Below are 45,317 nucleotides of genomic sequence, written 5' to 3'. Positions count from 1 at the left end.
ACATAGGTGGCGGGCACGTCGCAGGCGGCGGCGATGCGCTGCGCGGCGTTGTTGGAGCACTGCACCAGAGAGATCACCACCACATGGTTGCGAATGCCGAAGGTGCCGTCGTCCCGCTTATAGCCCATAATTGTCTCGGGCAGGTTCAGCTCTTCTCCGCGGTACAGCGCAGGCGCGGTGTAATCCAGCGCATCGGGCGCCATGGAGCGGTAATAGGCCCGCCGCTCCCGGTTGATCTCCTCAAAGTCGTCATACACGTTGTGCTCATGTACCCACTCGCCCTTTTTGATGTCTGCGGTGGCAACGCCGATATGCACGCCGTACTTGATAATCTCCGCGTCTTTTTTGATATCGCAGCGAGCAATTTTGTGCCCCTCCTTGATGAACTCTCCGGCGACAAGTTCCTCGTCACCCGCAAGGGTCATCTCCCCCTTCTCAATGGGGTCGACAGCCACCGCCACATTGTCCTCTGGTTCAATTAGCATGGATTTTTTGTAGTCGCTCATGTTTCTAACTCCTAATAAATACAAATTCACGAAAATTCCAAGGCAATCTGCCCCATAACTTTTTCCATCAGTATCCGGGGCGCGGCCAGATTCAGCCTCTCAAAGCCGCTGCCCTCGGGACCGAAAATATACCCCTCGTCCAGCGCCACCTTGGCCTTATGGATCATCCGCTCCTCCAGCCTTTTGGAATCGGGCTCCAGCTTCCGAAAATCCAGCCATACAAGATAGGTCCCCTCCAGCGGAAGAACCTCCACCCGGCCCTGCCATGTCTTTTCGGCAAACGCTTTCACATACAGGTAATTCCCATAAATATAGTCAAGGCAGGCCGCAAGCCACTCTTCGCCAAAGTCCCATGCGGCTCTGGCAGCCACCGGGGCGAAAAAGGTGGGATGGGCCGCGCCGCAGTAACGGTGGAAAACGGCGTCAAATTTCTCCCGCCGCGCCGCGTCCGCAATCATGACACAGGAAAACGCCAGCCCCGCCAGATTAAACGTCTTGGTGGGCGCGTGGCAAACGGCGCAATTGTCGGCAATTTCCTCCCCCAGCGACGCGAAAACCACATGGCGGCGGCCGAGATAAATCAAATCGCTGTGAATTTCGTCGGCGATCACAAAAACCCCGTGCCGCTTGCAGATATCGCCCAATTGACGCAGTTCTTCTTCTGTGAACACCCGGCCCACGGGATTGTGGGGATTGCTCATCACAAACGCGCGGCACTTGGGAGACGCCGCCTTTTGCTCAAAATCCTCGAAATCAATTTCATACCGCCCGTCCTTCAGGCGCAGGGGACTGTTGACCACGGTGCGCTTCTGCTTTTCGATGGACATGGAGAAGGGATAGTACACGGGCCGCTGAATCAGCACCTCGTCCCCCTCCTCGGTCTGGGAAATCAGCAGCATATTAATGGCGGTCACCACACCAGGCGTATAGCGGAACCAGTCCGCGGGCGGCTCCCAGCCGTTGCGCCGCTTCTGCCAGTTCAGATAGGACGCAACGGTACGCTCGTCCACCCGGGTATAGCCGTACATCCCGCATTTTGCCGCTTCCATCACCGCCTCGCGGACGGCGGGGGGCGTTTTCAGGTCCATGTCCGCCACCCACGCGGGGGTCACGTCGCTGGTCCCGAACTTTGCATCCAGCTCGGCGGGGTCCCACTTTACCTGACTCCAGGGCAGGCGGCTTGCCAGCTCGTCAAATTCGAAGTATTCCATAAACGCTCCTTTATACGCCGCTGAAACGGCGGCGCGCCGTTTTACAGGCCGTTGATCTCCCGCACAAAGTGGCACTTGACAAAGTGGTCCTTGGAAACCTCCTCCAGCTCCGGCTCGGAATGAAAGCATTCGGGCTTTGCGTAGATGCACCGGGGCGCAAACCGGCAGGACTTTGTCACATTGATGGGAGAGGTGATTTCGCCCTTGAGAATAATCTGATGATTGGGCGCGTTGAACTTGGGCAGGGGGATAGCGGAAATCAGCGCCTTGGTATAGGGGTGATACTGATGTGCGAAAATCTCCGAGGACTTTGCCTTCTCCACCATCTGCCCCAGATACATCACGGTGATATCGTCGGAAATGTGCTTCACCACGGACAAATTGTGAGTGATGAAGAGATAGGTCAGGTTCCGCTCCTTCTGCAAATCCATCATCAGGTTCAGAATCTGGGCCTGAATGGACACATCCAGCGCAGACACGGGCTCGTCGCAGACGATGAGCTTGGGGTCCAGAATTAGCGCCCGGGCGGTGCCCACCCGCTGGCGGCGGCCGCCGTCCAGCTCGTGGGGATAGAGATGAAAGGTTCGCTCCGCAAGGCCCACCACGTCCATGGTTTCCCGGACCTTTTTTTGCAGCGCTTCCTTGCTGCCGCACTTCTTGTAAATTTTCAAAGGCTCGCCGATGATGTCTCCCACCGTCATTCTGGGATTCAGGGAGGCATAGGGGTCCTGAAAAATGATCTGCATGTCCTCCCGCAGCTTTTTCAGCTTGATCTCGGACACATCGGAGATATCTTCCCCATTGAAGATAATTTTGCCGGCGGTCTTTTCGTGGAGGTGCAGAATCACGCGGCCCAGCGTTGACTTTCCACAGCCGGACTCGCCCACGATGCCCAGCGTCTGCCCCTCCTGCACGCCGAAGGTCACGCCGTCCACCGCGTGGAGCACGCCCTTGCGGGTGTTAAAATGCTTTTTCAGATTTTCAAGTCTTAAAATTTCCGCCATATCATACCTCCGCGCTGCCAAACCGGTTGCAGCGGACACTGTGAGTTTCCGAAATCCTTACAAAGGGAATCAGCTCGTTCCGGCACGCGTCCGTGGCCTCGGTGCATCTGGGGTGGAACTTGCAGCCCTTGGGCAGGTTGGCCGGATCAGGCACCGCGCCGGGAATGACCTTCAGGTTGGCGGCTTCCTTCTCAATGTCGGGAAGGGAATCAAACAGGCCCACTGTATAGATATGGCGCTTGTCGGTATAGATGTCTTCCAGCGTGCCGTATTCAATGATTTCACCGGCATACACCACCGCCACCTTGTCGCAGACCTTAGCCACCACGCCCAGATCGTGGGTAATGAGAATCAGCGAGGTGTTATACTCCGCCTGCAATTTGCGCATCAGCTCCAGCACCTGCGCCTGAATGGTCACATCCAGCGCAGTGGTCGGCTCGTCGGCAATCAGCAGCTCGGGACTGCACGCAAGCGCGATGGCGATGACCACCCGCTGCTTCATGCCGCCGGAAAACTGATGGGGATAATCGTCGCACCGGGCAGCGGGAATGCCCACCTGCTCCAGCATTTCCATGGCCCGCTTTCTGGCCTCGGCCTTGGAAATTTTGTTGTGTAGCAGCACCACCTCCGCAATCTGCTCGCCCACGGTCATCACCGGGTTTAAGGAGGTCATGGGGTCCTGAAAAATCATAGAGATTTTTCCGCCCCGGATGGCCCGCATCTGCTTTTCTGGCAGCTTGAGCAAATCCTGCCCGTCAAAGAGGATGGAGCCGCCCACGATTTCTCCCGGCGGGTCGGGCACAAGGCCCATAATGCCCAGCGCCGTGGTGGTTTTGCCCGCGCCCGTCTCGCCCACAAGGCCGATGCTCTCGCCCTTCTCCAGCGTAAAGCTCACATCATTGACCGCACAAACCGTCTCTTCGTCGGTGACGTAGCGAATTTCCAGATTCTGAACGTCCAGTATCTTTTCAGCCATTGTCCGTCCCTCCTCACTTTTTTAGTCTGGGATCCAAACAATCCCGCAGGCCGTCGCCCACCACGTTCAACGCGTACACCACGGCCATGATGGCAAGGCCGGGAATGACGGTGAGATACGGCAGGGTGCGGATGTATTTGCGCCCGGCGGACAGCATGGCCCCCCACTCCGGCTTGGGCGCCTGAATACCAAAGCCCAGAAAGCTCAGGGCCGAGGCGGAGATGATCGCGCCCGCCATATTTAGCGTGGCCTGCACAATGAGGGGCGAAATAGAGTTTGGCAGAATGTGATGCAGGATGATGCGGAAATTGCTGGAGCCGATGGCGCGGGCGGCTTCCACAAATTCCTGCTCCCGAGTAGACAGCACCGAGGCCCGCACCACGCGAGCAAATTTTGGCGTTGAGGAAAGTCCCACCGCCAGCATCAGGTTAAAAAGGCTTCCCCCCAGCGCGGACACGATGCACATTGCCAGCAGCATCTGGGGGATGGCCATAAACAGGTCCATGGCCCGCATGATGATGTTGTCAAGCTTGGAATAATAGGCGGCAATGACGCCCAAAAGCCCGCCGGTCAGCACGGAGATGCCGACCGCCAGAAAGCCGATGGACAGAGAGTAGCGGCTACCGTACACGATGCGACTAAACACATCGCGGCCCAAATTGTCCGTGCCGAAGATGTACTGGGCGCAGGGGGCGATCTGGGCGCGGGCGGCGTCCTGCTCGTCATAACCGTAAGGGGCAATCTGGTCTGCGAAAATGGCCACCAGAACAAACAGAACCAGCACCACCAGACCCACGACGGCCTGCCGGTTCTTTTTGAAGCGCCGCCAGATTTCCGCCAACATGGTGTGCTTCTTTTCTTTGCCTTTAGCCATCTTGACCAGCTCCTTTCCGCTTGAAGCGCTTGAATCCGGACTCGCTCTCATACATGGTTTTCATGCGAGGGTCAATAAAGGTGTAAATAATGTCCACCAGCAGGTTTAAAATGGCGGACACAAAGGCGATCAACAGCACGCAGCCCTGCACCGCGTTATAATCTCTTGCCAGCATGGAATCCACCAGATATTTGCCCACGCCCGCGATGGAGAAAATGGCCTCCGTGACGATGGAACCTGCCAAAAGCGTTCCCATTTGCAGGCCTATGACCGTGACAATGGGAATCATGGCGTTTTTCAGGGCGTGGCGCAGCACCACCACCCAGTAGGTCTGGCCTTTGGCTTTGGCGGTGCGGATATAGTCCTGCCGCATCACCTCCAGCATGGAGCTGCGGGTGGTGCGCATGATGGTGGCGGAGGAGTTCACGCCCAGCGCAATCACCGGCAGCACCATCTGCTTCCAGCTATCTCCATACCCCGAGGGGGGAAGCCAGCTTAGTGTCACAGAAAAAATCAAAATCAGCATCAGGCCCTGCCAGAACATCGGCATGGAAATGCCAAACAGCGCGCAGCCCGTGGACAGTGAGTCCCAAATGGTGTTCTGCTTCAGCGCCGATATAATTCCGAAGAAAATCCCCAGTATAATGCCCAGAACAATGCTCCAGGCGGAGATGTCGAAGGTGACCTTAAAGCGGACGATCAGCTCGTTGATCACCGGGGTTTTGGAGCGGAAGGACAGGCCCAGATCTCCCTGAATCAGCCCCAGCAATGTGTTGCCCAGACGCTCCCAATAGCCGCCGCTGATGCCCATTTCAATGCGATAAGCCTCCACGGACTCCGGCGTGGCGTTGTCGCCCAGAGCGAGATACGCCGGGTCGCCGGGAGAAAAGTAGAGGATTGTAAACACGATGATGGTCACGCCGATCAAAACCGGTATGATCCACAGCAGGCGCTTCATAATGTATTTCAGCATTTCGTTTTCCCTCATTCAACCGTCGCGGCCAACTGTGTCAATTGTCCGCTGTTTATGCCGCAGCATGGGATAAAAAGGACGGGGCGAATAATATGAAGGAATTATTCGCCCCGCCTTTTCCCTGTTTTCCCGTTTCTCTGTTTCTAAATTGCCCTTTTGGCAGGGATGCTTACGCGAAGTAGCAGTACTTCAGCAGAGGAGACTGATAGGCCCCGTTGCGCAGGCCCTGAAGGCTGGCAGAATGGCAGTAGATATCCTCCTGCTGATAGATAGGGACAATGATGCACTCGTCCAGCGCCTTCTGCTGAATGGCGGCGTTCAGCTCGCTGCGCTTGGCGGGGTCAATCTCTCTGGCGGCGGCCACGATCATGGCGTCCATGTCGGGGTCGCTGTACCCAAAGATGTTGTTGACGGCATCGGTATAGAAGAAGCGGTTGGCAAAGTCGATATCGCCGTTGGTGGCGGCAATGCCCCAGGTGTAGATATCAAAGTTGTGCTCCACCTTCAGCGCCTGAGAGTTGGTGGCCGCGTCCAGAGCAACAATTTCCACATTGATGCCGATCTGCTTCAGCGCGTTTGCAAAGAACTCGCCATAGGCCTGACGCAGAGCCATGTGGCCCACGTGATAGCGGGCGGAGAAGCCGTTGGGATATCCGGCCTCGGCCAGCAACTCCTTGGCCTTTTCAAGATTGTACTTGTAGACGGGATAGTCCACATGATAGGGAGAGTCGGTCTTTGCGATGGAGTCGGTGATGTTGTCGGGCAGCAGGCCCTTGGCAGGCTGGCCCACGCCGTCCATGCAGACCTTCCATGCGCCCTCGATATCCAGCGCGTAGGCGATGGCCTGACGGACCCGGACATCATTGAAGGGCTCGTTACGCTGGTTGAAGCTCAGATAGCAGTTGTCCATGGTGTACTCGCGGAACACCTCCACGTCGGGGTTGGCGCTGGCGGCCTCGATATCCACGCCGGATAGGTTGTAGCACAAGTCCGCGCCGCCGGTTTCCACCTCGATGTAACGGTTTCCATCCTCGGAAATCACCTTAAACTCAAGATTCTTAATGGCGGGCTGACCCTCCACATAATAGTCGCCGAAGGCGGCCATCCTGATGCTGCTTCCAATGGACCAGTCGCCCCAGGTATAGGGGCCGGTGCCGATGTCCATGGTGGCCCAGTCGCCGTTGTTCTCCTCATAACCCTTCTTGCTGAACATGACACAGGTGGGATAGGAGAGATTGGCAATCACGGGCATGTACACCTCGTCCATCACGATGACAAAGGTACGGTCGTCCACCACATGGCTCTTTTCCAAATCCATGTGGTCGGTGACGGATTTGTTGGCGCTCTCCCGCAGGCAGTTGAGGGAGAACAGACAGTCCTCGGCTGTCAGCGTCTCGCCGTTGTGGGTTTTGATGCCCTCGCGCAGAGTGATGGTCAGCTCGGTGGCGTCTTCGTTGAACTCCCACTTTTCGGCAAGCAGGGACTTATATTCCTGCTCCGGCACGGTGCGCTCGATCAGCGTCTCATAGACCTGCGCCTTGACCTTGACGGTGTCGTTGGTGGTGGAGCCGTTGATGGGGTCCTTGTCCGCCATATCGGCCTGAACCGCAACCACCAGCGTATCCTTCACAGGGGAGGCCCCGGCGCTGCCGCCGCCGGACTGGGAGGGGGTGTTGCCGCCGCCGCAGGCTGTTGCCAGCATGCAGACGCACAGCAGCATTGCGAAGACTCTTGCTAACTTTTTCATACATCTTCTCTCCTTTTTGTTTTTACAATGAAACCGAACATCGGTTATTGCCGGATTTGGTTTCCGTGCCGGGCACTCCTGGCTGTTAGCGTGCCCGACATGCTCAAACTGTTTTTCCTCTGTGCCTCAGCGCACCATTTCGTGAATCTGCTCCGGCGTCTTGCCGGTAAAGCCCAGCTTTTCCGCCGTGCGGCCCTCCGACCAGAAGTCCCTGCCGCACACGGCGCCCGCAAGGCTGACGAACGCGTCCATCATCGGCGTGGGAATGCCCAGCTCGTGGCCCACGGAGGCCAGCGGAACAAGACCGGACATGGTATCCTCCACAATGAAGCGGTGGCTTGTATTGGTGGGATTGCGCAGTGCGCGGTAGGATTCAATACTTTGAATCAGCTCGTACAGGCTGTCCTTTGGCTCCAGCTTGTAGGTCTTGGTCAGCATGCCGCCGAGGTCCAGCGCGTCCACCCCAAGGGCTTTGCACACCGCCACCCGCTCCTTGTCGCACGCTGTGATGATATCCGCGATGTGGGGGGTGATGCCCTCCATGTAATAGTCGTAGCTCTCGCCCAAATCCATCTTGTTGACGTTCATCAGACTTGGAATGGGGTGCAGCATGGCTCCCGCCGCACGAAAGCCGGTTTCAAGAACATTGGCGGCAGGCTTCAGGCAGGGGAACACAGGCCCCAGCACCTCCATCAGTCGGTCCACGTCCCCGGCGGGAAGAGTGGCGACCGACACACTGACCTTCAGCCCGGTATGCAGAATATTGCCAAGCTCATAGCTGCGGCAGCCGTACATCAAATCGCCCGCCTCGGCAATGATCAAATCCTTGCCGCAGCCGTCCTCGCCCCGCAGGATATTTGCAAGCTCCAGCGCGCCGCCGCAGTGGCCGGGGTTGAGCATCACGATCTGTCCGTCCCTGAGATAAGGCTTGCACGCGTTGGCAATGCTTCTGTGGGCGTCGGTGGTGGAGACAATCATCACCACATCCGCGCCTTCCATCACCTCTTCCATGCTGTCGGTAATCACCTCGGGCGCGGCCTCACACTGGATCACGCCGGTCACCTTTATGGTTTTCAGCTCCCGCAGGCGGCGGATTTTCTCCTTGTCAATGTCATACAGCCGAACGCCATATCCCTTGTCCGTCAGGATGGCCGCCATACTCTGCCCACCCGCACCCGCGCCGATAATCGCAAACTTCAACATTGTATTCCTCCTCATCCCCTAAATTCTTTACCGATTTAATTGCTTATTATAGCACGCCGTGGGTAAACCGGCTTATGCGACAAACATACCAGTAATTATATGAATTCCACATAGTTGGCGGCTCTTTTACGGTGTCTGTTTTGCTTGTCCTTGCATTTTTCGCCGTGCAAAGGTATAATAACAAATTAAAAGTCTGCGGTTTCCGGCATGGAATCTCACGAAGAATGCATTTTTCTCTCGCGCCCGATGCATTCTTCACAGGATTACGGTCGGCTGCACGGAAGCAAAAGGGGCGGCTTTCCCGGCTTCTCGGTGCGCAGCGGAAAGGGGCAGGCCCGGTTATGACATTTCAACAGCTTATTTTTGCCGTCTCGGTCGCCAAATGTGCCTCCATCAACAAAGCGGCGGAGCAGCTTTATACGCACCAGAGCAACGTGAGCAGCACCCTCAAGCAGTTGGAGGAGGAGCTGGGTATCGAAATCTTCCAGCGGACGAAAAAGGGCGTGCTTGTCACCAACGAGGGCCGGGAATTTCTCAACTATGCGGAGGATATTATCGGGCGGAAGAGCTTTGTCGAAAATCTCTATGCCGCCCGGCACCGCGGCCGCAAGCAATATCTGCGCATTTCCTCCATGCGGGCCTATTTTCTCTCCACACCCATGATTCACATGCAGGATACTCTGACTCAGCCGGACTTTCCGCCCACCTATATCCGGCTGGAGAAGCGTTCGTTTCCGGATGTTCTGGACGATGTGGAAAATGGCCGCTCAGACCTTGGAATTGTGTTTATCCCTAAGTCCCAGCGGCGGCGTATGCCCCGCATTGCCAGCGCCAAAAGCCTGAATTATACGGAGCTGGGAGAGAGCGTCATCAGCGCCGTGATGCGCGAGGACCATCCCGCCGCCGAGGCCCGCTCTCTGGAGCAGATTACCCGTTATCCGTATCTAATTGCGGAAGAGACGGAAAACTTTGATGTGTTTTATGACCAGCGCTCCGAATCCGTGACGCACCTGTTTGAAAAGCCGCCCAATCTTGTGATTTCCTGCAATGAAAGCGCCACCCTTCAGGATATCGCCGCCCATTCGGACAACTTTTTTCTTAGCTGCACCCCCTGGAAGCATTCCCAGCATTATGCCTTCACCTCCTTCCCTCTTGAGGGGGAGGGAAACACGCTGGTTCACTACTATGTAACCCGCAAAAACCACACCGTCTCGGCCCTTTTACAAGAATTTCTGACGGAATTGACCACCATGTTCTAAATCCCGCGAGGACTTTCATAAAGCGCCCCGTGAAGTGGCGTCGCCGTATTTTTTTCCGTTAAAATCAATACGTCCGCCGGTTTTGTAAAGCCCATTGCGGAAGAATATGGAAAAAGAGCCATGCAGACGTATCTGCATGGCTCTTTTGACTTCATTTCAGGGTTTGGGCGAACACCCCGATTTTCTTATCCATGGTGGAGATGTGCTTGGTCAGCCAATCCAACACCATTTGATTGGCCCCCAAAATGACCGACAGATTCCCGCCTGAGGCGGTATAGTCGCTGCGCAGCTTGGAAAGCTGACTGATAAATAACTGGTGCGCCTGCTTCTGCGCGTCATATTCCGGGTAGCGGATACTGAGCATATAGGTTTCCTCATCCCGGAAGTGCTGCTTGGTGTACGCATCCAGAAATTCCAGAAGCTCGCCGATATATTCCTTTGTGCGGTGCTCCCGTCCGGCCTGAAACAGCATTTCCGCTTTTTCAAACCAGAGCTTGTGCTGGTCGTCAATCTGACCCACACCGACAGATAAATTTGGCGTCCATGGCATACCCATCGTCTCCTTTTATTCAGATGCGTTCATTATAGCCAACGGACGACGTTTTTTCAAGTTCTTTTGCCAAAAATTGCAGAAAGCAACATTTTTTGCGCCTGTCCCTCGGCATCGTCCGCTTGCCCCGGCACAGTCATCGAAGATACGTAAGTTCCAAGGTCTCCCCGGCTTCCAGACCAGAGCCCGCTCTTTCCGTAACAAACTGGGCCGAGGCGGTCAGCACCGGGCAGACGGGTCCGCCCCGCCCGCTGATGGAAACAGCCTCAAGCCCCCGCTCCGTTTCAAGCAACTCGAAGCGGCGCAGAATTTCCATTCCCGGCGTTGCCTCAAGCGGCTTTTTAAGTCTTGCCCGGACCGTTTTGCGCAAAGGCCGTTCAATCCCCAGAAACGTGGAAACCAACTCTGATACGCACCAATCGAGGATAAAGTAGGCCGCGTGGGGCGGGCCGGAAACATTGATCAGCGGCTTTCCGTCCAGCATGGCGGCGGCCATGGGCCGCCCCGGCGCGGCGGCAACGGAATGAAACAGGAGCGTTCCAAGCTCTCCTGCCAGCCCGGCGTTAAAATCCTCTCCCCCCTTGGAGGAGCCTCCGCACAAAAGGATGATATCCGCGCGCTCCGCCGCAGCGTAAATCGCGGTGCGAAGAAGCGCCGGATTGTCGGAGGTGATGGAAAAAAGAAGCGGCTGCGCTCCCATCTCCGTCAGCATAGCCTGCGCCAGAACGCTGTTGGAGTCAATATTTTCCCCACGGGCGGGCTCGGTGCCGGGGGGAATCAGCTCGCTGCCGGTGGGGAGAAACGCCACCACGGGCTTTCTTACCACCACAAGCTTTGTATGTCCGCCCATCACAGCCGCCGCAAGGTCGAAGGGCCGCAGGCGGGTCCCGACCCTTAACAGCAAGTCTCCCCGCGCAACAGAGCTTCCGGCGGTCCGCACATGCATACCCGGCGTGACTTTGGTACCCGGCGCAAGCACCACCCCGCCGCCTTCCAGAAACGTCACTGCCTCAACTGGGATAACCGCATCAAAGCGGTCGTCAAAGTCATCCCCCGTATCGGCCCTCACATAGTCCCGGTCCCACTGCCAATGGGCTGTATCCGGCTCTCCCTTCCGAAACAGCGCCGAGGCCACGCCGATTCCGTCCATTGTCGAGGAACGGACAACCGGCAGACTGTATCGGGCATACAGGTCCTCCGCCAGAACGCGGCCGAGCGCAGTCTCAATCGAAACCGTTTCAGGTGTTTGCGCCGGGGTCCAGCAGGACCTGATTGCTTCCAGCGCCTCTTTTCTGGACAGTGCTTTCTGTTCCACGGAAATTCCCCCACGTTCTCTTGTATTCTGCTTTTGCAAAGCTACCGCAGCGCCGGAAAGCGCTCTTGCAGCGCGCGGGTCAGCCGCTCCGGCAGCGCGTCCCGGTTGTCTGCGTTGACGTTGAGCATCTCCACGTTCGGGTGCCGGCGGATTTGATTCACCCAGCCGCCCGCTGAAAGCTTTATTACGCCTAAAATCGGCGTTTCCCCTTCCAGCGCGGCCAGCACGGCGATCTGAAACCGCTCCGCGTCCCGCTCCATGTCTCCCAGCTCGTCCATGACAAGCAGCGCCGCGTCGTCTTTCGCATGTAAGATATAATCCGCGCCAAGGGTATCAAATCCAGCGGTAAAAACCTGCGGTGCCTGTTCTCCCGGACTGAACCGGGCAACCCTGTGCGCTTCGTCATAGAGAGGCTTCGCTTCCGCCCTGCTGATATACAGCCCCCTGTCGGCGGCTGTGCGGTCTTGGCTGAAATAGGTTCGGAAGCCCCCGTATTTTACGTTTAAATCCGCCAGAACTTTTCGGATCACGGTGCTTTTCCCGATTTGAATTTCACCTGTCAGAAACATGTGCTTCATTTTAGCCCTCCGTTGATGAAAAAAATCCCCACCGTCTTTTTTCTGGGAAGATACCACGGAAATGCCGTGGATTCCGTTCTGACAATTCTCTGTTTTAAAAAAAGCTCCGCCTCCTCCGCGCAGGTGTCGGGCGCATATAGTTTCACATAACCCCGGGCCTCTTCCAAAGAGAAAAACGGTTGTCCAAACTCCTGCCGCTTCCACACAAGCTTGTAAGCAATTCCCCGTGAATCCAAATACTTTGCGGTGTTTTGCGCCGTATTTCGGACGTAACCCCTGTCTTTTTCGGGAAAAAGCGCCGCATCGGAGCTTTGGGATACCACCGCAATCAGCTTTTTGCACAGCGGCAGATATCGGTCAAGATGGCGGCTTCCAAAAAAGCTCATAAAGGCCACGTCCCAACGGCCCGAAAGATGCTCGCAGTCGGCCAAAACAGGGAATATATTGTGCAGGCCCAGCACCCGCGCCCGCTCCGCCACAAAGGCCAGCGCGGCTTCGCTGATGTCCGCGCACTCCACGGACTTTACAAGCGGCGCGATTTCAAAGTCAAACAGCGCCGGCCCGCAGCCCAGATCGCACAGGCTTTGCGCTCCCGCTATGGACGGAGCAATTTCGGCGGCGAGTGCCCGGAAAAAGCCCGTGTATTCCTCCGCGTCGGCGTACCATTGCAGCGTGCGCGCATTCCAATCCAGAAACATCAGCACACCCCGTCAAGCTGTTTTTGTAGATGCGCCAGCACCTGCGGAAACAGCGCCTCTCCGTTTTCGCAGGTCAGATAAAAGCAACGGGCATTGGGATGGGCCCGCACCGTTTCCAGAAACGGAATCTCAATATCCCGCACAGAGGCGAGAATGGGGGCTTCCCTCTCCATCGCAGCCAGCACAGAAGCGCGGAAGCGGGGCGCACGGCTCTCCATAGGACCAATCTCATCCATGACCAGCAGACCGTCTGACCGCGCTGATTCAATTAAAAATGCGTTGCGCTCAAAGGCCTCCAAATTTGCCGTGGCCTGCCGGTTCCGACACCAACCCAGCAGATTATCCTGTGTCCGCCGACGCTCCCCGGACGCGTGATAGAGATAGATCGGTGCGTTTCCCGTCTCGTCCGCCGCTTCCTTGACACTGCGATAGCCGTACAGCCTGAGACGTGGGCCGCCTGCTGTCAGCAGGCGGTCAATAAACCCCGCCCGGTTTGTTTCGTTGCTGCCAATCACCAGCGTATGCATTCTCCGTTCCCCTCCGGTCTTTATTTCTGTCAGTCCGTCGCCTCCGCTTGTCAAATAGTCGGCTCCCAGATTTGCAGATCGCTTTCAATGCAGTCGGCCACCTCCCACTCCGGGGAGTCGTACAGGGCGTAAACACGCTCCACCAACTCCCGTTTTGTGGGGGCGGCGTCAAATTCGCCGCCGGAAAGCTCCGCCTCCCATCCGTTCCCAACCATGACCATTTTCAGGCCCCGCAGCACCAGGCGGAAGGTGGGGCCACCCTCCTGATTGATAATTGTGGCAATGAATCTTTCTTCCATAAAACCTTCTCCTTCCGCCCGCCTTCCGACAGGGCTTTGCCCGGTGCCAGAATGCCGACCACTTACTTAAATGCTACTCTTTGGACTTTCCCGCCCGGTTCTTCGCCCGGATGCGGAGCAGCAGCCACATCACCAGCGCTCCGCCCGCAAACAGACCGATCACCGCCATGCCGATGACGGAGCGCAGGGGCGACGTCTTTTCTTCAACTCCCGCGGTTTCCTTGGAAGCTTCCGGCGAACCGTCCGTCTGTCCAGACAAATCCTCCTCATCAGTGCTTTTGTCCGGCTCACCGTTCGGCAACCTCTCCGTCCGCTCCTCCGAAGTACCGGCAGAGGCGGACGGGTCATCCGTCTCCGCCAGATCGCCCTTTCCGGAAGCGGCAACGCCCCCGGTCCCCGGTTTATCGCTTCCGGATGCAGTGTTTTTGGTACTTCCTGCCGTGACGGTGACAGTGGCGGCGGCGGAAACGCCGTGAAATTCCGCCGTGATAACCGCAGTCCCCTTGGCGTGGGCGGTGACAGCGCCGTGCTCGTCCACAGTCGCCACACGCTGGTTATCAGAGCTCCAGATTACCGGCTCCTCCTCCGCGATCAGCGGGTCCGCCGCCGTCACAACGGCACTAAGCGCCACAATTCCACCGGAGGACATGCGCACAGTGGCGCGGTCCAGCGTGATGGCCGGTTCACCTGTCACCTCCGCCACAATGGCGTAAACCCACTTGGCAGAATTGACCGCCGTGTGCGTTTCCGCGTCCCGCTGTCCAAAAATCAGACGAAACCGGGTGTTGGAATTCAGGTTTAAATAGTCGCTGCCAAAGGTGGCCCCGGCGATGCACCGGTTCCAGTCGTCCGCCAGCGCCATCACCGTGTCCACCGGCTGCGCGTCGGACGTGGCAAACTCATTGCCTACACCCTCTTCATAGTCAAAGTTATCCGGGAGACTGTAATAGCAGTACCGGGGAAGGTCAATCAGGCTGGCCTTGGAAAAGGAGGTGTAAGAGGACTCTTTTTTATCCCGAATCCAGAAGTGGAACATCTTGACAGACCCCAGATCAATGCCCGCTCCGTCTATAATATCCGAAAGGCGCACACCTTTGACATGGTCGATCACCACGGAGGGCATATTGTCGATAAACGTATAGTCCGCGTACACCACGTCCATCTGCTCCAACTCCGAGAGGGTAAACAGCCGCTTTTCATAATACGGCCCGCCGGGGTAGCCCACCTGAATGGAAAGCGTATCCGAAGCATAGCCGCCAAATTCGTCGTCGTCCAGCGCCCGGGCCGTTCCCGGCAGAGCCAGCAGCAGCGCCGCCGCCAGCAGCAGGCCGGGCAGGCTTTGAAGCAGCCTGTTTCTCTTTGTCCTTTTCATGGCATCTTACCTTCCTTGCCCGCCAGCCGGCTCAATCGTTTCCCAAAACCCGGTACAAAAGGGCGGCGCATTTCCCGAAGATAGTTTAGATAGTAAAACCGGCGGCCCCGACGGTGCTTCACCTGCTGCGGCAAGGCACGGAAGGTGGCAAGGTATTCCTCTTTACATTGAAGTGAAACCGCCTGTCCGCCGTACCGGGCGCGCAGGAAGCCCTCCGTGACGGCAGTTAGCTGCCGGAGCGAAACCGGAGCGTTGTCTCCCCGCGCCTTTTCCAGATATTCCAGCGGCGTTTCCGAGGGCTTTCGGGAATATCCGCACACCGCCATGGCCTGCGTCACACAGCGGTAAACCGCGTCAACCTGCTCTTCCGGCGGTGAGGCAAGCATCCTTCGCAGCCACAGGCGATAGCGAAGTTCCCCCAGCGAGGCAAGTGCCAGAACGACGCAGACTCCGGCCACTGCGGCAATCAGCACAGCGCGTCCCAGCGGAAACGGTGAAGCGGGCGGCTCCAGCGCTGGGGCTTTCGTTGTCCCCTTGGCGCTTTCCGCAAGGGCGGCATTTCGGTCTAAGCTGGGCGCGGACGGGCTGCTTTGTTCCGCGCCGCTTTGAGCTGCTTCCCATTCCGGCTTTTTTTCGGGCGTGTCTCCAAGGCGCTCCATCAGGGGAACCCGTTCCCCTTCCGGGAGTATAGGCAGCAGCACCTGCCGATAAATTCCAAAGGTAGCGCCCGCCGCAAGAACGGCGCACAGCAAAACGGTCACAAGCGCAGACCCGTGGGACGGAGCGCCGACGTGGGGCCGGGCCTCAATCGCGGCCATACGGGACTGCATATATAGCACAGCCAGTATCAGCAGGCAGGCCAGCAGTACGCCTGCATCCACCGATATTCCCAGCACCTCCAGTAAAAATGCCAGAAAAACTGTGTACAAAAGCGGAGCGGTCACGCCGTATTCAAGGCGAAAATACCAGAAGACGGCAGGCACCGTCACCATTGAAATGAACAGAAACACCAGAGAATTTACCTTGGCATCCCCAAAAAAGCGCAGCTCCATCAGCGAGATCAGCATACCGGCAAGCAGGCAGAGCAGGCCCCTAAACGCGCGGAATATCAGCTTCACAGACGCTCCTCCAACACACAAGCCAGATCTCCGGCAGAGTCCACGGCGTAATACCCAATTCCCCGGCTCTTCAACTCTTCCCTGAATGCCTCGCCGCCGGAAAGCGGCTGGTCTTTCCCCCGGACATGGAGCACCACGGGATACTTTCCCCGCTGGGCGCATTCCGTCAGTAGCGCCACCAGACGGTCGCTGACGGAGGCCGTGAGAATGATGAGATTGTCAAAAGACGTTCCCCGCCCGGAATGTTCTTCTACCAGCAGCTCCAGCGGATACCGCTCCCGGGCCGAAACCGGGGGCAGTCCGCAGACGGCGGCAAGCAACTCCCCCGGCCCATCGGGCCGAATTACCGTAGGGACCTCGGCCCGGGCATAGACCAATTCCACACCGTATCGCAGTTCCATGGCCCGGAGGGCCGCGGCATAGGCACTTTCCGCCAGACAGTCGTTGGCCTGCGCCGCTTCCTCGCCCGTCAGGCGGGGCGGCAGGCGGACATCCAGATAGATCGACACGCCGCTAACCGCGTCGGTCTGAAACAGCCGGGTCACATAGCCAGAGGCATGGGCCGAGAGCTTCCAGTGGATGGTTTTGATGGGGTCGCCGGGAGCGTATTGCCGCACGTCGGAATACTCGCCTCCGTCAATTTTATGGGGCGCGGTAAAATCCACGGCGAAGAGAGGCTGTGCCGTGTCAAGCCGCAGCCCCGCCAGCCGAAACCGCTTGGGCGTCACCTGTACGGGCACGCTCCAGCCGGGCCTGCGGCGAAGAGAAAACACGCCCAGCAATCCGTAAACCCGGGCCTCACTGATAAGAACCCGGTAGCGCCCGATGTGAGGGAAGGAAACCGGCAGGTTCAGCGTCAGCGTTTGCCGGGGACGCAGCAGCATCAGGTGTTCTGTGGTCAGCGGAGCAAAGCCCTGCGTACTCTCCACGCATAAAGACAGCACCACGCAAGGAAGCACGAATATTCCCCGGTTGGAAACCGTTACATGGCAAAGGGAGCCGGTCCCTCGCTCGAAGCGCCCCTGCTCCTCGGTCTCTGCCTGGACAAGGAGAAAGCAGGCAGAGAGAAGCGTATAGAAAATTGACGTCAGGCCCAGCAGCAGTATAAACACAATGGGGACGTAGACCGCCGCCGTGTTGATGATTGCCGCAACGACGGCACAAAGCAGCAGCACGCCCGCTGGAAGGGCCTTTCGCGCCGCCGTCATTTCACCTGTCTCCTGCCGTTCCGCTCTCCGCTTGGAAATGGAATGGGTGTCGCGTCCAAAATCTCTTGGATTACCGTCTGCGCCGTCACGCCGTCCAGCTTGGTCTCCGGGCGCAAAATCAGCCGGTGAGCCAGCACGAAAGGCGCGAGAAACTTTACGTCGTCGGGCAGAACATAGTCCCGCCCCTCGTAAAGGGCACGGGCCCGGCTTAGCCGGTACAGTGCGATGGAGCCTCGGGGGCTGACACCCAGCGCCACGCAGCGGTGATTCCGAGTGGCGGTGACTAAATCGGCAATATAATTTTGCAAAGAGTCGTCCACCCGGACCCCGGCGGAAGCCTTCCGAACAGCCAGAATGTCAGCCCCGTCGGCTACGGCGGGAACCTCCGCCTTTTCCTCCTCCGTCATGGCCATGATGCGCCGCTCCTGCTCGTAGCTGGGGTAGCCCAGAGAGAGCTTCATCTGAAATCGGTCTATCTGCGCCTCCGGCAGGGGGTACGTTCCCAGATTGTCCAGAGGGTTCTGTGTAGCCAGCACCATAAACGGCTCCGGCAGGATATGAGTTTCTCCGTCAATCGTGACCTGCTTTTCCTCCATCACCTCCAGCAGACTGGCCTGCGCTTTTGCCGATGCCCGGTTAATCTCGTCCGCCAGAACGAAATTGCTTATGGCCGCGCCGGGACGGAACTCAAATTCCCCCGTCTTTTGATTGTACACGGAAAAGCCCGTGATGTCCGAGGGCATAATGTCCGGGGTAAACTGGATGCGCTTGAAATCGCAGGAAACCGCCCGTGACAGTGCGGATACCAACCCCGTTTTGCCCACACCGGGCACGTCCTCAAGCAGCACATGGCCCCCGCCAATCAGCGCCAGCAACACCAGAGCGATTTCCCGCTCCTTTCCGATGACCGCCGTTCCCACAGCGCGAACAATGCCGTGCATCTGCTCCCGGCAGCGGATACTCTCCTGATCCATCGCTCGTAACTCCTTTTTTCTATGATCTTTCACTGGGCCGCACAGTCCTGAATAAAGAGGTGTACACCCGTTCCCACCTTTGCGCGAATCAAATCGTCAGGCATCTCCCCCGCCACGCTTTTTCGCCCGCCGGACATCCGAGGCCGAAAACACGATCAGCCCCAACTGCTTGCGGTTTGGAAGATAGTAGGGAAAACCCGGCAGGGCCGAGACTTGAAGCCTGCCTCGCACCTCCTCCGGGGGGATGTCTCTCCCCCGGTTATAGAGCTGGAAAAATTGATCCGCCTCCGCCAGCGAGCGGAAAGGCTGCCCTAGCTCCAGCGCAAAGCGCTCCGTCTGGCACGGAATCTTCAAACGGTGCAGGCGTTCCTCCGCCGCCTCGGGTGTAAAGTGCTCCAGCTTCGACCCGCTGGTGCCGAACCGATGGACGGTGCTGGCCCGTTTAATCAGAATCACTGGGCCTGCGCACTGCTCCGCCGCGATTTGAAGCGTCTCCTCCATGCCGCCGAACAGGCAGAACACCATGGCGTCATAGGGCTTTGGCGGCCGGTTTTCAAAAATATCTCCTTGGAGAATCTCCATTCTGGAAAGTCCCACCGCCCGGCGGCGCAGGTCTTCAATGGGCGGGGCGGCCCGGTCGATGGCGGTCACCCGCCCGCAGAAGGGCAAAAGCGCCAGACTCAGCTCCCCTAGTCCGCAGCCCGCGTCGCACACATGGGCGTTTGGCGGAAGGTAGGCCGCAACCCGCTCCGCCAGAATCCGGTAATAGTCGCTGTGGGCGGCGGCGGTACGGTAAAAGGCAATGGTCTCCGGCAGCCAGTCCTGCATCATGTTCTCTCCTCCCGCCACGGAATCACAAACCGTCCCGCGTCCGTATCAAGCAGCCGCACCTCCACGCCGTACAGGCGGCGGAGCAATGCCACGTCCAACACCTCCTCGGGCGGGCCATAGGCCGCCACGGTTCCGTCGCACAGCGCCAAAACCGCCTGCGCGTGCTGTAAGGCCATCTGGGGATCGTGGGTGGAAAAGAGAATTAGATACCCCTCTCCCGCCAGACGGCGCAGCCGCTCCAGCACCCGGAGATTGTTTCCGAAGTCCAGATGGGCGGAGGGTTCGTCCATCAACAAAATCCGGGACCGCTGCGCCAAGGCCCGGGCAATCAGCACCATCTGCTGTTCCCCTCCGCTGAGCCGGTCAAACCGCCGTGCGGCAAAACCCTCCATTCCCACCTGCTCCAGCGCCGCCCATGCCGCCTTCCTCTGCGCCGCTCCCGGCGAAGAAAAGAGCGAGAGCTGCCGGGCAGTGCCCGTCTCCACCATGCTGAGCACGGAATAGCCGGGCAGTGCCGCCCCCGACTGGGGAATATACGCCGCCAGCTCCGAAAGGCGCCGGGGCGGCAGGGTGCGCGCTTCCGCGCCCTCTAGCAGGATACTGCCCTCATACCCCTTCACCAGCCCCAGAATACAGCGAAACAGCGTGGTCTTTCCCGCGCCGTTGGCTCCCAGCACCGCCACAGTCCGCCCCCCCTCCGCATCAAAGGAAACCTCCCGCAGCACCGGATTGGCCCCGTAGGAGCAGGAGAGCTTTTGAATGCTCAGCAGCATAAGGCCTCCTCCTTCCGAAGAATCAGATAGAGGAAAAACGGCGCGCCGATCACCGCCGTCAGGATTCCAATGGGGATTTCCGAGGTAGACAGGCACCGGGCCGCGTCATCCACCAGCACCAGAAAGGCCGCTCCCAGCAGCACCGAGGCCGGAAGCAGATACCGGTTGTCGGCTCCCACCAAACGGCGGCAAAGATGGGGGATTACCAGCCCCACCCAGCCGATCATCCCGCTGACCGAAACGGCGGAAGCGGTAATCAGCGTGGCGCTGATGGTTACGCCAAGGCGCAGTGCGTCGGCATTCACGCCCATGGACCGGGCCGCATCGTCCCCCAGCGTCAAAAGGTTCATCCGCCAGCGCAGCAGCAGCAATGTCAGGATTCCCACCGACATAGGCACAGCGGCAAACGCCAGATCATGCAGCCGCGTGCTGTTCAGGCTGCCCATCAGCCAGTATGTAATGGCAGGAAGCTGGTCCGTGGGGTCAGCGATCAGCTTGATGTACGAGGTTCCCGCCGTGAACAGAGAGGTCATCATAATTCCCGCCAGAATAAAGTTCACCACCCGGTTTCCCTGCGCCCGGCTGCCCACAAGGCATGTCAGCCCCACCGTCAGAAGTCCGAATGCAAACGCCGAAGCGGTGATCATTCCGGAGGAGCCGCCCAGAAGAATTGCCAGCGCAGCGCCGAAAGCGGACCCCGCGGTGGCCCCCAGCAAATCGGGGGACGCCATGGCATTTTGAAACGCGCTCTGATAGGCGGCCCCGGCGGCGGACAGTCCGCCGCCTACCAGACAGCCCAGCAGAATCCTCGGCAGCCGCAGCCGCAGCACCACGCCCGCCGTTTCATTGCTCCAGCTCTGGGTAATGGGCAGAACACGGGAGAGCAGGATTTTCACCACATCTTCCATCGAAGCGGGGTATTTCCCAAGAGAAAAGGACACCAGAAACACCGCCGCCAGTCCCGCCGCCAGCAGCACAAGACTTCCCCTGCCCCGCCGCCGCAACCGGAGGGATATCTCCAAAAGATCTGGCTTTTCGGAATGCTCTGTCATGCGCTTTCCTCCATCTTTTCCGTGGAATGGGCCAGAAGGGCCTTTGCCTGCGCCTGCGTCAGGTCATAGTGGTAAAACAGCTTGTAAAAGGTCTGCGTTTCCTCTACCATGTCATACTGAAAAACTTGCGGATACAGAAGGTTTCCCAACCAGCGAATGCCCAGAATCCGCTGGACGGAGGGGGGCCTGTCCAGCCAGTTATAGGGCGCGTCCGGCACCTCGTACACCGCTCCGGTTTTTACCGCCCGGACGTTGACCCACAGAGGGTCCTCCCAAATGTCGTCGTAGCAGCTATCGGGTGCCAGAACCACCGCCTCCGGGTTCCAGAGCAAAATCTGCTCCATGCTCACCTCGTCTCCGCCCCTGTCGGAGTTTTCTCTCAGCTCCGCCACATTCCGGGCGGCGGCCCAGTCCAGCACCTGCGCGTGGAGACTGCCATTGCCGTTTACCTCCGTGCCGTATTCCCCCTGAGAGAACAGCACCGCCGTTCTCTCAGATTCGGGAATCTGCGCGCCAAAGGCTTTCGCGTCGTCAAGCGTCTGCCGGACGTAATCCGACAGCGCCTGCGCCTGCTCCTTTTCCCCCGTAATCTCTCCCAGCGTGTCATACGCCCGTGCAGACTCTTCCAGCGGGGCTTTGATAAAAACAGTGGGAATGCCGGTCTGCTTCTGGATCGCGTCCATGTCGGCGGCGATGCCGGATTTTTCCTCTCCCATGTCTATAATCACATCCGGCGCGGCGGCGATTACGGATTCATAGCTGATCGTTCCACCCCCGCCGTAAAACTGGCCGAACACGGGAAGGTCCCAGTATTTTTCAGGGAAATATTCCTTTTGCTTCTTTGTCAGTGGTGTGGAAAGGCCGGCCAGTTGGTCGGGACACAGCGTATAGAGAAAGATTTGCGCCAGCGGCCCGGAAGGGGCCACGGTTTTAACCTCTCTTGGAAGCTCCACCTCACGACCGCAGGAATCCGTAAAGGACCAGGTCTCCACAGGCTGCTTTTCCTGCACAGGATTTTCGCCGCAGCCGGAGGCGCACAGCAAAATTACCACCGCCAAAAGAACGACGGCTATGCGTCTTCGTGTCATTCTTTTCATCTTACAAACTCAATAGAGGTCACCGCGTAGGCCCAGTAAGAGGATTCCGCCTCCGGAATGAGAATCCGCAAGGGCCGCTGCTTTTCCGACAGGGGCGCGTCTCCCTCCGCCAGTTGCAGCACCACCTCATAGTCGGTGAGGTACTCCTCCTTTAAAACGGTTTTGTATCCGTCGCTGCAAAGAAACCGGATTTTCTGAAAGTCCGACATCTCCGTCTCATACTGCGCCAAAAACGTGTTCAGCAGCGGCCCCACCGCGTTGACCGTTCCGGCCTTCGCCGTGGCGCCCGTGGCCGTGCGCTTTACACAGTCCAGCTTCGCAAGCTCGTTGGGCGTGACGGTAAAGTCCTCGTCCTTTAGTCCTTTAATTGTAATGGGGCTTTCCCCATAGTCCGAGAGGTCTGCCCGCACTTTTACCGTTCCCCCGCAGCCGCACAGCAGCAGCACCCACAGGGCAAGGCCCAGCATCGCCGCCCGCTTTCCTGCTTTCTTCACATAAGTCACCCTTTCCCGCTTCCTGCCGTTTCGCCCATCGGGCCGCGTTTCATCCCACAAACAGTCCCAGCCGTTGGAGCATGGCGGCGGTCTGTGCCCGCGTGGCCGGCCCTTTGGGGGACAGCTCCGTGGCGCTGGTTCCGTTGACCAGACCAGCCCCCACCGCCCAAGACAAGCCCTCTTTTGCCCAGCTTCCCGCGTCGGCGTAGTCGGTATAGACGCTCAAGTCCCTCGACACCGTCAAATCGGTCTTCGCCACGTTTTTAGCGTACCGGTAAAACATGGCGGCAAGCTGTTCGCGGGTAATCCCGGCCTCTGGAGAAAAGCCGCCCGACGCGGTTCCGTTCACCACGCCGCTTTGACTGGCCCACGCCACCGCCGAAGCATAAGACGCACCGGAGGGCACGTCTGCAAAGCCCGTACCGGACGAGACCTTGGGACTGCCCGCCATATGGTACAGCGCCATGGCCAGCGCGGCCCGGGTCATGGGCGCGTTGGGGGAAAAGGCGGTTTTTGCCGTGCCGCCCATGATTCCGTTTCGGGTGACATACCCCACGGCATCATAGCTCCACACCCCGGCCGTCACATCCGTATACGGGCTGACCCAGCCCTTTTCCGCACCGGAGGAAGTCAGCGTCAGTGTTTGAACGCCCGCGTCGGTCCAGCCGTCCTTCACCGCACGGCACGTCATGGTCACGGTTCCGCCGGGGAAATTGGTCTTGGGAATCACCACCGCGTCTCCCGTATACCGGCTGGTAGGTGTATAGCTGGGGCTGATGAAATTGTGATTGTAATAAATTGCCGCGCCCTGTGTTGGGCAGGAAAAGCGCACATAGTAATTGGCTCCGTCCTCCGTCATCACGGCGGAGGGAATGCCCACTACACCCAGCGCCGTCACCTCCGGCGCATCCTTCATATTCAGCAAAAGGGTTGCCACCCAATAGCGGCTGTCTGCGGCGGTGGAGGCCTTCCCTGTCAGGTCTTCCTTTGTCATGGGCTTCATAAAGCGAGGGGTACGCTCGCTGTCCATCAGCCCGGAGGTATACCATAAATTCTCCATGTTGTAGTCCCCGGTGCCATACTTTCCATCGGTAATCATGTACCGCTGGGAGAAGGCAAGCACGGACAAAAGCGGCACCTCCGGCTCGGCGGATTTGAGAATTTCTTCAACCGCCTGATCGCGGGTGAGCTTTCCGTCCGGGTCGGCATACCCCTGCGTCCGATAGTCCCAGTACTTGTACAGCAGCGGATAATTGTAGCGCGCCACGCCGTACAGCTCGTCGCAGGTATAGGTGTCTAAATCGTCAAAGCCGGTCTGGTCAATTTCCCACAGGCGGATGGCGTCCTGCCCCGCAAAGGTCAGCTCCACCGCCCGCAGGGCCGCCTGCGCGGATTTTCCTTTTGCGTAGGTGACAAACTCGGGAATGGTAAATCCCTTCGCCTCCTGATGCACGGTGGTCACATACCTGTCCAGAATGGAATAGTTGTGCAGCGTATTGTCAACTTTTCCCGCTTTCAGGTCCGATACCATTTCGGACACGGGAACCTGAGACACCAGCACCCGCTCTCCCGCCTTGTCGGTCACATAGAACAGCACCGTACCCACGGTCTGTCCCGCCGGCACCGTTTTTGCCTGCGCCGCCGGGGCCAGCCCCGTCACCAGTGCCAGCGCCAGCAAAACGCCTAAAAGCTTTCGTTTCATGTACGCGCTCCCTCCCGATATGTGTGATAGTTCAGCATCATTTGCGCCACCTGCGCCCGGGTCGCCGTTCCCTTGGGGTTCAGCCGCCCGCCGCCGCCGTTGACCACGTCTGCCGCCGTCGCCCAGCGCATGGCATCCAGCGCATAGGACCCAACAGCCGCTCCATCGGAAAAGGCGTTAAACGCCGCAGAGTCTGTATTATTCGTTTTTTCGCCTTTAAATTGCGCGTAGCGGTACAGGACCGCCGCAATCTGCTCTCGGGTTACGGAGGCGTTGGGTCGGAACGTGCCATCCCGATAGCCCGCCGCCAGCCCGTTTTCCGCGGCCCAGGCGATATAGGGGGCATAGACAGAATCCTGCGCCACGTCGGAATAAGCCGGGGCTGAAATGGTATTTGCCGCCACGCCGTCCAGCCGCCCCAGAACCGTGACAAACATGCCACGGGTCATGGAGGCATTCGGAGAAAAAATTCCGGAAGCGGTTCCATTGAACAGGCCGTTTTGCACTGCAAAAATAACCGCGTCGGCGCACCACGTGTCCCCCGCCACGTCGGAAAAGCCTGTCTCCATAAGCTCCGCCACCACGACGTTCACTGTCTGGGACCCCGGCGCGTAAAGACTGTTGTCCAGCTCCAGCGTATAGGTCCCCGCCGCCTGAATCGGGCAGGAAACCAGCGCAAAATACTCCGCTTTGACCGTCACCTGTCCATCCACGGTGCGGTCCAATCCGGAGGAGGGAATCAGAATCCGGGTTCCGTTGGAATCCAGTATGTATACGGACAGTCCGGACTGATATCCCGCATCGTCAAAGCGCAGCGTCATCGCGCTGCCCAATCCATAGCTTCCCTGCGTTTTCACTGCGGGGGCCGCTTTTTTGGTGGTGAGGGAAACCTGCTTGTCCGCGTACTTGGTGGCGTGGAAAATGAAGCTGTACGCCCCGGTTTTTCCAAACAGGCTTTTGTCAAAGGTGAAGGAAGTCGCCCCCGCTTTGTACTTGGACGGGCTGACCGTGACATAGCCGTTTACCTCCGGCGTTTTCACGGTGACAAAGTTCATGGCCCTGGTCCATGCCGTCCACTCTGTCGAAGACACGCCGGTGGCGGCCTGAAACACCACGTTTTCATTTGCCATACTGCTGTACAGCGCTTGAAACGCGGGGGCCAGTCCCGGATATTTCATAAAGATCACGCCCCCGTCGTCCCAGCCCTCTTTTACCGCCGTGGCATACATGGTCACGGGGCTTGCGGACAGGTTCCGACCGGAGATATCGTAAGTCACCGGGCCGGTGTAGGGAATCTGGGGCGCTCCGTCATAGGAATAGTAAATCGTGGCTCCCACCGTGGCGCAGGTAAGCGCGATGGTCAGCGTCTTTCCGTCGGCGCTTTTGGTAAAGCGGGCCACAGGGTCCGCCACTGTCCCCGCCGACCGCAGGGCGGGGGCGTTTGTCATGTCCAGCCGAAGATTGTAAATCCATTTGAAATTGTCGTAGGCGGTACGGTGGGCCGCCATCAGGTCCGCCTCCGTCATGGGCAGGCTGAGCCGCAGCGCCGTGTCGTCCGTCAAATGCTTGGCAAGACAACCTGTCACGTTTCCTTTGTTGGACTCGATATAGCTTCCCAGCCCCAGTTCCGTGGAAGCATTCAGCGTGTCGGTGGTGGTCCGCCCGGAGAGGGATTCGGTTGCCAAAATCACCGTGGTTTCCCGGCCCGTGTCAAACGCCGCCCGCTTGTCCGCGTAGTAGGGGTCCTTGCTCTGGTAGTCTTTCTGATAGGTAGGCAGGTCAATACCAAACTTGCTGTTGTCTTCGCCGCCCACCTCCCAGCCGGTATTCCAGCCTTGCTCCCTGTCGTATAGGCCCTCGAAATAATACCGCTTAACGCCATAGAGCTGGTCATAAGTCCAGACGCGGCTGTAATTTCCGTAGCTGTCGGTTGCCATAAGCTGAATTTTATCCGTCCCGGAGAAACTTATCTCCCCCGCCCCGGAAACCCCTGTTTTCTCCTTTACGCAGTCCACCAGCTCCGGGATGGTGAACCCCCGTGCCTCACAGTACTGGGTGGTAGGATAGTTGTCGGTGGAGGAAATGTAGTAATTCGTTCCCTCCTCTGTGCCATGGGTAAGCGCCTTCAGGTCCGCCAGGGGCAGCACCTTCAGCAGGACGCTTTTCCCGGAGGCATTTGTTGCGTAAAAGAAAATGTTATTCCCTCTCTCCGAGGAAATCGTCTTTGCCCCGGCAAAGACGCTCAGCAGGCAGACAGCCAGCGCCAAAAAAAGCGCGCGGGCCGCCCCTTTTTTTAAATTCACTTTCAACTGCCCGTTTCTCCTTCCGCAAAGCGTGTCAAGATAACCGCCATCTGCGCCCTGGTGAGTACCGCTCCGGGCAGCAGGCGTCCATCCTTGGTTCCACAAATCAGCCCGTTGCTTACCGCCCATGCAACATCCGAACGGGCATAGGAGGAAACGGTTTCTCCATCGGAAAACGCAGAAAGCGCACCAGGTTTTGCAGTATCCTCACCGCCGATTTTCTCCGCATACCGCCCCAGCAAAACGGCCAGTTCCTGCCTTGTAACGCTCTTTTCAGGCTGGAAAGTTCCCGCCTTCGTGCCGGCGCTGACGCCGGTTTGCTGCGCCCACGCGGCCGCGTTTGCGTAAGCGGCGGAGGAGGGTACATCGGAGAACGGAGCCATCTCCGTCACGGCGGGACTGCCCGCCAGACGGTACAGGGCCGAAACCGCCATCACCCGGGTAGCGGAGGCCGTGGGAGAGAACGTCTCCGTCCCCGTTTCGTCCAGCAGACCTCCGGACACGGCGGCGGATACCGCCTGAGCATACCACGCCTCCCCCGGCACATCGGAAAACGTTTTTTGCCCCTCTTTTGGCAGGAGGGCGGTAAAGTCCAGAAGATTTCCCGCTCCGTCATAGGACTGAACGGTCAGGTTCTTGCCGTCAACCCGAACCACCTGATAGGTGGAGGTGTTGTAAACCGTTTTCGCCTGATACGTCTCGTCGGCGGTGGAATAAAACTTCTGGCTGGCATTGCCCATGACATAGGTGATACCGTCTGTAAAGTCAATCTGCCCGTCCGCCATGGGATAGGACCGGGAATACACATGCTGATGTCCGCAAAGCACCAGACTCACGCCGTTTGCCTCAAACAGCGGCTCCCAGCTCCGTTTCACCGCAGCGGCCACCTTGTCGCTGGCCAGAGAATAAACCGGGTGGTGCATCACAACGACTTTCCACACAGCATCGCTGGCACGCAGGTCGTCTGCAATCCAACGGTTCAGCCGCTGATAGTCCGCACTGCTCAGTCCCTGCTCCCCCGAAAAAACCCAGGAGTTCAAAACCAGCATGTGGCAGTTTCCGTAATCATAAGAGTAAAATTCTTCAGAAAAGCCCTCTGGCCCGTTTTGGGGAAGCGCCATCAAATCCAGATACAGCTCGGGCTTTCCGCCAGGAAAATTGCTCTCATGATTGCCGTTGGTAGTCATCATGGGAATTTGGGAAAACACGCCCGTGGCGCTGCCCAGCACCCGTTTCCACTGGTCGGCGGAAATTCCGCTGTCCACGATGTCGCCGCCCAAAACGCCAAAGGCAAGGCCGGGATTGTCTCGGGCCGCAGTCTCCAGTAGGCTTTTCCACTTGCCGTCGTCCCCTGTTCCGGTCTGCACATCCCCCATATACAGGAAGGAGAACGACGGTTCCTCGCTCTGCGCCGTTTGAAAATGGCGGATCTCACTTTTTGATCCTCCATTTCCAACCCGGTAATAATAGACTGTGCCGGGCGTCAGACCGGTGAGCGCCGCCTGCTCCACCGCCGCGTCCAGCGCAATACCGGAGGTCAGCTTGGCGACCGTGGCAGAAATTTTCTTCGCGTCCGAAAGGGACGGGCTCGTGCTATACTCCACCCAACCGTCCGGCCCGTTCGCCTCCGCCTGCCAGGAGACGGTCATGGTTGTTTTCGGATCACCCGTCCAAGAGAGAATGATGCGCTCCGGTCCCGCACTCTCCGCCGCCTGGGCCGTTCCTCCCAAAAGGCATAGCAGCAGCAACACCAGCACTCCCTGTGTTCCTTTTTTCATAGCCCGTTCTCCTTGTATCGTAATCTTCAATGAATGACGGCGTTTTTTCAAAAGAAACGCTCCGGTTTAATATTGTCTAAAAAACAAAGGTTATCCTCTGCACAAAAGCAGTCATTTTTTAAGTTCTCGCGCCAATATTTTCATTGTCTTTAAGCGTAGCGCCGCGTTGCTTGGTCTGGGGTTTTCTTCTCTTTCGCGCTCTGCCGAAAAGCACCGCAGGAGAGCGCCCAAACGGGCGCTCTCCCCGTCTCCGACCCGCAAGCCGGAAACCGCGCGGTTTTTAAATTGCCGTTTTCTGCTGGAAACGCATCAGGATTGTTGCCACCTGCGCCCGAGTTGTCACCGCCGTGGGAGCCAGCGTAGAGGCCGTGGTTCCGGAGATCAGCCCCTCGTTTACCGCCCAGGCCATCCCCTCTTTTGCAAAGCCGTTCATCTGCGCCTGATCGGTAAATCCGCTCAAATCAGCAGCGCCCGTGACATCATAGCCGCAGTACTTTGCAAACCGTGCGAGAATCGCCGCAAGCTGCTGGCGGCTAAGCTGCTTGGAGGGTCCGAAGACGCCCTCGGCATACCCGCCGACAATGTCGTTGGCCGCCGCCCAGTTCACTGCATCGGCGTACCATGCGTCTGCGGCCACATCGCCAAATCCTGCAGATTTCTCCGCGATGGGCTTTCCCTCCATGCGCCACAGCACCGACACCAGCATGGCGCGCGTCATGGAAGCGTTGGGAGAAAAGGCGGTGTCGCTTGTCCCCTGAAACAGGCCGGAAACGGCGGCAAATTCCACCGCGTCCGCGCACCAAGCCGTGCTTGCCACGTCCTCAAAGGGGCTTTTCCACTTCTCCTGCGCCAGCACCACGTACTTGGACAGGTGAGATGTGGAATACGTGACCATGCCGTTGTCAGCATTGTAGCTGCCGGTCATCAGAATCAGTCGGCCCCGGCTATTCAGATAATACACCCGGGCCGTCTGCCCGGCTTTTACCGTTCCGGCGGGGACGGCAATCGTCGCACTTCCGCCGCCAAGGCGGGTAATGCTTTGACTTCCGGCGGTCACGCTCACCTCAACCACCGCGCCGCCGGAAACCAGCTTCTGCTGCTCCGCGGTCAGTGATGTAACGCTTACCTGCTTTACAGTCACCGTTACGCTGGCGTTGGAGCCCGCCTGCTGAACCGCGCTGCTCAGCGCCGCCGCGTTCAGCTCCACAGTTCCCACCGGGGTGTTTATGGACAGCATGGCAATAGACGCGTCCACAGCGCTGGAAATGGACGCTGTGGGAATGCTGGTCCGAACCTCCGTGGCTGTCGAGGGTGCGTTGACCTTAATCTCCAGACCCGCGGGAGTTCCCGCCTCCTCGGCGGCCTTCAGTGCTTTGGTCAGCGTCTCCGCCATGGCGGAAGACGTCACCGTTGCCGTACTGACGGTTCCGTTGGTGGTGGGGGTAATCTCCATGGCGGTCACGGTGGCCTTTTGGGCTTCCGGCGTATTGGTGACAGGCGCGTTGGGGTCCGCCTTCTTCACGGTAAACGCCTTCGCCGCGCCGCTCCACGTCACCTGAAACTTTTCATTGTTCACGGTAAGCGTTTGGGTCTCCATGGGAAGATAAAAATACAGATTTTTATCGCTGCCGTCATAGCCGAAATTGCTGACGGTGGAGGTCGTGCTCTCCGTATAGCGGTGCTCGTGGAAGCCGCCGCTGTAAGTAAACCCGGTGCTGCCGGACACATCAAACCCATTTGCCTTCTTGGAAAGCATGCTTGTGTCAAAAATTAGGCGGCTCACGGCCTTGGTGTCGCTGCCGTTCCGCTTGGTGGCGGTGACCAGCGTGTCGTCCACTGTCTGGGTGGCGCTGTCGCTGTTCATCTTCAGGGAATTGTCAGTACGGACAGCCTTGAAGCTGCCGCCGGAGACATAGAGGGTCCCCGCTGATCCGCTTCTGTCGCCGCCGTAACCAATGGCAGAGCCAAGGAAGTCGGAGATAATCGTCAGGTTGCCGTTCTGTAAATACACCGGACCGGCCCCCTTCCCCTGCTTGCTTGCGCCGATGGCCGCGCCGTTTGCTTTGTTAATCAGCACCACCGTGCCGCCGGTAATATAGACCGGGTCATTTTTCACGCCGCCCAGAAGGGAGTCTCCGCCCACCAGAGGTCCGGTCTTAGAGCCTTTGATAAATACGTCCGCTCCTCCAAATGTGATGGTTCCGCAGGCTTCATAGCTGTTGCCCCCGATGCCCGCGCCCTGAGAATATTTGTACAGATACAGGGTTCCAGATCCGCCGATAAACAAGTCCGCGCCCTTTGGCACATGGATGCCCGCGCCCTGCACATACTCCTGCGTTTCCAGCAGGCTTTCCCCTTCAACATTGAGCTGATTGCCCTTGCCCGTAAAGTTGATGATGTTCAGCCCGAAATTCACGTCGCCGGACGCCGTTCCCCGGCCCACATTGTTGTTGATCCAAATGTCTTTAAGCATCAGGTTTGTCCCGGCAACGCTGCAATCAAAGGTAAGGTCTGAAAATTTGGAATTCGGACTGCTGATCCCGCTGCCCACCAGCGTGACCGGCTCCTTGGTCATCACGACGATGGTCCCCGTCGCTCCGCTTTGAACGGTATAAGTTCCGCCGGAGGTGATTGTGGAGCCGCCGGAAATCGCTCCGGGGGTAACGGGGACAACTGCGCCCGCCTGCTCAAGGGTGATGGAAACGCCCAGCTCCGTCCTGTCCCCCAGTCGGACGGGACCGGACTGTGTCTTCATTCCGCTCTTGCTGACGGAATAGGTATACTCAGACTTTTTAACCAGCTCATAGCGGTAAACGCCGCCCGCCGCGTTCGAGGTGGGCAGAGGGCTCTGCGCCGCATTGGATGCGTCCTTCACCGTCACAACCGCGTCAGCAGGCGTGACCGTTAGGGTAAAGGTTCCCGTGGTTTGTCCCGGAACGACGGTGTAAAATCCCTCGCTGTCCGGAGTTACGCTGAACTCGTAGTCGTCTCGGAGCATGATCGGCTCCGCTGCGCCATCAGGCCAAACCTTGTCGCCTGCCTTAGGCTTAAAAAGGCCGTCATAAACCTGAATGATTCCTTTGCGTCCGCCATTGGCATGCAGCGGGCTTCCGTCTATGCTGATATAGGTTCCGCTGCCAATCTTAATCTCGCCGTACTGCGAATATACGGCGGCATAGCTGTTGTTCTGGCCATTTCCCGTCATGGTCACGGTGCAGTCGGTCAGGCTCAGAATTTTCGCGGTGTATTCCTCGGCCCCGCCGCCGCCCGCCATTCCAGTGGCCTGAATCGCGCCCGTAACGGTGCAGTTGCTGATGCTCTCCGCGACGCCGCCGATGATAACGTTTCCATTGATGGTGCAGTTATTCAAAAGGTCAAGTTCGCTCTCCCTGAACAGCTTCAGGCTATCGCGGTCACCCTCAGGCCTGCTTGGATCGCAGTTGATGGTGCAGTCGCGAATTTCCGTCATCTTTCCCTTCACACTGACCAGGCCGTGCAGAGCCGACGCTCTATACAGCGAGATCGTCCCTCCGGCGGCGCCGCTCACAATGGAGACGCCCTCCGTCCCGGTGGGAACCTCAAGGGTATTGACAGAAAGGGTATGCCCGTTCAGGTCAAGGATCACGTTGTTTTGGCTCAGCGTGACAGTCATTGCGCCATGGTCGCGCAGAAGCTTCACCGTGTCGCCGCTTGCCGCAGCGGCAAGGGCTTCGTTCAGCGTGTAATATTCTAACTCACCAATGCTTGCAGCCTTGCCCTCTACCACCGTCACAGGATAGGATGCCGTATATCCGCCGTCCTCCGTTGCTGCGGTTATGGTGGCGTCTCCCGCCGCGATACCCGTGACCACGCCCGTCCCGGCGTCTACGGTGGCAATCTCCGTTGCACTGCTGCTCCACGTAACCATCTGGTTCAGCGCCGTGGCGGGACTGATTGTGTATATTTTTGAAGGAATTGTCCCGCCAACGCTGACGTCGGCCTTTTCCACGTCCCAGAGCGTGATTCCCGAAACGCCCGGCGTCACGGTGAGTACGCACTCAGCAAATATGCCGCTGCCGTCCGCGGCTTCGGCCCTGATGGTGGTCTCTCCTTCTTTCAGGAGCGTCGCTAATCCGCTGCTGTTCACGGTGGCTATTTTATTGTCCGAGCTTGTCCAGTACAGGTCCTGATACTGCGCATTCGCGGGCAGCACGCCCACGGCAAACTGCACCGTATGATCATTAAATGCAGCCGTCTGTGTGGCAGGAAGTCCGGTAATTTCCGAAATTTTTATAATTCCGCTGGGATCACCCAGAAAAAAATATTCGCTTAAAAATGAAGGCAGGCTGCGGGCTTCCGGGGTTTTACTACTGGTGCTATTCCCTATCCACACCGTATAGTCGGTGGTTTGTCCCGCTCCAATTGAAAAGGAGTAGCGCCCCGGTGCGGGATTGCCGTTGATTGCAAATTGAAGGGTAAAGAGAGGCCCAGCTTTTTTAAATCCCTTGGACCCGTTGGCTACCGACGCAAATGTCACGTTTACGTTTGAAGCGCTGTCTGTTACAGTTAGACCCATATTGCCATACGTCCAATCTCCGTTTAGACAATTGTCGTATGTCAAAACACCGCTGTCATACCCAATGTTAATATTTAGCTCCCGAAGAGGTCTGTTGCTTGCAATGGAACTCAGTCCAAAGGTGAGCGAAACCGTGTTTCCTTCCACCGCCGTCTCCGCCGCAAAAACCTCATTTCCCGACGACGCCATTGTCGTGGCCGACGCCGTAAGAGGCTCGAACACAAACAGGGAAAGCGTCAAGACCAACGCCATGGTCAGGGAAAGGCTCTTTTTCATCCAAGTTTTCATACACACTGCTCCATGGTAGATTTTTTGCGCCGGGGCATCAGGAGGTTCCCTGATGCCCCGGCGAGTTACCGTTTAGGCAAAAATGGGATAACCGCTATTTTTGCTGGGGTCGATGGTCCAGGTGTTGTAATCCCCGCTGCTCTGGGCGCTGACCCATCCGTTCAGGTCGCTCAAAAGGCCGGAAGCCGCGCTGAACGAAACGGTTGCGGGGCTGCCCGAGACAAGGTTCCCTACCGGGGTGGTGGAGCCTTCATAGCGCAGGGCGTCGTTGGTGAGGGAGCTGTTCATCTCGCCGATCAGCTCTCCCGCGTAGGTAGAGCCGGTGATATTGCCGATGTTATAGCAGTTGCGCATGGAGCCCTTCTGGAAGGCCGCGATGCCGCCCGCAATGCCGCCGGTGACCGTACCGGCGTTATAGCTGTTGCTGATGCCGCCGTAAACCGTGCCGCCGGTGCCGGTCTGCTTGTTGTAATCGTTCTTGTTGCTGCCGACAAGGCCGCCTGCGTTATAGAGAGAAATCACCTCTCCGGCGTTCCAGCAGTTCAGGATGGTCCCCTCGTTCTCGCCCGCGATGCCGCCGGCGGAGCCGGAGCTGTAATCGCTGATGACCTTGCCGTAGTTGGCGCTGTTGAGGATGCTGGGGGGATTGGTGGTGGTATTGACCCAGTTTGCGCCGATGATGCCGCCCACGCCCTTGGCCTCATTGCCGTATACCACAGTGCCGTTATTGACGCAGTTTTCAATATCGCCCCAGCCCTTGCCCACAAGGCCACCCACCGAGCGCTTCGCACCCACATAGCCGCCGGAGATGGTCAGGTTTCTAATAGAGGCATTCTCCTCCAGCTTGCCGAACAGGCCGATGTTGTTGGCTACGGAGTTGCCCGTGCCGTAGCTTCCGGTGGATTGATTGTAGAAGATGTTGGAAATGGTACAGTCGTTGCCGTCAAAGTGGCCCTGAAAGCTGTAACTTGTGGCGCCGCCGCCGATGGGCAGCCACTCGTATACCGTACCCCCGCCGGTATAGCCGGCGGTTCCGGCCACAGTGGGATTCACAGTGGCGTCGCTGGCCGAAGCGGGGCTGAGGGAGATGTCGTCGGTCATAACGAAATACTTCCCGGTGTAGACCGTTCCTCCCCGCACGTTGGCAGAGAGCTGCGCAAGGTCTGCCGCCGTGTCAACCTCATATGGGTCGGCTTCCACGCCGCTGCCGCCGCTGAACGAATAGGCCGCGTTTGCAGCGGGGATAACGCCGTTCCAGGAGCTTACCGCCCCAGCCTTAACAGGCATTGCGGAGAAGAGACTGACAATCAGAGCAAGAGAGAACAGACCGGACAGTGCTTTTTTACCTCGGTTTTTCATCATAATTGAACTCCTTTCATATTGTCGCGGGTTTCATGTACCTAAAGAAAAGGTTTCCAAGCAATCTGAGCTCCTGATGCCGCAGTTCCCCCCGCCTCGCCTCCTCTCTTTCATTCGCTCTGGATATTTAATCTCCGTTCCGGACACGGGAGACGCGTTTGTTCCCGCCGCGCTCCACAGGCTGCCTGTGCTGCCCGGATTTACCGCCGCGGCCCCGGCCGAGGGCCAGACCGGCTCTGGAGCAGGTACCGCAAAAATGGGCTGCAAGCCGCCACTTACGATGCGGCGATTCCCTCAAAGCGCGTCAAAATCTGCGCCGCCTGTGCGCGGGTGGCCGTGCCCCGGGGCGAGATTGTGCCGTCCTTCATACCGGAAATCAGCTTCTTTTCAACCGCCCATCCAACGGCGTCCACCGCCCAAGACGAGACGCTCTTCGCGTCGGAAAATCCCGAGAGGTCGCCCTTGCCCGCCGTGCCGCCGTCCCGCTGCACATAGCGGTACAGCATCGCCGCCAGTTGCTCTCTTGTGACGCTGCCGTCGGGATCAAAGGTCGTGGCGGTCTTCCCCCCGGCAACGCCCGCTTCGTAGGCCCATGCCACCGCCTGGGCGTAATCCGCTTCCACTGGTACGTCGGTAAAAGCAGGAGAAGCGGTCACAGCGGGCGCACCCGCAAGACGGTAGAGCGCTTTCACCAGCATGGCCCGGGTCACAGGCTGCGCGGGGGCAAACTGTCCGTTCCCCGTTGTTTCAAGCAGCCCTTCGGAAACGACATGGTTGGCGGCGGCAAAGTACCAGTCCGTGACGGACACATCGGAATACGCCGAAAAATAAGGCGTTTTGATATCCTTTTGCCAGCTTAGAACCGGATAGCCTTCGTTGATGCCGTTTGCGTCCACCGTAAATGCGCTGCCAAGTGTTTTAACAAACTCCGCGGTTTTAAGCTTGTCCGAAGACAGCGCTCCGTCGCTGACAACGGCGCCGGCGCTGAAATAGCCGCCGCCGAGGGCGCTGCCCTCCAGATACCAGCAATTCAGCACGGCAAGCTTATACGCCGCGCCGCCGTTGTTCGTCCCAATCGCCATGGCATAGCTGTCCAGCTTTGCCGAAATTTTTCCCACGCTGTAACAGTTTTTCAGCGTGATTTCATTGCTTCCCGAAATGCCACCGGTGGGGCAGGTATACGTGCTCATCACCCGCCCCGCGTTATAGCAGTTCTCCACAATTCCGCCGTTCCAACCCGCGCCGACAATTCCGCCGCAGCCCTTTGCGTCGGTATTCGAGACGGTGGCATAATTGGCGCAGTTTTGGATGATCCCGCCCACCGAGCTTCCGCCGGTATTATACGTCGTCTTTCCCATCTTTCCGACGATGCCGCCCACGGAGCGGTTGGCGTAAAAATAGCCTGTGACGGCAACATTTTTGACCGTTGGATTTTCCGGCCGCATGTTCTCCGGATCGTTGTCATGCACACCCAGACGGCCAATCAGGCCCACGGACTGGCCGTCGCCAAACCTTCCGGTTGTGCAGCGCCGGGAACAGTAGATGTTGTAAACCGTGTGTCCCTGTCCGTCAAAGGTCCCACAAAAGGAGGAGCTGAGCTTTGTGGTGGAGTCGTTGGGCGTAATCAGATATTGTCCACCGATGGGCATATAATTTGGCCCGCTCCATGTGTCGGCAGCGGCATCGTATTTCCCGCCCATGTCCAAATCTGCCGTCAGACGCACGGTTTTGTCCTTAAAGCTGTCGGCACCATAGTGATAGGTGTCGGTACTCATATTGCTGCCGCCGCTTTTCGCGCCGTCAACCCGGTTTGCCACAATTACACTTTTATCACCGATGACGTTTGTAATATCCGTGTTGTATATACCGTTGACGATGGCCGCAAGGCCCGCGAGCTGGGCGGGTGTTGAGATATCAAAGGTCGTACCCGTCCTGCTGTACCAAGACACATCAATGGTTTTTCCGTCCCATGCCGCCGATGCCGCCCTTGCCGGAACGGGCAGCAGGGCAAAGACGACTATGATTGCCAGAAACACAGAACAGAACCTATTTCGATTTTTATACATGGTGTTCCTCCTTACACGGTTTGGTCGCGGCGTATTTTCCCGGCATTTTTTACGGCTTGCACGGTTTTTTATCATCGCCTACTGTTCAGTGCCGTTCCGGAAGCCCTTTCTCAGGGCGCTTTCCCCAAAAGCACGTCCTTTTGCACCTTCAACTCAGGGAGCGTAATTTTTCGTTATACCCATTTGAATATAACGAACTTTAAAAAGAATTACCCCCCCAGGGCACGCTGAGAATCTATTTTACTTAAATTTTATTATAGTTTGGAAAATTTTGTCGGTCAATGCCAAAATTCGGCGATGCCGAATCTTTTTTCGGAAACGCCAAATACTTGCAAAAAATTTCGTTTTTTATCCCAGCCCCGTCACCATTTTTTTTCAAATATTTTATTCACTTTAAGCTATCTTCTTTAAAATCACAACAATTTTTCTGTATTTTAGCAAAATTTGTTATTATTAACCAATATAAATCAAAAATTTTGCCTTTATAACGTAAGCAGCTAAATACTTTGCAATTTCGGCTTTTTCTCCGCAACTCCGTGTGTTTTTCCTGCAAAAGCAGTTTTTCGACCCTATGTATTTTATTTCACCAACAATATTCACTTTGCTAAAATTTCCCGGCACAGCCGCTTCCTTTGCGCGGCTGGTGCCAAACTTTGTTGGATACAGTCGTTTATTATCGTAAATTGCGATATATATTTAGATTGACAGGAACTATCGATTTGACTTCATCTTTGATTGTGAATAATGTAGACATTACCTATGCGCGCAAAATCAGGATGAAATAAAATTTTGGAGGCATTGTACCATGAAAAAAGTTCTCACCGCGCTTCTTGCAACAGCGATGCTGCTGTCGCTGACCGCGTGCGGAAGTCCCGCGCCCGCAGCATCCTCCGCCCCCAGTGGCAGCGCTTCTTCCGCCCCCGGCGATGCGGCCTTTGAGAGCAGCATCCTCTTCTGCGGGTCTACCTCTCTCTATCCCATCATCTCTTCTCTGGCTTCTTCCTTCACGGATGAATATGTCACCTGGGACAAGGTGGATGCCACGTTCCCCGGCGACAACATCTCCATCTATGTCGCTCCCGGCGGCTCCGGCGTGGGCGCCAGCGCCGTGATTGACGGCACGTGCGATTTCGGCATGATTGCCCGCAGCATCAAGGATTCCGAAAAGGAAGCCTTGGGCGCGGGATACACCGAATATGTGGTGGCCAAGGACGCGCTTACCATCTCCGTCAATGCGGAAAACCCCCTTTGCGGCGTGACGGACGATTTGTCCACCGACACCATCTGCCAGATTTTCAGCGGCGAGATTTCTACGTGGAACGAGGTTGACGCCTCTCTCCCCTCTGAAACAATCAATGTGTACATTCGCGACCTGTCCGGCGGCGCCTACGAGGTGTTCCAAAAGGCCATTATGGGCGACAGCGAGGTAACCGCCTCCGCCACCCAGTCCGCTTCCATGACGGAGCTTGCCACCAACATCGCAAACGACCCGTGGAGCATCGGCTATGCGGGCTTTGGCGCTTATAACAAGGCGAACCAGAACGGTCAGGTGCTGTTTGCCATGAAGGTAGACGGCGTGGAGGCCAACGAGGATACCATCATCAGCGGCGAATACACCGTCCAGCGTCCCATCATGTTTGTCACCGGCAAAGCGCCCACCCCCTCCCAGCAGGCCTTTGTGGACTATGTGTTCTCCGACGTGGGCTATAAGGTTGTGGAGGACAACGGCTACATCCCCGCCTTTACGGCGTGATTTTAGGAAGACCCGGAAACTTATTCTGTCCAGCAAACGCTGCCATTGTGGTGACAATGGCAGCGTTTGTCCTGCTATAAAATGGAAACCGGAGGGATCATGATGCGGAAAATTGGAAACGCTCTGTTTCCCCGCCTGATTTGTCTGCTGACAGCTCTGACCGTGCTGTCTCTGGCGTTTGTGCTGATCTTTATTGTCCGGGAGTCGCTTCCCGCCTTTCAGGAAATTGCCCCGGCGGATTTTCTGCTGGGACAGCGGTGGATGCCTGTGGACTATGGCACCGGCGTATCTTACGGAATCGGGAACTACATTGCGGGAACCCTGTACGTTTCCGTGGCCGCCATCGCGCTTGCCGTGGTGGTGGGCGTTGGCACAGCCGTGTTCCTCTCCTGCGCGGTGTCAGAAAACACCCGGGGCCTGCTGTGCTCCATGATTGACCTACTGGCGGGGATTCCATCTGTGATCTACGGGTTTATCGGCCTGTGCGTGCTGGTGCCTCTGTTTCAGCGGCTCCATCTTTCCAGCAGCGGCCATTGCGTGCTGGCCGCCGCCATTTTGCTGGCGGTGATGCTGCTTCCGTTCTTGGTTTCCGCCTGCTGCGAAACCATGTTGGGCATACGCCAACGATACCTGCCCGCCGCAAATGCGCTGGGCGTAGCCTATTGGCATACGGTGGCCCATGTAATTCTCCCCCTCTCCGTCCCGAACATTTTATTGAGCGTAGTTCTGGCGGTGGGGCGAGCCATGGGGGAAACCATGGCGGTGATAATGGTCATGGGAAACGCAGGCGTGTTTCCCTCCATGCTTGGCAAGGGAGAGACGATTGCCTCTTTGATTGCGCTGGAAATGGGAACGGCAGCGATGGGCAGCACCCACTATCACGCGCTGTATGCGGCGGGGCTGGTTTTAATGGGAATCCTGTTGGCGATCAACACAGGAATTGCACTGCTGCGCCGCCGTCTGCTGCGGATGGAGGGTTGAGCCAATGAAATTCAAAGCCTTCCTTGTCCGAAGCTGGGCATATCTTAGCATGACGCTGGTGGCCGCCGTCATTCTCTTCCTGTTCGGCTATGTGTTTGTGCAGGGCGGCCATGTCATCACATGGGAATTTCTCACCGCTTCTCCCAGCGGGTCGGTGCTGGGTTCCGAAGGCGGAATCTGGCCTGCCATCGCGGGCAGCCTTTGCTTCACGGCAACGGCGGTGGTGCTGGGGGGGATCCCCGCCGTGGCTACCGCGCTGTATCTTGTTTTCTTCTGTCGCAGCAAGCTGCTGCGGACCGTAATTCAGATGGTGGTTCAGAACATCGCGGGCATTCCGTCCATCGTGCTGGGCCTGTTTGCATACAGCCTGCTGGTGCGACAACTTGGCTTGGGCCGCTGCGTTTTGTCCGCGGGCGTGGCGCTGGCAATCATGATTCTGCCGTTTATCGAGGTCCGGGCGGAAAAGGCATTTCGGGAGCTGTCGCCCGCGCTGACTCAATCCGCCTACGCGCTGGGCTGTTCAAAGTCCTACACCATTTGGAAAGTTGTGCTGCCGGCCTGCCGCGGCGAGCTGGTATCCGGCGTGATTTTAGGCGCCTGCTATGCCATGGGGGCCACCGCGCCGCTGATGTTTACCGGGGGCGTGGCCTACGCGGCTATGCCGGTATCCCTTACAAAACCCGCCATGGCGCTGCCGCTCCATCTCTATCTTCTGCTGGCGCAGGGCACCTCCATGCCGCAGGTATACGGCACCGCGTTCGTGCTGATGACGGTGGTTCTGCTCAGCAATTTTCTGGCAGCCTTGTATGCCAAAAGGAGGAACCGGGCTTGGAAACAATCCTGACACTGAAAGACGTAACCATTACTTATGATAAAAAGCCCGCTCTGGAGCAGGTTTCCCTTTCCTTTCCCAAAAACCGAATTACCGCTGTCATCGGTCCGTCGGGCTGCGGAAAAACCACTTTGCTGCGGGCAATGAACCGCATGCTGGAGGAGGAACCGGGCGCGGCTGTGGAGGGGCAGATTCTTCTAAACGGCGACGACGTGCGAAGGCTCCCCCCCGAAGAACTGCGCCGCCGGGTGGGTCTGGTGTTTCAAACGCCTGCCCCGTTTCCCTTCTCCATTTACAAGAACATGACCTTTGCCCTTCGCTATTACGGCGTACAGAGCAAAGAGCGGCTGGACGCGGCGGTGCGAGAAAAGCTTACGCTGGCGGGTCTTTATGAAGAGGTAAAGGACCGCCTTGACAAAAGCGCCCTGAAGCTTTCCGGCGGACAGCAGCAGCGCCTGTGCATCGCCCGGGCGCTGACGGCGGAGCCGGAGGTGTTGCTGCTGGACGAGCCTTGCTCCGCGCTGGACATCAAAAGCATCGAAGCCATTGAGGCCATGCTTTTAAAGCTGAGAAAAACCTACACCATCATTCTCGTCACCCACAATATTGCCCAGGCCCGCCGGATTGCCGACTACACAGCCTTTTTTAACAATGGAAGGCTGGTAGAATTCGGAGAAAAGGACACGCTGTTCCTCCAGCCCCGGCAGGAGGAAACCAAGTCCTTTTTAAGCGGGGTTTACGGCTGAGTTGAAAGGAGCATTATGCTGAACATTGACATTCCCGGCCGTGCACCGGTTGAAATTGACCACGTGGTTCTGGACTACAACGGCACGATTGCCGTGGACGGGGCGCTTTTGCCCGGCGTTGCCGAGCGCATCGAAAAGCTGCGGGAGTTTGTCTCCGTCACCGTGCTCACCGCGGACACCTATGGAACCGTCCGCGCCCAGTGCGAGCCGCTGGGCATTGCCGTGCAGACCTTTTCTCAGGCGGGGGCCGCCCTGTGCAAGGAATCCATTGTCCGTGGGATGGACGGAGGAATCCTGTGTATCGGCAACGGCTTCAATGATATCCAGATGTTTGACGCGGCGGCGCTGCGCGTCGCCGTTTTGGAGCGGGAGGGTTTGTGTCCCGCTCTGCTGTCTCACGCCGACGTATTGGTATCTTCCCCGCTGGACGCGCTGGACCTGCTGCTAAAACCCAACCGCCTGCGCGCCACGCTGCGCAGCTAACAGCCGGACACCGGCAGGCCGGCGTGGCGAACGTCGGCCTGCCGGTGTTTTATCCGTACCGCTTTCTTCTTTTTCAGGATCTTTTGTTTGACAGAACGCGGAGACATCTAAAATAAAAAATATTTTTTATATCTAACAAAAAGTATTGCATTTTAAAGGTCAACCTTCTATACTAATCAAAGGCCAATTTATTGGAATGTTACAAATAACTTTTGTTTCCCTTTTCGTATTTGCGGCATTCCGCCGATTTTACGGTTTGGCAAAAAAATAAAAGGAGCTTGTTAGATGATGAAAATTTCGCGCTCGGAGGACGTCAGTGTAGAGAATGTCTACCGCCTGGACGGCCGGGTCCCCATCGGCAAAGCAATTCCCTTCGGCCTACAGCATGTGCTTGCCATGTTCGTGGCAAATGTGACACCGCTCATCATTATCGCATCCGTCGCAGTGTACAATGGACAGCCCTTCACCGCGGTAGAAACGGCGCGCCTGATTCAAAACTGCATGATTATCGCCGGAATCGGAACCATGGTGCAGCTTTATCCCATCGGGTTTCTTGGCTCCGGACTGCCGGTTGTCATGGGCCTCAGCTTTACTTTCCTTGCCGCCTGCCTGTCGGCGGCGTCTAAGGACTACGGCATCATGGTCGGCTCCATTATCGTAGGCGGCTGCTTTGAGGGCGTTCTTGGCCTGACGGCAAAATACTGGCGCAAAATTATTACGCCGATTCTCTCCGCCTGCGTGGTGGTTTCCATTGGTCTGAGTATCCTGAGCGTGGGCGTCTCCTCCTTTGCCTCTTCCTCCGCTTACCCGCTGGGCTCCTGGCAGAATCTGCTTGTGGCCGTGATCACCCTTGCTTCTGCGTTCATTTTCCACACCTCGCTAAAAGGAATCGCCAAGCAGCTCTATGTTCTGTTTGGTATGCTGGTGGGCTACATCGTCTCTATTTTCTTCGGCATGGTGGATTTCGGCACAATGTCCTCCACCGTGCAGTCTCTCGGCGTGGTTGCCGTTCCACAGTTGGTGGCGTTCAAGCCGCAGTTTGAAATTGGCTCCATCGTCTCCTTCTGTCTTGTATTCATCGTCTCCGCCGTGGAAACCATCGGCGACACCACCGCCACCTGCACCGGCGGCCTTGGCCGCGACATCACCGCCAAGGAGGTTTCCGGCTCCTTGTGCGTGGACGGATTTATCTCGGCCATTTCGGGCGGCGTGTTCGGCTGTTCGCCGATCACCTCCTTCAGCCAGAATGTGGGGCTGATCTCCATGACCCATGTAGTGAATCGCTTCTGCATTATGTTCGGTGCGCTGGCGATGATCCTTGGCGGCCTGTTTCCGCCCATCGGCGCGTTTTTCACCACGCTTCCGGCTTGCGTACTGGGCGGCTGCACCGTCATCATGTTTGGTTCCATCATGATGTCCGGCATCAAGATGATGCATGAGGCAGGCATGAGCAACCGCAACACCCTGATTACCGCAACGTCTCTTTGTCTTGGCGTGGGCGTGACGCAGGTGGACGGCTTCTTTGCTTACATGCCAAGCATGATCGGCGAAATCTTCGCAAACAACATGGTAGCGGGCGTGTTTGTTGTGGGGCTGATTCTGGAGATTTTCCTGCCCAAGGACCCCAAGTGCTACGAAAGCTAAGGATGGCAGGGGAAATTATGATTGCCACATGCGCAGCATTTTTTGACGCTTGTTGAATTTGACGCTTTCCCCCAGATAAGAATGTCACGCACTGACCCGGCAATTAGGTTCCCCTCCTGTTTAATAAGAAAAGGGCGCCGAGAGTATTCTCGGCGCCTGTTTTGTCAAGTTATGGCTGCGTATATTTCTAATGTGCGGCGCATCCCGCATGCCTGCCGTTTATCTTACGGCGCTTGGGCAAATCAGCTTCGCATGGTCGGGCGCGATCGGTTCCACTGTTTGAAGCAGGCCCTCATAGCGGGCCTGCGTGGTCTTTACAGAGCCGTGTCCTAGCGCGCGGCTCAGCGCCCCAAGCTCCCCGCCGCCGCTCATCCACATCAGGGCAAAGGTATGGCGAAGCATATGAAAATTCACGGTTTGTGGCAGGCCGCAGCTTGAGAGCATGCTCTGAAAGCGATACTGATAGGTGCGCGGTCCCAGCGGCTGGTCGTCGGTTCCCGTCAGAAAGTACGCCGTCCCGTCTCCGCACCTCAGCAGCGTCCACACCAGCATGGACAGCCCGGTAGCCAGCGCCAGATCGCGGTATCCGCTGTCCTCTGGGTCATACGCAACGGTGTCCTGCCGCCCCTCGGCGCCGTCCTCATCGCCGTAGTTCTGCCGCATTGTGACCCGCTGAAGGGTGCGGCGCACCTGAAGCCGGTCCTCTTCCAGCAGAAAATCAGAATCCCTCAGCGCACAGATTTCGCTGAGCTTGATCCCCGTGTAAAGGCACAACAGAAAGCCCGCATTGCTGCGGTCCAAATTTTCCGTCAGGTATTCTGTTAAGGCCGCAACCTGACGGTCCGTCAGAGTATCCGTGTCCCGCTTGGGGTGCATGGACTTCACAAACACCCTTCCGCCATGGGATAAATCCGGGTCCCAGTTGACAAGCTTCAGTCCCGCGTTCAGCACACGGGAAATATCCGCCACGGTCTTTCGGGACAGTCCGCCTTTCCCATCCATCCGTCCGCTGCGCAGCCGCTCGTCCAAAAAATCACGGATGTCCGCCACGGTCAGATAGTCCACCACCGCTTCTCCCAGATACGGCAAAATATGTCGCCGGACAATCCGCTCGTAGTTCGCATAAGAAGCGGCGTTCACCTCTTTGCGGGCCGCAGCCAGCCACAGCTCAAACACGCCCCGGACGGTCATCCCCTTATGAAGCTGGTCCCCCAGCACGCAGCTCCCGTTCTCCTCCGGCATTCGCTGTTCATCCTCATCTTTCATTTCATGAATTGCTTTTATTCTGTTATTTTACCATTATCCGCTCTCTCTGGCAAGGGAATAAGCCGTCCCCTCCGTCCGTTTTATGAAATCTCCCCACCCGGTAGGGTAATTCCAACGACACCTTTTAAATCTTTTGGCAATTGCAAGAAGTAAATTCGGCAATATCAAATATCCAGTCGTTATCATCAAATTTCAGTTGTACTTGTCCCGTGTATTTGTTATAATTTCGGCAACGCAACTTTTAAAGCCGTGAGAGGAGGACGCCGCCATGCCGGGGGAAAGCAAGCTAGTTTTGTCTGTCGTAAAGGCGTTTCGCCTGCTGGGCATTCTGTCCGAGGCGAAGGCTCCTTTAAGTCTCGCGGAGCTGAGCGAACGCTCCGGCTGGCCCAAGAGCACTGTATACGGCCTGCTCTCTTCCATGCGGGAGTCTTCTGCGGTGGAGCAGCAGCCCGACGGGCGATACTTTTTGGGCGTCCGCCTGTTTGAATACGGCTGCGCCGTCAGCGCCGGGTGGAGCATTTCGGAGCTGGCCCGGCCCTTTTTGCAGCATCTGGCGTCCAAAACCGGCGAGTCGGTCTTTTTGTCCGTGCTGAACCGAAACGAGGCTATCACCATCGATCAGGTTCAAAGCCGAGCGGGGCTGCGGGTGGTGTCCGAGGTGGGAACCCGCCTGCCGCTTCACTGCACCTCGCAGGGCAAGGTTTTTCTCGCCGCCATGCCGGAGTCCGAGGCCATGCGCATCCTGAAGCTCCAGCCCCTTTCCGCCTATACGCCCCACACGCCTGTCACATGGAAGGACCTTGCAAAGGATTTGGACGCTGCCCGCCGGCAGGGCTACGCCGTGGAGGATGGGGAGTACAAAATCGGGCTGGGGTCGGTGTCCGCGCCCATTCGGGATGCCTCCGGACAGGTGAAATACGCC

Annotated in this window: 38 protein-coding genes; 8 read left to right on the top strand and 30 right to left on the bottom strand. The window is 57.6% G+C overall.

Annotation, left to right across the window (positions count from 1 at the left end):
- The 8 genes from RTK01_RS01020 to RTK01_RS00985 all read right to left on the bottom strand — a co-directional run.
- Window positions 1-506, bottom strand: a 506-nt coding sequence (locus tag RTK01_RS01020) for a UxaA family hydrolase (RefSeq protein ID WP_312279182.1), incomplete at its 3' end; no start/stop codon positions are given.
- A gap of 26 nt (window positions 507-532) precedes the next feature.
- On the bottom strand, window positions 533-1,717 hold the full coding sequence (locus tag RTK01_RS01015; RefSeq protein WP_312279181.1) for a MalY/PatB family protein: 1,185 nt from the start codon (window positions 1,715-1,717) through the stop codon (window positions 533-535).
- A gap of 41 nt (window positions 1,718-1,758) precedes the next feature.
- Entirely contained in the window at window positions 1,759-2,721 is a 963-nt protein-coding gene (locus RTK01_RS01010; RefSeq protein ID WP_312279180.1) for an oligopeptide/dipeptide ABC transporter ATP-binding protein, read from the bottom strand.
- 1 nt (window position 2,722) lies between these two features.
- Window positions 2,723-3,697 carry an ABC transporter ATP-binding protein gene (locus tag RTK01_RS01005; protein WP_312279179.1) on the bottom strand — a complete coding sequence of 325 codons (975 nt, stop codon included), beginning with the start codon at window positions 3,695-3,697 and terminating at the stop codon, window positions 2,723-2,725.
- 13 nt (window positions 3,698-3,710) lie between these two features.
- Entirely contained in the window at window positions 3,711-4,571 is an 861-nt protein-coding gene (locus tag RTK01_RS01000) for an ABC transporter permease (RefSeq protein ID WP_312279178.1), read from the bottom strand.
- The gene (locus RTK01_RS00995) at window positions 4,564-5,544 is read right to left on the bottom strand and encodes an ABC transporter permease (RefSeq protein ID WP_312279177.1); all 981 of its coding nucleotides are present in this window, start codon (window positions 5,542-5,544) and stop codon (window positions 4,564-4,566) included. The genes RTK01_RS01000 and RTK01_RS00995 overlap by 8 nt, the downstream gene beginning before the upstream one ends.
- A 169-nt stretch (window positions 5,545-5,713) precedes the next feature.
- Window positions 5,714-7,291, bottom strand: coding sequence for an ABC transporter substrate-binding protein (locus RTK01_RS00990; protein ID WP_312279176.1), 1,578 nt, complete (start codon window positions 7,289-7,291; stop codon window positions 5,714-5,716).
- Between the two features lie 126 nt (window positions 7,292-7,417).
- The gene (locus tag RTK01_RS00985) at window positions 7,418-8,494 is read right to left on the bottom strand and encodes an NAD/NADP octopine/nopaline dehydrogenase family protein (protein WP_312279175.1); all 1,077 of its coding nucleotides are present in this window, start codon (window positions 8,492-8,494) and stop codon (window positions 7,418-7,420) included.
- A gap of 341 nt (window positions 8,495-8,835) precedes the next feature.
- Between RTK01_RS00985 and RTK01_RS00980 the strand changes: the two genes are divergently transcribed.
- On the top strand, window positions 8,836-9,753 hold the full coding sequence (locus RTK01_RS00980) for a LysR family transcriptional regulator (protein ID WP_312279174.1): 918 nt from the start codon (window positions 8,836-8,838) through the stop codon (window positions 9,751-9,753).
- Between the two features lie 151 nt (window positions 9,754-9,904).
- On the opposite strand, the gene RTK01_RS00975 is transcribed toward RTK01_RS00980, so the two are convergent.
- From RTK01_RS00975 to RTK01_RS00875, 21 genes are all read right to left on the bottom strand, one after another.
- Complete coding sequence (locus RTK01_RS00975; RefSeq protein ID WP_294853076.1) at window positions 9,905-10,303, bottom strand: bacteriohemerythrin; 399 nt, start codon at window positions 10,301-10,303, stop codon at window positions 9,905-9,907.
- Between the two features lie 136 nt (window positions 10,304-10,439).
- Window positions 10,440-11,618, bottom strand: a complete 1,179-nt coding sequence (locus tag RTK01_RS00970) for a molybdopterin molybdotransferase MoeA (RefSeq protein ID WP_312279173.1) — start codon at window positions 11,616-11,618, stop codon at window positions 10,440-10,442.
- Between the two features lie 41 nt (window positions 11,619-11,659).
- The gene (locus RTK01_RS00965) at window positions 11,660-12,196 is read right to left on the bottom strand and encodes a nucleoside-triphosphatase (protein WP_312279172.1); all 537 of its coding nucleotides are present in this window, start codon (window positions 12,194-12,196) and stop codon (window positions 11,660-11,662) included.
- On the bottom strand, window positions 12,193-12,894 hold the full coding sequence (locus tag RTK01_RS00960) for a class I SAM-dependent methyltransferase (protein WP_312279171.1): 702 nt from the start codon (window positions 12,892-12,894) through the stop codon (window positions 12,193-12,195). The genes RTK01_RS00965 and RTK01_RS00960 overlap by 4 nt, the downstream gene beginning before the upstream one ends.
- Window positions 12,894-13,421: a nucleoside-triphosphatase gene (locus tag RTK01_RS00955; protein ID WP_312279170.1), complete on the bottom strand. Its 528-nt coding sequence runs from the start codon at window positions 13,419-13,421 to the stop codon at window positions 12,894-12,896. Before RTK01_RS00955 ends, RTK01_RS00960 begins: the two co-directional genes overlap by 1 nt.
- Window positions 13,422-13,471: 50 nt before the next feature.
- Entirely contained in the window at window positions 13,472-13,720 is a 249-nt protein-coding gene (locus RTK01_RS00950; protein WP_312279169.1) for a hypothetical protein, read from the bottom strand.
- Window positions 13,721-13,793: 73 nt separating this feature from the next.
- Window positions 13,794-15,092 carry an Ig-like domain-containing protein gene (locus RTK01_RS00945; RefSeq protein WP_312279168.1) on the bottom strand — a complete coding sequence of 433 codons (1,299 nt, stop codon included), beginning with the start codon at window positions 15,090-15,092 and terminating at the stop codon, window positions 13,794-13,796.
- The gene (locus tag RTK01_RS00940) at window positions 15,089-16,210 is read right to left on the bottom strand and encodes a DUF4129 domain-containing protein (RefSeq protein ID WP_312279167.1); all 1,122 of its coding nucleotides are present in this window, start codon (window positions 16,208-16,210) and stop codon (window positions 15,089-15,091) included. The genes RTK01_RS00945 and RTK01_RS00940 overlap by 4 nt, the downstream gene beginning before the upstream one ends.
- Window positions 16,207-17,418 (bottom strand): DUF58 domain-containing protein, encoded by a 1,212-nt coding sequence (locus RTK01_RS00935; protein WP_312279166.1) that lies wholly within the window; start codon window positions 17,416-17,418, stop codon window positions 16,207-16,209. The genes RTK01_RS00940 and RTK01_RS00935 overlap by 4 nt, the downstream gene beginning before the upstream one ends.
- The gene (locus RTK01_RS00930; RefSeq protein WP_312279165.1) at window positions 17,415-18,392 is read right to left on the bottom strand and encodes a MoxR family ATPase; all 978 of its coding nucleotides are present in this window, start codon (window positions 18,390-18,392) and stop codon (window positions 17,415-17,417) included. Before RTK01_RS00930 ends, RTK01_RS00935 begins: the two co-directional genes overlap by 4 nt.
- 96 nt (window positions 18,393-18,488) lie before the next feature.
- Window positions 18,489-19,223, bottom strand: coding sequence for a methyltransferase domain-containing protein (locus RTK01_RS00925; protein ID WP_312279164.1), 735 nt, complete (start codon window positions 19,221-19,223; stop codon window positions 18,489-18,491).
- Window positions 19,220-19,996 (bottom strand): ABC transporter ATP-binding protein, encoded by a 777-nt coding sequence (locus RTK01_RS00920; RefSeq protein ID WP_312279163.1) that lies wholly within the window; start codon window positions 19,994-19,996, stop codon window positions 19,220-19,222. Before RTK01_RS00920 ends, RTK01_RS00925 begins: the two co-directional genes overlap by 4 nt.
- A complete protein-coding gene (locus RTK01_RS00915; protein ID WP_397352078.1) occupies window positions 19,987-21,000 on the bottom strand; it encodes a FecCD family ABC transporter permease in 1,014 nt (337 codons plus the stop codon). Before RTK01_RS00915 ends, RTK01_RS00920 begins: the two co-directional genes overlap by 10 nt.
- Window positions 21,001-21,044: 44 nt before the next feature.
- On the bottom strand, window positions 21,045-22,136 hold the full coding sequence (locus tag RTK01_RS00910; protein ID WP_312279161.1) for an ABC transporter substrate-binding protein: 1,092 nt from the start codon (window positions 22,134-22,136) through the stop codon (window positions 21,045-21,047).
- A gap of 5 nt (window positions 22,137-22,141) precedes the next feature.
- The gene (locus tag RTK01_RS00905; protein WP_312279160.1) at window positions 22,142-22,648 is read right to left on the bottom strand and encodes a hypothetical protein; all 507 of its coding nucleotides are present in this window, start codon (window positions 22,646-22,648) and stop codon (window positions 22,142-22,144) included.
- 40 nt (window positions 22,649-22,688) lie between these two features.
- Entirely contained in the window at window positions 22,689-24,341 is a 1,653-nt protein-coding gene (locus RTK01_RS00900) for an S-layer homology domain-containing protein (protein WP_312279159.1), read from the bottom strand.
- Window positions 24,338-26,644, bottom strand: a complete 2,307-nt coding sequence (locus RTK01_RS00895; protein ID WP_312279183.1) for an S-layer homology domain-containing protein — start codon at window positions 26,642-26,644, stop codon at window positions 24,338-24,340. Before RTK01_RS00895 ends, RTK01_RS00900 begins: the two co-directional genes overlap by 4 nt.
- Window positions 26,645-26,646: 2 nt before the next feature.
- A complete protein-coding gene (locus RTK01_RS00890; RefSeq protein ID WP_312279158.1) occupies window positions 26,647-28,422 on the bottom strand; it encodes an S-layer homology domain-containing protein in 1,776 nt (591 codons plus the stop codon).
- Between the two features lie 280 nt (window positions 28,423-28,702).
- The gene (locus tag RTK01_RS00885) at window positions 28,703-33,265 is read right to left on the bottom strand and encodes an S-layer homology domain-containing protein (protein WP_312279157.1); all 4,563 of its coding nucleotides are present in this window, start codon (window positions 33,263-33,265) and stop codon (window positions 28,703-28,705) included.
- 72 nt (window positions 33,266-33,337) lie between these two features.
- Complete coding sequence (locus RTK01_RS00880) at window positions 33,338-34,627, bottom strand: GLUG motif-containing protein (RefSeq protein ID WP_312279156.1); 1,290 nt, start codon at window positions 34,625-34,627, stop codon at window positions 33,338-33,340.
- Window positions 34,628-34,899: 272 nt separating this feature from the next.
- Entirely contained in the window at window positions 34,900-36,690 is a 1,791-nt protein-coding gene (locus RTK01_RS00875) for an S-layer homology domain-containing protein (protein ID WP_312279155.1), read from the bottom strand.
- A gap of 805 nt (window positions 36,691-37,495) precedes the next feature.
- Between RTK01_RS00875 and RTK01_RS00870 the strand changes: the two genes are divergently transcribed.
- The 6 genes from RTK01_RS00870 (at window position 37,496) to RTK01_RS00845 (ending at window position 43,129) form a co-directional block, all read left to right on the top strand.
- On the top strand, window positions 37,496-38,443 hold the full coding sequence (locus RTK01_RS00870; RefSeq protein ID WP_312279154.1) for a PstS family phosphate ABC transporter substrate-binding protein: 948 nt from the start codon (window positions 37,496-37,498) through the stop codon (window positions 38,441-38,443).
- 99 nt (window positions 38,444-38,542) lie between these two features.
- Entirely contained in the window at window positions 38,543-39,424 is an 882-nt protein-coding gene (gene pstC / locus RTK01_RS00865; protein WP_312279153.1) for a phosphate ABC transporter permease subunit PstC, read from the top strand.
- 4 nt (window positions 39,425-39,428) lie between these two features.
- Window positions 39,429-40,268, top strand: coding sequence for an ABC transporter permease subunit (locus RTK01_RS00860; protein WP_312279152.1), 840 nt, complete (start codon window positions 39,429-39,431; stop codon window positions 40,266-40,268).
- On the top strand, window positions 40,253-41,002 hold the full coding sequence (locus tag RTK01_RS00855; RefSeq protein WP_312279151.1) for a phosphate ABC transporter ATP-binding protein: 750 nt from the start codon (window positions 40,253-40,255) through the stop codon (window positions 41,000-41,002). The genes RTK01_RS00860 and RTK01_RS00855 overlap by 16 nt, the downstream gene beginning before the upstream one ends.
- Window positions 41,003-41,017: 15 nt before the next feature.
- Window positions 41,018-41,485, top strand: a complete 468-nt coding sequence (locus tag RTK01_RS00850; RefSeq protein ID WP_312279150.1) for an ATPase P — start codon at window positions 41,018-41,020, stop codon at window positions 41,483-41,485.
- Window positions 41,486-41,770: 285 nt separating this feature from the next.
- A complete protein-coding gene (locus tag RTK01_RS00845; RefSeq protein ID WP_312279149.1) occupies window positions 41,771-43,129 on the top strand; it encodes a solute carrier family 23 protein in 1,359 nt (452 codons plus the stop codon).
- 219 nt (window positions 43,130-43,348) lie between these two features.
- Here the strand turns inward: RTK01_RS00845 and RTK01_RS00840 are convergent, their stop codons facing one another.
- Window positions 43,349-44,371 carry a site-specific integrase gene (locus RTK01_RS00840; protein ID WP_312279148.1) on the bottom strand — a complete coding sequence of 341 codons (1,023 nt, stop codon included), beginning with the start codon at window positions 44,369-44,371 and terminating at the stop codon, window positions 43,349-43,351.
- 292 nt (window positions 44,372-44,663) lie between these two features.
- On the opposite strand from RTK01_RS00840, the gene RTK01_RS00835 reads away from it, so the two are divergent.
- Window positions 44,664-45,317 (top strand): IclR family transcriptional regulator (locus tag RTK01_RS00835; protein WP_312279147.1); only part of this gene is annotated, 654 nt, incomplete at its 3' end.

Source organism: Oscillibacter sp. (assembly GCF_031978065.1).
Classification (GTDB): Bacteria; Bacillota; Clostridia; order Oscillospirales; family Oscillospiraceae; genus Oscillibacter.
Note: the sequence above shows the minus strand (reverse complement) of the source record. Positions and strands in the feature narration are given on the sequence as shown.

Coding starts and splice junctions, on each gene's coding strand:
- RTK01_RS01015 (WP_312279181.1), bottom strand. CDS start 1,717: ATGGAATACTTCGAATTTGACGAGCTGGCAAGCCGCCTGCCCTGGAGT.
- RTK01_RS01010 (WP_312279180.1), bottom strand. CDS start 2,721: ATGGCGGAAATTTTAAGACTTGAAAATCTGAAAAAGCATTTTAACACC.
- RTK01_RS01005 (WP_312279179.1), bottom strand. CDS start 3,697: ATGGCTGAAAAGATACTGGACGTTCAGAATCTGGAAATTCGCTACGTC.
- RTK01_RS01000 (WP_312279178.1), bottom strand. CDS start 4,571: ATGGCTAAAGGCAAAGAAAAGAAGCACACCATGTTGGCGGAAATCTGG.
- RTK01_RS00995 (WP_312279177.1), bottom strand. CDS start 5,544: ATGCTGAAATACATTATGAAGCGCCTGCTGTGGATCATACCGGTTTTG.
- RTK01_RS00990 (WP_312279176.1), bottom strand. CDS start 7,291: ATGAAAAAGTTAGCAAGAGTCTTCGCAATGCTGCTGTGCGTCTGCATG.
- RTK01_RS00985 (WP_312279175.1), bottom strand. CDS start 8,494: ATGTTGAAGTTTGCGATTATCGGCGCGGGTGCGGGTGGGCAGAGTATG.
- RTK01_RS00980 (WP_312279174.1), top strand. CDS start 8,836: ATGACATTTCAACAGCTTATTTTTGCCGTCTCGGTCGCCAAATGTGCC.
- RTK01_RS00975 (WP_294853076.1), bottom strand. CDS start 10,303: ATGCCATGGACGCCAAATTTATCTGTCGGTGTGGGTCAGATTGACGAC.
- RTK01_RS00965 (WP_312279172.1), bottom strand. CDS start 12,196: ATGAAGCACATGTTTCTGACAGGTGAAATTCAAATCGGGAAAAGCACC.
- RTK01_RS00960 (WP_312279171.1), bottom strand. CDS start 12,894: ATGTTTCTGGATTGGAATGCGCGCACGCTGCAATGGTACGCCGACGCG.
- RTK01_RS00955 (WP_312279170.1), bottom strand. CDS start 13,421: ATGCATACGCTGGTGATTGGCAGCAACGAAACAAACCGGGCGGGGTTT.
- RTK01_RS00950 (WP_312279169.1), bottom strand. CDS start 13,720: ATGGAAGAAAGATTCATTGCCACAATTATCAATCAGGAGGGTGGCCCC.
- RTK01_RS00945 (WP_312279168.1), bottom strand. CDS start 15,092: ATGAAAAGGACAAAGAGAAACAGGCTGCTTCAAAGCCTGCCCGGCCTG.
- RTK01_RS00935 (WP_312279166.1), bottom strand. CDS start 17,418: ATGACGGCGGCGCGAAAGGCCCTTCCAGCGGGCGTGCTGCTGCTTTGT.
- RTK01_RS00930 (WP_312279165.1), bottom strand. CDS start 18,392: ATGGATCAGGAGAGTATCCGCTGCCGGGAGCAGATGCACGGCATTGTT.
- RTK01_RS00925 (WP_312279164.1), bottom strand. CDS start 19,223: ATGATGCAGGACTGGCTGCCGGAGACCATTGCCTTTTACCGTACCGCC.
- RTK01_RS00920 (WP_312279163.1), bottom strand. CDS start 19,996: ATGCTGCTGAGCATTCAAAAGCTCTCCTGCTCCTACGGGGCCAATCCG.
- RTK01_RS00910 (WP_312279161.1), bottom strand. CDS start 22,136: ATGACACGAAGACGCATAGCCGTCGTTCTTTTGGCGGTGGTAATTTTG.
- RTK01_RS00900 (WP_312279159.1), bottom strand. CDS start 24,341: ATGAAACGAAAGCTTTTAGGCGTTTTGCTGGCGCTGGCACTGGTGACG.
- RTK01_RS00890 (WP_312279158.1), bottom strand. CDS start 28,422: ATGAAAAAAGGAACACAGGGAGTGCTGGTGTTGCTGCTGCTATGCCTT.
- RTK01_RS00885 (WP_312279157.1), bottom strand. CDS start 33,265: ATGAAAACTTGGATGAAAAAGAGCCTTTCCCTGACCATGGCGTTGGTC.
- RTK01_RS00880 (WP_312279156.1), bottom strand. CDS start 34,627: ATGATGAAAAACCGAGGTAAAAAAGCACTGTCCGGTCTGTTCTCTCTT.
- RTK01_RS00875 (WP_312279155.1), bottom strand. CDS start 36,690: ATGTATAAAAATCGAAATAGGTTCTGTTCTGTGTTTCTGGCAATCATA.
- RTK01_RS00870 (WP_312279154.1), top strand. CDS start 37,496: ATGAAAAAAGTTCTCACCGCGCTTCTTGCAACAGCGATGCTGCTGTCG.
- pstC (WP_312279153.1), top strand. CDS start 38,543: ATGATGCGGAAAATTGGAAACGCTCTGTTTCCCCGCCTGATTTGTCTG.
- RTK01_RS00860 (WP_312279152.1), top strand. CDS start 39,429: ATGAAATTCAAAGCCTTCCTTGTCCGAAGCTGGGCATATCTTAGCATG.
- RTK01_RS00850 (WP_312279150.1), top strand. CDS start 41,018: ATGCTGAACATTGACATTCCCGGCCGTGCACCGGTTGAAATTGACCAC.
- RTK01_RS00845 (WP_312279149.1), top strand. CDS start 41,771: ATGATGAAAATTTCGCGCTCGGAGGACGTCAGTGTAGAGAATGTCTAC.
- RTK01_RS00840 (WP_312279148.1), bottom strand. CDS start 44,371: ATGCCGGAGGAGAACGGGAGCTGCGTGCTGGGGGACCAGCTTCATAAG.